The 57,671-nt window shown below is 52.9% G+C and carries 52 protein-coding genes (2 of these 52 only partly in view); 41 read left to right on the forward strand and 11 right to left on the reverse strand.

Annotated features, from left to right (window positions below; translation table 11 throughout):
- Positions 1 to 1,315, reverse strand: partial view of a ribonucleoside-diphosphate reductase subunit alpha gene (locus tag AC0LWF_RS15705; RefSeq protein ID WP_474652473.1) — the 5' portion only. The gene continues 911 nt to the left of window position 1, outside the view; 1,315 of the gene's 2,226 nt are visible here — the first part of the coding sequence; its start codon is at positions 1,313 to 1,315; its stop codon lies beyond the left edge, outside the window.
- Positions 1,316 to 1,778: 463 nt separating this feature from the next.
- On the opposite strand from AC0LWF_RS15705, the gene AC0LWF_RS15710 reads away from it, so the two are divergent.
- The 7 genes from AC0LWF_RS15710 to AC0LWF_RS15740 all read left to right on the forward strand — a co-directional run bounded on the left by AC0LWF_RS15710 (position 1,779) and on the right by AC0LWF_RS15740 (position 14,185).
- Complete coding sequence (locus tag AC0LWF_RS15710) at positions 1,779 to 3,413, forward strand: copper resistance CopC/CopD family protein (RefSeq protein ID WP_474652474.1); 1,635 nt, start codon at positions 1,779 to 1,781, stop codon at positions 3,411 to 3,413.
- A 46-nt stretch (positions 3,414 to 3,459) separates the two neighbouring features.
- Positions 3,460 to 4,320, forward strand: coding sequence for a sensor histidine kinase (locus AC0LWF_RS15715; RefSeq protein ID WP_474652475.1), 861 nt, complete (start codon positions 3,460 to 3,462; stop codon positions 4,318 to 4,320).
- Entirely contained in the window at positions 4,317 to 5,021 is a 705-nt protein-coding gene (locus AC0LWF_RS15720) for a response regulator (RefSeq protein ID WP_474652476.1), read from the forward strand. Before AC0LWF_RS15715 ends, AC0LWF_RS15720 begins: the two co-directional genes overlap by 4 nt.
- Positions 5,022 to 5,130: 109 nt before the next feature.
- Entirely contained in the window at positions 5,131 to 5,910 is a 780-nt protein-coding gene (locus AC0LWF_RS15725; RefSeq protein WP_474652477.1) for a YcnI family copper-binding membrane protein, read from the forward strand.
- Positions 5,911 to 6,283: 373 nt separating this feature from the next.
- The gene (pheS, locus tag AC0LWF_RS15730) at positions 6,284 to 7,315 is read left to right on the forward strand and encodes a phenylalanine--tRNA ligase subunit alpha (protein WP_474652478.1); all 1,032 of its coding nucleotides are present in this window, start codon (positions 6,284 to 6,286) and stop codon (positions 7,313 to 7,315) included.
- Positions 7,316 to 7,333: 18 nt separating this feature from the next.
- Complete coding sequence (gene pheT / locus AC0LWF_RS15735) at positions 7,334 to 9,781, forward strand: phenylalanine--tRNA ligase subunit beta (protein ID WP_474652479.1); 2,448 nt, start codon at positions 7,334 to 7,336, stop codon at positions 9,779 to 9,781.
- A gap of 255 nt (positions 9,782 to 10,036) precedes the next feature.
- A complete protein-coding gene (locus AC0LWF_RS15740) occupies positions 10,037 to 14,185 on the forward strand; it encodes a hypothetical protein (protein ID WP_474652480.1) in 4,149 nt (1,382 codons plus the stop codon).
- A 116-nt stretch (positions 14,186 to 14,301) separates the two neighbouring features.
- Here AC0LWF_RS15740 and AC0LWF_RS15745 read toward each other — a convergent pair whose 3' ends face one another.
- The 3 genes from AC0LWF_RS15745 to AC0LWF_RS15755 all read right to left on the reverse strand — a co-directional run bounded on the left by AC0LWF_RS15745 (position 14,302) and on the right by AC0LWF_RS15755 (position 16,060).
- Entirely contained in the window at positions 14,302 to 15,018 is a 717-nt protein-coding gene (locus tag AC0LWF_RS15745) for an SDR family NAD(P)-dependent oxidoreductase (protein ID WP_474652481.1), read from the reverse strand.
- Positions 15,019 to 15,191: 173 nt separating this feature from the next.
- A complete protein-coding gene (locus tag AC0LWF_RS15750) occupies positions 15,192 to 15,587 on the reverse strand; it encodes a cupredoxin domain-containing protein (protein ID WP_474652482.1) in 396 nt (131 codons plus the stop codon).
- Positions 15,588 to 15,709: 122 nt separating this feature from the next.
- Positions 15,710 to 16,060: a phage holin family protein gene (locus tag AC0LWF_RS15755; RefSeq protein ID WP_116189405.1), complete on the reverse strand. Its 351-nt coding sequence runs from the start codon at positions 16,058 to 16,060 to the stop codon at positions 15,710 to 15,712.
- Between the two features lie 176 nt (positions 16,061 to 16,236).
- On the opposite strand from AC0LWF_RS15755, the gene AC0LWF_RS15760 reads away from it, so the two are divergent.
- The 5 genes from AC0LWF_RS15760 (at position 16,237) to cysK (ending at position 22,105) form a co-directional block, all read left to right on the forward strand.
- Positions 16,237 to 18,597: an endonuclease MutS2 gene (locus AC0LWF_RS15760; protein ID WP_474652483.1), complete on the forward strand. Its 2,361-nt coding sequence runs from the start codon at positions 16,237 to 16,239 to the stop codon at positions 18,595 to 18,597.
- A gap of 18 nt (positions 18,598 to 18,615) precedes the next feature.
- Entirely contained in the window at positions 18,616 to 19,035 is a 420-nt protein-coding gene (locus tag AC0LWF_RS15765; RefSeq protein WP_474652484.1) for a DUF350 domain-containing protein, read from the forward strand.
- A gap of 136 nt (positions 19,036 to 19,171) precedes the next feature.
- Complete coding sequence (locus AC0LWF_RS15770) at positions 19,172 to 19,738, forward strand: hypothetical protein (RefSeq protein ID WP_474652485.1); 567 nt, start codon at positions 19,172 to 19,174, stop codon at positions 19,736 to 19,738.
- A gap of 93 nt (positions 19,739 to 19,831) precedes the next feature.
- Positions 19,832 to 21,163, forward strand: coding sequence for an MFS transporter (locus tag AC0LWF_RS15775; protein ID WP_474652486.1), 1,332 nt, complete (start codon positions 19,832 to 19,834; stop codon positions 21,161 to 21,163).
- A gap of 21 nt (positions 21,164 to 21,184) precedes the next feature.
- Entirely contained in the window at positions 21,185 to 22,105 is a 921-nt protein-coding gene (cysK, locus tag AC0LWF_RS15780; protein ID WP_474652487.1) for a cysteine synthase A, read from the forward strand.
- A gap of 8 nt (positions 22,106 to 22,113) precedes the next feature.
- Here the strand turns inward: cysK and AC0LWF_RS15785 are convergent, their stop codons facing one another.
- The gene (locus AC0LWF_RS15785) at positions 22,114 to 23,187 is read right to left on the reverse strand and encodes a CotH kinase family protein (RefSeq protein ID WP_474652488.1); all 1,074 of its coding nucleotides are present in this window, start codon (positions 23,185 to 23,187) and stop codon (positions 22,114 to 22,116) included.
- A gap of 1,337 nt (positions 23,188 to 24,524) precedes the next feature.
- Between AC0LWF_RS15785 and AC0LWF_RS15790 the strand changes: the two genes are divergently transcribed.
- From AC0LWF_RS15790 to AC0LWF_RS15880, 19 genes are all read left to right on the forward strand, one after another.
- Positions 24,525 to 25,109 (forward strand): DUF6897 domain-containing protein, encoded by a 585-nt coding sequence (locus tag AC0LWF_RS15790; protein ID WP_474652489.1) that lies wholly within the window; start codon positions 24,525 to 24,527, stop codon positions 25,107 to 25,109.
- 94 nt (positions 25,110 to 25,203) lie between these two features.
- Positions 25,204 to 25,503, forward strand: coding sequence for a hypothetical protein (locus tag AC0LWF_RS15795; RefSeq protein WP_474652490.1), 300 nt, complete (start codon positions 25,204 to 25,206; stop codon positions 25,501 to 25,503).
- A 23-nt stretch (positions 25,504 to 25,526) separates the two neighbouring features.
- Positions 25,527 to 26,195, forward strand: a complete 669-nt coding sequence (locus tag AC0LWF_RS15800) for a DUF2642 domain-containing protein (protein ID WP_474652491.1) — start codon at positions 25,527 to 25,529, stop codon at positions 26,193 to 26,195.
- A gap of 56 nt (positions 26,196 to 26,251) precedes the next feature.
- A complete protein-coding gene (locus AC0LWF_RS15805) occupies positions 26,252 to 26,539 on the forward strand; it encodes a hypothetical protein (protein WP_474652492.1) in 288 nt (95 codons plus the stop codon).
- A gap of 20 nt (positions 26,540 to 26,559) precedes the next feature.
- The gene (locus tag AC0LWF_RS15810; RefSeq protein WP_474652493.1) at positions 26,560 to 27,030 is read left to right on the forward strand and encodes a spore coat protein; all 471 of its coding nucleotides are present in this window, start codon (positions 26,560 to 26,562) and stop codon (positions 27,028 to 27,030) included.
- Positions 27,031 to 27,199: 169 nt separating this feature from the next.
- Positions 27,200 to 27,691 (forward strand): Lrp/AsnC family transcriptional regulator, encoded by a 492-nt coding sequence (locus tag AC0LWF_RS15815; protein ID WP_474652494.1) that lies wholly within the window; start codon positions 27,200 to 27,202, stop codon positions 27,689 to 27,691.
- 16 nt (positions 27,692 to 27,707) lie between these two features.
- Positions 27,708 to 28,925 (forward strand): aminotransferase class I/II-fold pyridoxal phosphate-dependent enzyme, encoded by a 1,218-nt coding sequence (locus tag AC0LWF_RS15820; protein WP_474652495.1) that lies wholly within the window; start codon positions 27,708 to 27,710, stop codon positions 28,923 to 28,925.
- A 134-nt stretch (positions 28,926 to 29,059) separates the two neighbouring features.
- Positions 29,060 to 29,272, forward strand: coding sequence for a Spo0E family sporulation regulatory protein-aspartic acid phosphatase (locus tag AC0LWF_RS15825; RefSeq protein ID WP_474652496.1), 213 nt, complete (start codon positions 29,060 to 29,062; stop codon positions 29,270 to 29,272).
- A 160-nt stretch (positions 29,273 to 29,432) separates the two neighbouring features.
- The gene (locus tag AC0LWF_RS15830; protein ID WP_474652497.1) at positions 29,433 to 30,605 is read left to right on the forward strand and encodes an MFS transporter; all 1,173 of its coding nucleotides are present in this window, start codon (positions 29,433 to 29,435) and stop codon (positions 30,603 to 30,605) included.
- Positions 30,606 to 30,673: 68 nt separating this feature from the next.
- Positions 30,674 to 31,303 carry a cob(I)yrinic acid a,c-diamide adenosyltransferase gene (locus AC0LWF_RS15835; protein ID WP_474652498.1) on the forward strand — a complete coding sequence of 210 codons (630 nt, stop codon included), beginning with the start codon at positions 30,674 to 30,676 and terminating at the stop codon, positions 31,301 to 31,303.
- A complete protein-coding gene (locus tag AC0LWF_RS15840; RefSeq protein WP_474652636.1) occupies positions 31,290 to 32,282 on the forward strand; it encodes an RluA family pseudouridine synthase in 993 nt (330 codons plus the stop codon). The genes AC0LWF_RS15835 and AC0LWF_RS15840 overlap by 14 nt, the downstream gene beginning before the upstream one ends.
- 246 nt (positions 32,283 to 32,528) lie before the next feature.
- On the forward strand, positions 32,529 to 32,891 hold the full coding sequence (locus AC0LWF_RS15845; RefSeq protein WP_474652499.1) for a Spx/MgsR family RNA polymerase-binding regulatory protein: 363 nt from the start codon (positions 32,529 to 32,531) through the stop codon (positions 32,889 to 32,891).
- A 23-nt stretch (positions 32,892 to 32,914) separates the two neighbouring features.
- Positions 32,915 to 34,129: an aminotransferase class I/II-fold pyridoxal phosphate-dependent enzyme gene (locus tag AC0LWF_RS15850; RefSeq protein WP_474652500.1), complete on the forward strand. Its 1,215-nt coding sequence runs from the start codon at positions 32,915 to 32,917 to the stop codon at positions 34,127 to 34,129.
- A gap of 46 nt (positions 34,130 to 34,175) precedes the next feature.
- Positions 34,176 to 35,090, forward strand: a complete 915-nt coding sequence (locus tag AC0LWF_RS15855) for a 5'-3' exonuclease (protein ID WP_474652501.1) — start codon at positions 34,176 to 34,178, stop codon at positions 35,088 to 35,090.
- 181 nt (positions 35,091 to 35,271) lie between these two features.
- Positions 35,272 to 35,673 (forward strand): D-ribose pyranase, encoded by a 402-nt coding sequence (gene rbsD, locus AC0LWF_RS15860; protein ID WP_474652502.1) that lies wholly within the window; start codon positions 35,272 to 35,274, stop codon positions 35,671 to 35,673.
- Complete coding sequence (locus AC0LWF_RS15865; protein ID WP_474652503.1) at positions 35,673 to 36,659, forward strand: LacI family DNA-binding transcriptional regulator; 987 nt, start codon at positions 35,673 to 35,675, stop codon at positions 36,657 to 36,659. The genes rbsD and AC0LWF_RS15865 overlap by 1 nt, the downstream gene beginning before the upstream one ends.
- Before the next feature lie 88 nt (positions 36,660 to 36,747).
- Positions 36,748 to 38,745, forward strand: coding sequence for a right-handed parallel beta-helix repeat-containing protein (locus tag AC0LWF_RS15870; protein ID WP_474652504.1), 1,998 nt, complete (start codon positions 36,748 to 36,750; stop codon positions 38,743 to 38,745).
- A gap of 163 nt (positions 38,746 to 38,908) precedes the next feature.
- Entirely contained in the window at positions 38,909 to 41,398 is a 2,490-nt protein-coding gene (locus AC0LWF_RS15875; protein ID WP_474652505.1) for a glycoside hydrolase family 38 N-terminal domain-containing protein, read from the forward strand.
- 245 nt (positions 41,399 to 41,643) lie between these two features.
- Positions 41,644 to 43,065, forward strand: a complete 1,422-nt coding sequence (locus tag AC0LWF_RS15880) for a phosphodiester glycosidase family protein (RefSeq protein WP_474652506.1) — start codon at positions 41,644 to 41,646, stop codon at positions 43,063 to 43,065.
- Between the two features lie 103 nt (positions 43,066 to 43,168).
- Here the strand turns inward: AC0LWF_RS15880 and AC0LWF_RS15885 are convergent, their stop codons facing one another.
- Complete coding sequence (locus AC0LWF_RS15885; protein WP_474652507.1) at positions 43,169 to 43,429, reverse strand: hypothetical protein; 261 nt, start codon at positions 43,427 to 43,429, stop codon at positions 43,169 to 43,171.
- A gap of 50 nt (positions 43,430 to 43,479) precedes the next feature.
- Positions 43,480 to 43,776, reverse strand: a complete 297-nt coding sequence (locus AC0LWF_RS15890) for a DUF3055 domain-containing protein (RefSeq protein WP_474652508.1) — start codon at positions 43,774 to 43,776, stop codon at positions 43,480 to 43,482.
- Positions 43,777 to 44,049: 273 nt separating this feature from the next.
- Here AC0LWF_RS15890 and AC0LWF_RS15895 point away from each other — a divergent pair, with 273 nt between their 5' ends.
- Positions 44,050 to 45,048: an HRDC domain-containing protein gene (locus AC0LWF_RS15895; protein WP_474652509.1), complete on the forward strand. Its 999-nt coding sequence runs from the start codon at positions 44,050 to 44,052 to the stop codon at positions 45,046 to 45,048.
- Here AC0LWF_RS15895 and AC0LWF_RS15900 read toward each other — a convergent pair.
- Positions 45,043 to 46,041 carry a zinc dependent phospholipase C family protein gene (locus tag AC0LWF_RS15900; RefSeq protein WP_474652511.1) on the reverse strand — a complete coding sequence of 333 codons (999 nt, stop codon included), beginning with the start codon at positions 46,039 to 46,041 and terminating at the stop codon, positions 45,043 to 45,045. The two genes, AC0LWF_RS15895 and AC0LWF_RS15900, sit on opposite strands and share 6 nt — an antisense overlap.
- 153 nt (positions 46,042 to 46,194) lie before the next feature.
- On the opposite strand from AC0LWF_RS15900, the gene AC0LWF_RS15905 reads away from it, so the two are divergent.
- The 3 genes from AC0LWF_RS15905 (at position 46,195) to AC0LWF_RS15915 (ending at position 49,018) form a co-directional block, all read left to right on the forward strand.
- Positions 46,195 to 46,656: a chemotaxis protein CheX gene (locus tag AC0LWF_RS15905; RefSeq protein WP_474652512.1), complete on the forward strand. Its 462-nt coding sequence runs from the start codon at positions 46,195 to 46,197 to the stop codon at positions 46,654 to 46,656.
- Between the two features lie 94 nt (positions 46,657 to 46,750).
- Positions 46,751 to 47,524: an SDR family NAD(P)-dependent oxidoreductase gene (locus AC0LWF_RS15910; RefSeq protein WP_474652513.1), complete on the forward strand. Its 774-nt coding sequence runs from the start codon at positions 46,751 to 46,753 to the stop codon at positions 47,522 to 47,524.
- Between the two features lie 30 nt (positions 47,525 to 47,554).
- Positions 47,555 to 49,018, forward strand: coding sequence for a DEAD/DEAH box helicase (locus AC0LWF_RS15915; protein ID WP_474652514.1), 1,464 nt, complete (start codon positions 47,555 to 47,557; stop codon positions 49,016 to 49,018).
- A gap of 296 nt (positions 49,019 to 49,314) precedes the next feature.
- Here the strand turns inward: AC0LWF_RS15915 and AC0LWF_RS15920 are convergent, their stop codons facing one another.
- On the reverse strand, positions 49,315 to 49,758 hold the full coding sequence (locus AC0LWF_RS15920) for a hypothetical protein (RefSeq protein ID WP_474652515.1): 444 nt from the start codon (positions 49,756 to 49,758) through the stop codon (positions 49,315 to 49,317).
- A gap of 101 nt (positions 49,759 to 49,859) precedes the next feature.
- Positions 49,860 to 50,702: a helix-turn-helix transcriptional regulator gene (locus AC0LWF_RS15925; RefSeq protein ID WP_474652516.1), complete on the reverse strand. Its 843-nt coding sequence runs from the start codon at positions 50,700 to 50,702 to the stop codon at positions 49,860 to 49,862.
- Between the two features lie 126 nt (positions 50,703 to 50,828).
- On the opposite strand from AC0LWF_RS15925, the gene AC0LWF_RS15930 reads away from it, so the two are divergent.
- From AC0LWF_RS15930 to AC0LWF_RS15945, 4 genes are all read left to right on the forward strand, one after another.
- The gene (locus AC0LWF_RS15930) at positions 50,829 to 51,671 is read left to right on the forward strand and encodes a phytanoyl-CoA dioxygenase family protein (protein WP_474652517.1); all 843 of its coding nucleotides are present in this window, start codon (positions 50,829 to 50,831) and stop codon (positions 51,669 to 51,671) included.
- A 175-nt stretch (positions 51,672 to 51,846) separates the two neighbouring features.
- On the forward strand, positions 51,847 to 53,055 hold the full coding sequence (locus AC0LWF_RS15935) for an S-layer homology domain-containing protein (RefSeq protein WP_474652518.1): 1,209 nt from the start codon (positions 51,847 to 51,849) through the stop codon (positions 53,053 to 53,055).
- 137 nt (positions 53,056 to 53,192) lie between these two features.
- A complete protein-coding gene (locus AC0LWF_RS15940; protein WP_474652519.1) occupies positions 53,193 to 54,002 on the forward strand; it encodes an ABC transporter ATP-binding protein in 810 nt (269 codons plus the stop codon).
- Positions 53,986 to 55,221: an ABC transporter permease gene (locus AC0LWF_RS15945; RefSeq protein WP_474652520.1), complete on the forward strand. Its 1,236-nt coding sequence runs from the start codon at positions 53,986 to 53,988 to the stop codon at positions 55,219 to 55,221. The genes AC0LWF_RS15940 and AC0LWF_RS15945 overlap by 17 nt, the downstream gene beginning before the upstream one ends.
- Before the next feature lie 83 nt (positions 55,222 to 55,304).
- Here the strand turns inward: AC0LWF_RS15945 and AC0LWF_RS15950 are convergent, their stop codons facing one another.
- Positions 55,305 to 55,841, reverse strand: coding sequence for a GNAT family N-acetyltransferase (locus AC0LWF_RS15950; protein WP_474652521.1), 537 nt, complete (start codon positions 55,839 to 55,841; stop codon positions 55,305 to 55,307).
- A 238-nt stretch (positions 55,842 to 56,079) separates the two neighbouring features.
- On the opposite strand from AC0LWF_RS15950, the gene AC0LWF_RS15955 reads away from it, so the two are divergent.
- Positions 56,080 to 56,979 carry a LysR family transcriptional regulator gene (locus AC0LWF_RS15955; RefSeq protein WP_474652637.1) on the forward strand — a complete coding sequence of 300 codons (900 nt, stop codon included), beginning with the start codon at positions 56,080 to 56,082 and terminating at the stop codon, positions 56,977 to 56,979.
- Between the two features lie 196 nt (positions 56,980 to 57,175).
- Positions 57,176 to 57,671: the 5' portion of a transporter substrate-binding domain-containing protein gene (locus tag AC0LWF_RS15960; RefSeq protein WP_474652522.1), read on the forward strand. It continues 383 nt past the right edge of the window; 496 of the gene's 879 nt are visible here — the first part of the coding sequence; the start codon lies at positions 57,176 to 57,178; its stop codon lies off the right edge, out of view.

Consider the following 57,671-nt stretch of genomic DNA (forward strand, 5'->3'; position numbering starts at 1 on the left):
TGCAGAGGTTCGAGCAGTAGACGATACCTTTGTGCTTGTTCGGGTTCGCACGGTTAACCGTATCACGGTAGAAGATGAACGGCGTACCTGTTTCGAAGGAGCTCGCAAGAATCTTCTTCATAATCTCGATAGCTGGCACTTCATCACGGGAAAGCTCAGGATGGTTCACGCACTCTTCGTAACGGCGTTCCCACTCTTCGCCCCAGGCATCTTCAAGCGCCCAGCCCATGTAGCTGCGAACTTCATGCGGATCGAACAGGCACCAGGACTCACGCTCTTGCACTTTACGCATGAAGAGATCTGGAATACATACGCCAGGGAAGATGTCGTGCGCCTTCATCCGGTCGTCACCATTGTTCGTCTTGAGGTTCAAGAAGTCGAAAATATCTTTATGCCATACGTCTAGGTATACCGCAACCGCGCCGGAACGAACGCCCAGCTGGTCAACCGCAACCGCCGTATTGTTGTAGTTCTTGATCCAAGGCACAACGCCGCCAGCAACACCTTTGAAACCACGGATGTTGGAACCACGGCTGCGCACTTTACCGATGTAGATACCCATGCCGCCGCCGAATTTGGAAACTTGCGCGAAGCTGGAGTCTACATTGTAGATGCCCCACAGGTTGTCAGGCACGGTGTCGATGAAGCAGCTGGACAATTGATGGAATGGTTTACGTGCATTTGCGAGCGTAGGTGTCGCCACTGTCATTTGCAGGCGGCTTAGCACGTCGTAGAACTTGCGAGCCCAGCCCAGCTTGTCCGTTTCCTTCATCGCTAGGTGCATCGCTACGCCCATGAACAGCTCTTGCGGAAGCTCGAGCACATCGCCGCTGAAGCTCTTGATCAAATAACGATCGGCAAGCGTCTTAAGTCCGATGTAGTTGAACAAGTAGTCGCGCTCAGGCACGATGTAATTGCCAAGCTCACGGATTTCATCGCGTGTGTAGTGCTCTAGTATGTAGCTGCCATAGAGCCCTTTGTCTGTCAGGTACGTAATGAGAGAGTAGAAATCGCCATAGCCAAAATAGCCGTATTTGCGGTTGATTGCAGATTCTTTATAGAGGTCATACACAAGAAGTTTAGCTGCAACGTACTGCCAGTTCGGCTGCTCGATGCTTGTTTTCTCCACTGCAACTTGTGTGAGCGTGCGTTGAATTTCCTTAGTTGTAATGTTGTTGCGGAAATATGGAAGCAAAGCTGTCTCAAGCTCTAGCGGGTCACAATCGTTGTAGCCCACACACGAAAAATCGATGACTTTTTTTAGCTTTGAAAAGATAAGTTCTTCTTTCTGACCGTTCCTCTTAATTATATCCACGAGCGGAGCCTCTCCTTGTCGAAGATTGTCTTCCGACAACCCCTGATACACAATATGTTGTTATCGCTTTTCTAAATTACACCAATATATAGTGTCTGTCAAGGTATAGTATTCGACATCGAGCAAGTCCGTGACTGCTGTTTTACGGCTTGAAAACAGGATGAAAACGTGCAGTGACGCACCTTCTGAAGCCTTACAAAACTCTACTAATCAAGACAGTGCTCCTATAAAAAAGTTAGCTACATTCAAACAGCGAAAACTAATTATAGCACTAACTGCCTTCTCTATGTGTTGACAATAATAGGGATAAATCATGTCGAATCAATCGGCCGCGATTTGAGCTGTTTTCGAAATTGACATTGGTGTTGAACGTCGACCTTTAGTACACTAAGGCTGTATTGTTAATCGACAGAACCTATTGTAAAAGAGAGGACGTGACTTCTAATCCGCTATGAGCCGTAAATTGAACAAATACCTATCACTTATTCAAGCAGCAGCCATCTCCATCTGGATGTGCCTGATGCTTCTTAGCATGCCGGGAGCCGTCGCCGCGCATGCGGAGCTTGAACGAACCGTGCCAGAGCCGAATGCGAAATATGAGCAAAGCCCAACGGCCGTCGAGCTATCCTTCAATGAATCGATTGAACCTGAGGTCGGCGCCATTAAAGTGCTGGATTCCAAATCTCGCCCTGTAACAGACAAAGCGCCTACTGCCAGCAAGGACGGACAGTCGCTTACACTGCCGCTACCGAAGCTAACAGAAGGCGTGTATACCGTTTCTTATGCGGTCATTTCCGAGGACGGACATCCGATAAGCGGATCGTACGTATTTGTTGTCGGCAATGTGACCGAAGGAGTTGATGCCGCAACCTTCGACCCGCACAAAGAGCTTGGTCATGAGGGACATAGTGTATCCACACAGCTAACCATTAATCAATTCATTATTTATGCAGTGCGTGCAGTCTATTACGCATCGCTGCTGCTCGCTGCAGGCCTCATGCTATGGCCGCTGCTCACAAGAGGACGCGGTGAACAGCTGCGACAGCTTCAGAAGAAATGGGAGATGCTCGCTCTTCAGACGCTGCTCGTCGCTTCGCTTCTTTATATATTCGTGCACGCGCGCGAGATCCTTACCGGCTATCCAAGCTCGGAATACAGCAAGCTGTTCCTGCGCACGACAATTGGCCATGAATGGGTAGCGCTGCTGGCATTCGCTCTCATCGGATTTATTATCGTCCGATTCGGTCCAATAATGAAGGCTTTGTGGGCAGCTGGCATTCTTGTACTGGAAAGCCTTAGTGGTCACGCTGTCGTATTTACGCCGAAAATATCGTCCGTGCTGTTCGATTTCGTGCACCTTGCAGCCGCATCAGTGTGGGTAGGAGGCTTGCTGCTGCTTCTAGTGCTGTGGATGGCAGATCGTAAGGAAGCTGGGCGCTTCGCCGTTGTATTCTCGCGGGCAGCCTTACTGTCTATTACGCTTCTCGTACTGACAGGGATGGGACTTACGCTGCTCTTCCTGCCGTCGCTTCATTACCTGTTCTATACCGCATGGGGAACGATTCTGCTTGTGAAGACAGGCCTTGTCGTGTTCGTGCTTGGCGTTGGAGGCTTGCTTCACTTGCGCGTGCGAAGAGGCGACCTGCCGACAACCGTACTGCTTCGCGTAGATGCAGCGCTAATGGCGCTTATTATCGTATGTGCGGCGCTCTTTACCTATATAAGTCCATTGCCCGCGAACGAGCCTGTACTGTACCACAAGATGGGCGACAAGATGCACCTCTCGCTCCGAGTAACGCCTAACAAGCCAGGAGAGAACAATTTCATCGTCAAAGTATGGCTGCCGGATGCGACTGGCGCGCCCAAGTCGGTGAAGCTGAGGCTGTTCTCGCTCGATCGCCCAGATCTCGGACCGATTGATGTGCCAATCAAAGCTTTTGAAGATCCAGAAATAACTTCTTTCGACGGCTTCGTGAAAGCGGCGTTTACGACGGAAGGTCCATTCGTTCCGTTCGCAGGCCGTTGGCAGGCCGAAATCCGTGTCATGGATAAAGACGATAATGAAACGGTGGAGAAGACGGAGTTCCGCAACTACTAAATAATGATAGCTGATAACTGATTCGAGGAAGGGGGAGAAAACGCGAATGTCGTCGTATAAACGGATCAAATGGTTCATACTGTGGACGCCGACGCTGACGATTGCGCTGTGGGAATACCTTAGGCATACGATTCTGTTGCCATACGTGTCGATGGAGCTTGGCAACTGGTTAACGCCTGTCATCGTTATGACCGTAACGGCGACGCTTGTCATTAAGCTGTTTCGAATGCTGGAAGAAACGAATGAGTCGCTGCAGCAGGCCAAATCTGCCAAAGCGGCTTTCATGGAACGCGAGCAGCTGGCGCGCGAGCTGCATGATGGCATATCGCAGTCGCTCTTCCTCTTGTCAGTTAAGCTCGACAAGCTTGAGCAGGCGAAGGACAATGAGCAGGTCATGGAGACGGCGCAGCAGCTTCGGCGCACCGTCCGCCATGTGTATGAAGATGTGCGCCAATCCATTGCGAGCCTGCGAAGCGAGCCGTCACGTACGGACGTGCAGTGGATGCAGGCAGTTCGGGAGATGGCGGAGGAGCTGCGGCGCGGCGGACTGGATGCACAGCTGGATTGGCGACTGGGCGACAGTCTGCTGAGCAGCAAAGAGAAGGTGGAGCTGCTCGCCATCGTCCGCGAGGCGATGCTGAACGTGCAGAAGCATGCGCATGCCACGCAGCTGATTGTGCATGCTGTGCCAATAGGCGAAGCTCCTGGCGCCGTAGACTTCCGCTGCACCATCACGGATAACGGCATCGGCGCGCTGCCTGAGCAGCTCGGCGCTAAAGGACGATACGGCATTCGAATGATGCGTGACCGCGCAGAGGCGATGGGCTGGCAATTCCAAGTGCGAAGCCGAGATGAGCTGGAGCATGGCGCAACAGTAGAAGTCATCAAGGAGGCGCAGGGCCGATGAGCGAACAGAAGCAGATTACAGTTCTGCTGGCGGACGATCATCCGCATGGCCGTGAAGGAATGCGGGATATTGTGAGCGGGGATGCGGCATTCCTCATTGCAGGGGAAGCGGCAAACGGTGAAGAGGCAGTCAGGCTAGCTGCCGAGCTCGTCCCGGATCTTGTATTAATGGATATTAATATGCCGGTGATGAACGGGATGGAAGCGACGCAGCATATTAAAGCGATCGATCCTCGCATTAAGATCATTATGGTGACTGTATCTGATGATATTAGCGATCTGTTCGAAGCAATCAAGCGCGGGGCACAAGGCTACCTGCTGAAGAACTTATCACCGTCGGCGTGGCTGGAATACCTTCGCGCCGTAGCGGTTGACGAGGCGCCGTTGTCCAAAGAGCTGGCGTTTCGGATGCTGCAGGAGTTTAACGGCGGGAGCAAGGGAATGGAGACACAGCTAAACGGGGGAAGCAGAGCAGGCTCATCCGAGGAGGAAGCGTACCATACTGCTCTGACGCATCGGGAGCGCGAAGTGCTTGAAGGGGTCGCATCAGGCAGCTCCAACCGGCAGATTGCGGAGAGCTTCGGCATTTCGGAGCATACGGTGAAGAACCATCTGAAAAATATTTTGCAGAAGCTTCACTTGGATAACAGGGTTCAGCTAACGCGATATGCGCTTGAGAAGGGTTTAATTCCGAAGAAATGAACGAGCCGACAATATATTGTAACAATCATATAGCTCTATCGAGCCATGCCCTCGATAATATTCTGGGCTATACTCCTCTGTAGAGATGAATGAGGAGGAGCAATCCACTATGAATAAGTTGAAAAAATGGTCCATACTTACACTAACAGCACTATCCCTATTCCTGTTCGCAGGAATCGCTAGCGCGCACGTTACGGTGCAGCCCCCGACAGCGGAGGCGAACAGCTATCAAGTCTTCGCGGTTCGCGTGCCGAGCGAGAAAGAGAACGTAACGACAACGGCTGTTAAAGTCAAAGTACCTGACGGTGTGAAGGTGAGCCGCGTGGAGCCCAAAACAGGCTGGAAATACGAGCTTGAGCGCAATGCAGACACGAAGGCGATCACCGCGATTACGTGGACAGCGGAAGGCGCAGGCTTGTCGCAGACGGAGTTTACGGAATTCCGTGTATCCGGTAAAGTTGCACAGGATGCGACACAGCTCGTATGGAAAGCGTACCAAACGTACAGCGACAAATCGTTAGTGGAATGGGTTGGCGGCGAAGATGCGGAATACCCTGCTTCTGTAACGACGGTTACTGCGGCGGCTGCAGGCGAAGGGGACAGTCACGGCGGCGGTACATCGGCAGAACCGGCTGGTAACAAGGATGCAGCAACGTCGAATGCTTCTGCGGGATCGAGCAACAGCTCTGCAGGCAATGCGGCGACTACGACAGACAGCGGCCACCAAGCAGCAACGAACGATGCAACTGCTTCGGCGCAAGAGACAGATCAGCCAATGACAGCAGCTGAAGACAGCACGAAAGCGAACGTAACGCTTGGCCTTGCGATTGCAGCTGTGGTGCTTGCAGCGGCAGCGCTTGTCGTGGCGTCAACACGGAAGAAACGTTAATCCAAGCTTTTCGCGGAGAAGACTTGCGCGGTGACAGTATAATTAATTATAATAGAAGCTATATATCTTAATGCGATGAGGAAGAAGAGTACGCAGTGCTTTCTTAACAGGGAGAAGACGCCGCAGATTGAGAGCGTCTTTAAGAAATCAGGCTGCCGAAGTTCGCTTCCGAGCAGACTCTTGAAGGGCGCAGCTGCTAAAGCTGCAGCTTTGTAGAGAGTACCGGTTTTCCGGCCGATATCCGGAGTTTGAGGAATTTTTCCGCGAGGATGGATAGCGGAGGAGTTCGAACTAGGGTGGTAACACGGTTCTTTCGTCCCTTACGGGGAGAGAGGACCGTTTTTTATTTGCTTAAGAGAGGAATGGTCAGAAGATGAAAGAGCGTTTGGAAGCATTGCGCGCCGAGGCGCTGCAGGAGCTGCAGCAAGTAGCCGGGCCGCAGCAGTTGAATGATTTGCGGGTCAAATATTTAGGCAAGAAAGGTGCGCTAACCGAAATTCTTCGCGGCATGGGTGCTCTGAGCGCTGAAGAGCGTCCGATTATCGGGCAAGTCGGCAACGAAGTCCGCGCAGCAATTGAAGAAGTCATCGAGACGAAGCAGGCTGCATTCCAGCAAGCGGAGACAGAGAATCGCCTTCGCGAGGAAACCATCGATGTCACGCTGCCAGGCAAGAAGCTTGGAGCAGGCGCGGTCCACCCGCTTAACAAGGTGGCGCAGGAGATCGAGGATGCTTTTATCGGCATGGGTTATACCATTGCGGAAGGACCTGAGGTTGAGTCCGACTACTATAACTTCGAAGCGTTGAACCTGCCGAAGAACCACCCTGCGCGCGATATGCAGGATTCGTTCTACGTAACGGAAGATATTCTGATGCGTACGCACACATCGCCGGTGCAAGTTCGCACGATGAAAGCGATGAACGGCAAGCCAGTTAAAGTCATCTGCCCGGGCAAAGTTTATCGCCGTGACGATGACGATGCGACGCATTCGTTCCAGTTCAATCAGATTGAAGGGCTCGTAATCGGGCCGAACATCCGCATGAGCGACTTGAAAGGCACTTTGCTGCAATTCGTACAGCAAATGTTCGGCAAGCAGGCGCAAATTCGTCTGCGTCCGAGCTTCTTCCCATTCACAGAGCCAAGCGCTGAAGTGGATGTCACTTGCGTGCAATGCGGCGGTCATGGCTGCCGGATGTGCAAGCAGACCGGTTGGCTCGAAATTCTCGGCTGCGGCATGGTTCACCCGCGCGTGCTCGAGATGGGCGGCTACGATCCGAACGAAGTCAGCGGCTTCGCATTCGGCATGGGCGTAGAGCGTATCGCTCTCCTCAAGTACGGCATCGACGATATTCGTCATTTCTATACGAACGATCTGCGCTTCCTGAGCCAGTTTGTCCGAATGTGAGAAGGAGGCTAACTAAAGATGAATGTTTCTTATAAATGGCTAAGTGAATATATAGATCTGAACGGTTACACCGGCGAGCAGTTGGCGGAACTGATGACAAGCGGCGGTATTGAGATTGACGTCGTTGAAAACCGCAACAAAGGCGTGAAAGCCGGCGTCGTAGTCGGTCACGTGCTAACATGCGAGAAGCATCCGGATGCGGATAAGCTAAGCGTATGTACACTTGACGTTGGCGGCCCTGAAGTGCTGCAAATCGTGTGCGGCGCGAAGAACGTTGCGGCAGGCCAGCTCGTTCCGGTAGCAACAATCGGCGCAGTGCTTCCTGGCGACTTCGCAATTAAACGCGCTAAGCTGCGCGGTGTTGAATCGCAAGGCATGATCTGCTCGGCGAAGGAGCTTGGCCTTAGCGAGAAGCTGCTTCCTAAGGAGCAGCAGGAAGGCATTCTCGTTCTGCCTGAAGGTACTAAAGTAGGCGCGTCGATTCTTGATGTGCTGGCAATTGATGATGAAGTGCTGGAGCTTGATCTGACACCGAACCGCTCGGACTGCCTGAGCATGCTTGGCGTCGCTTATGAAGTAGGCGCGCTAACAGGTCGTGAAGTCAAGCTGCCTGACAACCGCGTGAGCGATTCAGCAGAGCTGACTTCGGCACATGTGTCCGTTCGCATTGAAGCGAAGGAGCAGTGCTCCCACTATTCCGCTCGCTATATTAAAGGCGTTAAGATCGGTCCTTCTCCGCAATGGATGCAGAACCGCCTTATGGCTGCAGGCATTCGCCCAATCAGCAACGTCGTTGATATTACGAACTACGTTCTGCTCGAATACGGTCAACCGCTGCACGCATTCGATGCGGATAAAGTGGCAGGTGGACGCATCGTGGTCCGTATGGCGAATGACGGCGAAGTGCTGGAAACGCTTGACGGTCAGGAGCGCAAGCTGGATTCGAGCATGCTCGTCATTACGAATGGCAGCGAGCCAATTGCGCTTGCAGGCGTAATGGGCGGCTCGACTTCGGAGGTTACTGACGGTACGGTCAATATTTTGCTGGAATCGGCTCGCTTCGATGGCGGCACGATCCGCAAGACATCCCGCCAAGTCGGTCTTCGCTCGGAATCGAGCGTTCGTTTCGAGAAGGGCGTAGACCCGGCGCGTGTCGTACCTGCGCTTGATCGTGCAGCGGTCCTGATGGAGAAGTATGCGGATGGTCTTGTGCTTGAAGGCATCGTTGAAGAGCTTACAGAGCAGCCGAAACAGACCGTTGTCAGCGTATCTCTCGATAAAATCAACCGTTACCTCGGCACGGAGCTGTCGAAGCTTGAGGTCGAGACGATCTTCGGGCGTTTGCAATTCCCGTTTGAATTGTCGGCGGATGGGGTATTTACCGTTCAGACGCCTTCGCGCCGCGGCGACATTACGCGCGACGTTGACTTGATTGAAGAAGTAGCCCGTCTGTTCGGCTACGATAACATCCCAACGACTGCTATTGAAGGTGCAGCGACACCAGGCGCATTGACGAAGCCGCAGGCAATCCGCCGCGAGCTGCGTAAGCGTCTGACAGATGCAGGCCTTCATGAAGTAATCAGCTATTCGTTCACGCATCCAGACCGCACGAAGCTATTCCCGGCTTTGACTGGCGCAGATCTGTTCCCTGTTCGTCTGGCGCTGCCGATGAGCGAGGACCGCAGCGCTCTTCGCACAAGTCTGCTGCCGCAATTGCTTGAGACGGCGACGTACAATCGCAACCGTAAGAATGATGATGCCGCGATCTTCGAAATCGGCAGCGTCTTCCATACAGATGAAGCGGAGCTGACTCGCCTGCCGCATGAGAAACATCGTTTGGCGATTTTGCTTACAGGCAATAAAAATGTGGCGTCGTGGAACCGCAAAGCAGATGCGTATGACTTCTATGATCTGAAAGGCATCATGGAAACGATCGTCGATCTTCTTGGCGTCAGCGGCGACATCAGCTATGAAGCGGCACAGCCGGAGCATATGCATCCGGGACGAACAGCTGCAATCGTATTCGCTAGCGAGCGCGGTCCTGTGACAATCGGTTACATGGGTCAATTGCACCCTACGACTCAGAACGATCACGATCTTGGCGATACGTATGTGCTTGAAGTAGACTTGGCGCCGCTCTATGATGCGGCCAGCTTCGATATTGTGTACAAAGCGCTGCCTCGTTACCCAGCGATGGAGCGGGACATTGCAGTCGTACTGAGCCAAGAGGTGGAAGCAGGCAAGCTGATTGGCGCTGTTCGCGAGACAGCTGGCGAGCTGCTCGAGTCGGTTCGCATCTTCGACATCTACACGGGCGAGAAGCTCGGTGCAGACAAGAAGAGTGTTGCATTGTCGCTCGTTTACCGCCATGCTGAGCGCACACTAACGGATGAAGAAGCAACGGAGATACACGGCAAGGTCGTAACAAACTTGGAACAATCTTTTGCAGCAGAATTGCGTAAATAGGCAGGAGATGCGGGAAGCCGTATCGAATTAGTTCTTTGCCAAGCAAAAACGGATATTGTCTATTGTAGGAATAGATGATACGTGCTGTGCGGCCTCTGAACGAATATTCGATGCGGCTTTATCCTATTTGTAAGACCTTGTATTATTCGGAGGCAGAATAGTCGTCGTTTTTTGCTTGATTGAATGTGGATGATGGCAACGATTGTCGCATAGAACTGTAGTTTTGACTTATGAATCTATAGGAGGATCACCCCTATGAACGCTGCCGATCGGACACGAGTAACGGTTGATATATACGGTAACCAATTTAAACTAGCAGGACATACAAATCCCGATTACATCAAGCGCATTGCCGCGCTTGTTGATGAGAATATGCATAAGCTGGCAAAAGGATATCCCATGCTGGATTTGCCGAAAATATCCATGCTTGCTGCAGTACATATGGCTGAAGATGTTTTCCGGCTGCGCGTTGAGAACGAGCACATGCACGAGACCGAACAACGCCGAAAGGTAGCGGTTGCTGAGCTTGAGCAGTTGAAGCAGCTGCTTGATGAGCTGCAGAAGCAGTTCGATGCAGAACGCGCGGATGCTGAGGAGACGCTTGCTTCGGAACGCGCAGCAGCGCGTAATGAGCAAGAGAGAGTACGAAGTGAGCTGGAAGCGAAGCTGGCGAGTGAAAGTCATGCCGCAGCGGCGGAGCTGGCGCGGGTTCGCGAAGAGCTGGAAGTGAAGCTGGAGAGTGAGCGCGCGAATGCGATGGAGACGCTCGAGTTCGAGCGCGAAGTAGCGCGAGAAGAGCAAGAGCGAGTACGAAACGAGCTTGAGGCTCAGCTCGCGAGTGAGCGTGAGGCAGCTGCGGGAGAGCAACAGCGAGTTCGTAGCGAGCTTGAGGCAAGGCTGGCGAGAGAAAGCGATGCCGCAGCGGCGGAACTGACGCGAGTTCGCGAAGAGCTGGAAGTGAAACTGGCGGGTGAGCTCGCGAATGCGCAGGAGACGCTCGAGTTCGAGCGTGAAGTAGCGCGTGAAGAGCAGGAGCGGGTACGAAGCGAGCTTGAAGCGCAGCTGGCGAGTGAACGCGAGGCGGCTGCGGGAGAACTAGAGCGAGTACGAAGCGAATTGGAAGCACAGCTTGAGAACGAGCGCGAGTCTTCGCTCGAAGAGCTGGAGCGGACAAGCGCAGCTCTGCAAGGGCGCATGGAAGAAGCGGTTCGCGTTGCAGCCGAAGTACTTGCAAGCGAGCGTGAAGCGGCATCAGCGGAGCTTGCGCGGGTTCGCGGGGAGCTGGAGGCGTTGCTAGCAAGCGAACGCGAGTCTATGGCGGAGCAAGAGCGAGTACGCGGCGAGCTTGAGGCAAAGCTGGCGAGTGAGCGCGAAACAGCGGCGGCGGAGCAAGAGCGAGTACGCGGCGAGCTTGAGGTGAAGCTGGCAAGCGAGCGCCAGAAAGCGGACGAGACGCTCGAATTCGAGCGTGAAGTAGCGCGAGAAGAACTGGAGCGAGTGCGAGTCGAGCTGGAGAAGCTGCTAGCAAGCGAGCGTGAGTCGGCAGCTGCGGAGCAAGAACGAGTACTCGGCGAGTTTGAGAGCGAGAGAGCGGCAGCGCGAGAAGAGCTGGAGCGGACAAGAGCAGCTTTGCAAGGGCGCTTGGAAGAAGCGGCACGCACCGCGGCAGCGGAGCTTGCGAGCGAGCGCGAGTCAGCCATGGCTGAGCTTGAGAGAGTGCAAGTCGAGCTTGAGGCACAGCTCACGAGCGAGCGTGAAGCAGCGGCAGCGGAGCAAGAGCGAGTGAGAGCCGAGCTGGAAGCGCAGCTCGCGAACGTGCGTGAGAACGCAGAGGAGGCGCTCGAGTTCGAGCGTGAAGTAGCGAGCGAAGAGCTTGAACGCGTGCGAAGAGAGCTGAGTGCGCAGGTTGAGAGCGAGCGCAAGATGGTAGCGGAGCAAGCGAGGGCGCGTGCCGAGCTTGAGTCGAAACTGATCAGCGAGCGCGAAGCGGCGCGCGAAGCGCTGGAGCATACAAGCGCCGATCTGCAAGGGCGCATGGATGAAGCAGCTCGCGCAGCGGCAGCGGAGCTCGCAAGCGTTCGCGAAGCGGCAGCAGCGGAGCTGGCGCAAGCACGTGGTGAGCTTGAGGCGCAGCTGGCGAGCGAGCGCGAGAACGCAGAGGAGACGCTCGGGTTCGAGCGTGAACTAGCGCGTGAAGAGCAGGAGCGAGTACGCGGTGAGCTTGAGGCGAAGCTGGCAAGTGAGCGCGAAGCGGCAGCAGCGGAGCTCTCGCAGGTACGAGGCGAGCTTGAGGCGCAGCTGGCGAGCGAGCGCGAAGCGACAGCGGCTTCCCAAGCGGAGCTGGAGCGCGTGTGGGTAGAGCTTACGGCGGAGCGGGAGAATGAGCAGGAAACGGCTCGCGTCTTGCTTGAGCAAGTAAGATCGGAGCTGCAGGAGCAACTGGCAAGCGAGCAAGCATCAGCTCGTGCTGAGCTTGAGCAGGTCCGTTCGGAATTGCAAGGACGGCTTGAGCAAGCGATTGAATCGGCAGCAATCGAAGCGGCAAGCGAGCGCGAGCTGGCAGCTGCGGAGCTCGTGCAGCTGCGCGAGCAGCTGGATGCGGCGATGGCGGAGCAGCGCTTCGAGATGGAACTCGAGCTCGAAGTGCAAGTCATTGCATTGCGCACAGCTCGCGAAGAGCATGATCGCGAGTGCGCGGCGCTTGAAGCGCAGCATGAGCAAGCGCTCGAAGCGAGCCGGGCAGAGCTGGCTCGCGTGCGAGAAGCAGCTGCGGCGCAGCTGGCAGAAGGCCGCGAAGCAGCGGCAGCGGAGCTTGCACAGCTGCGTGAGCAGCTGGGAGCAGTGATGGCGGAGCAGCGCTTCGAGCAGGAGCTTGAGCTCGAAGAGCTAGCTATTGCACTGCGCACAGCTCGCGAAGGACATGAGAACGAGCGAGCAGCACTTCAAGCGCAGCTTGCAAGTGAACGCCAAGCAGCAGAAGCGCGGCTAGCGGATGCGCTTGCAGCGCATGACGACGAGCTCAGCAAAGAGCGTCAGATGCATGAAACGGCAGCAGCTGCAGCAGCGGAGATGTTCGAGGAAACGCGAGCAGAGCTGCAGCTGCAAGCGGAGCAAGCGCGCGCGAATGCGGAAGCGGAAGTGGAGCGTATTCGCCAAGCGGCGCGCGAGCGGTTCGATCGCATTCGCGGCGAGGCTGCGGAAGCAGCCGCGGCGGCAGAGGAACAGCTGTCGCAGCTGCGTTTGGCATTGCAAAGCGAGCTGGAAGCTGAGCGATTAGAAGCGGCAGCAGCGCTAGCGGCGGCAAGTGAAGAGGCAGCCGCAACGATTGCACAAATGCGCGAGAAGCATCGGGCTGAGCTTGAGCAAGAGCGTAAGCAGGCTGCAATTGTGCTCGAGCAGGAGCGGAATAATGGTCAATCGCTGTTTGAGGAAGCGCTGCAAGAAGGAGCGCAAGAGGCGGAAGCGGTTGCCGCTAGATATAAGCAAGAGCTGGATGCAGTCCGCGCTGAGTCGGAGCTGCGTTATGCGATGCTCGAAGAAGCTGCGGAGAGCTCAAAGACTCTGTGGCAGAACGAACGCGAATCTCTCTCCTCATTGCTTGATGAAACAGGACGCGAGCTGAGCGTGCTGCAAGCCAAGCTTAAGGAAGCAGAAGAGCAGGCGGAGCTGTTCGCCCTGGAAGCAGCGGAGCAGGACGATTCACTGCGCAAAACAGTTAAGCGTCTTGAACAAGAGCTTCACGAGCGAGATAACGCAGTGTCTAAGATCGAACAGGCGCTTGTCTCCTTCCAGCAGGAAGACCAGCACCGCCTTGAAGCGATGCAAGAGCTTGAGGAACAGCTAGCGGAGCTTCGCGCACAGCTGAAAGAAACGCATCAGGAAACGGAAAGCAGCAATTATGAGCACCAACTGCTCGTGGAGCAGCGCGATACGCTGCAGCAGGAACTGAAGCAGCTCGCTGAGCAGAAGGAAGAGCTTGCAAGCAGACTGCAAGCCGCAGAAGATCGCGCATTCGAATGGATGCGCGAAGCTCGCCAGCACATGGCGGAAGCCGAGCGGATCGCAGAAGAAGCGTCCTCGAAGCTGAATGATCAGGTGCAAGCGGCCGATTCGGAGATTCAGCTTGCGAAGCGGGAAGCCGCAGCGCATGCGGAAGCGGAAGCAGGGCTGCTTGAGCAGCTGCTGCTAACCGAAGAGGATGCGATGAAAGTGAAGCAGGAGGCGCAGCAAATTAGCGAACGCCTCGCGGAGCTGGAGTCGGCGCTGCAAGAAGCAGGTCAAGCAGAGCAGCAGCAGCGCGACTCATATGCGAAGCTGCAAACGGAACACAGCAAGCTGCAGATTGAATACTCCAAGCTGCAAACGGAGTATAATGAGTGGATTGAGCTTATCTCGGACAACTAAGAGAAGGCTCCATCCGTATCAACAACAAAAGGGCTATGCACGTATGAAGGTTTCTACCGGAACCGGCTCATACGGACATAGCCCTTATTTACGCGACGACTTCATTTCAATGCTCATTAATAGGTAACGATCGAGCCCGTTACGCCGTTCTGCGGAAGCGACGCTAGGCGAACAAGCTCAGACGTCACTTGATGCGGATCCCTGCCAGTTGCATGCATCTCGCTGCGAACTGTACCCGGATTGAACGCGTTCACGAGAATGCCGAAGTCATGCTCTTCATCCGCTGTCGTCCGCGTTAGTGACTCGAGGCCCGCTTTGGATGCGCTGTATGCGGCATAACCACCGGCACCGTTCCAAGCGAGACCGGAAGTGATGTTGATAATCCGGCCATAACGAGCCTCCCGCATAGCTGGCAGGACGCCTCGCGTCATGAGGAAAGGTCCCGTCAAATTCGCGCTAAGCTGAAGCGCCCACTCCGCAGCCGTCAGTTCAATGACTTTGCCAGGTTCAAATACCGCTGCGTTATTCACGAGAATATCAATCTTGCCTAGCTCGGCAATGATCCGTGCAATAGCGGCTTCTACCTGCTCTTCTATCGAAATATCACACGCCAATACAAGTGCTTTGCCTTCGCCTGCTGCATCGTTTCCGATCCGTTCAGCTGTTTCTTCGAGCTTGTGGGGCCGTCTGCCGAGCAGCACGACATGTGCGCCTTCCCGCGCAAAATCAATTGCCGTCGCCCTGCCGAGTCCCGTGCCCGCACCTGTAATTACCGCTACTTGTCCACTCAGCTTGCCCATGAAGACCACCCTTTGCATCGTTGTTGACATCATCGTAACAGCAACCGGCTGACGAAAGGAATAGTGCGGCTATAAGGCTTTCTTATGCGTTACTGCTGGTAAAACCAATATAGCTGTCAATTGAGGCGCTTCATCAGCTTTTCTGATGGACAGCATTACGAATCGGAATAATAAAAACCGTCCCGGGAGGGACGGTTTCATATGTGTTATTCAACAACCAGCTTCGCAATCATCTTAGAGTGGCCGCTTCCGCACATGATGTCGCAGTGGAATTCATATTCGCCTGCATCGTTGATCGTAACGACCTTAGGGCTGTCGCTGTCGATCTTCAGCTCGTTCAAGTCAGACACTTCGATGCCGTGAACGCCGTCTTCCGACTTCAGCGTAATTTCAGTCGGCTCGCCTTTCTTGATCTTGTACACAGGCTTATCGAACTCGTAGCGCTTCGCTTTAATCGTAATTTTGGCGGAAGCTGCTGTACCTGTTTCTTCTACACCCGCGCCTGCGCCTGTATTCGTATTGTCAGATTTGTTCTCGCCGCAAGCCGCCAGAACAAGAACCGCTGCAACCATCATGAAAGCAATAAGCAGTAATTTCTTCACTAGATAACCCTCCATAGCTTGGAATCAATAATGTATCTAGTATACCTTGCCATGGGTAAAATTACTGTGACGATCTGTTGAATACGGGAAGGCGCGCTGTCTGTAGGCTTGAAACGTTCTATTTACTCGCGTCCAGCTTCGTAAGGCGTGCTGACGGGGATAAATAGGTCGATGATCCCGATGACAAGCGCTGCCAGTATCGCTCCGAGCCATGTCGCATGAACACCGCCGACGATAAACTGAGCAAGCCAGATGACGAGTGCGCTGCAGAGGAAGCCAACGATACCGCGTCCGAATGGCGTAACTCTTTTGCCGAAAATACCTTCGATAATCCAGCCTAGCGCTGCGATGACCAGAGCGAGGAATAAAGCGCTCCAGAATCCGCCGACACTGAATTGTGGCACAATATAACCGACGATCATTAACACAATCGCTGATACGATGAATCTAACTACATGACCCAGAAAATGCATAACGGAAAACCTCCTGTACCTATTTTTTGGAAGAGCTTCCTTACTCGGAGATGGTGATACTCCTCGTGTACATGTAGTGTTACCTTTTTTGCAGCTGTCATTCATGGGTGCATCGCTTGTCATAGCATAGACTGCGTCCTTCCGCTATAATAAGAAACGAGAGGAGTTGTGCCCGCTTGGACAACAAAATATTACACACACTCGATTATGCCAAAATCATAAATAAATTAGAGCAGCATGCTGCGACATCACTTGGAAAAGCAGCAGTTCAGGCGCTCCAGCCAAACTCCGATTTGGAGATGGTGAAGCATTCCCTAGCCATTACGGATGAATCCTATAAAGCCGATCGGCTCAAAGGCAGTGCGCCATTCGGCGGCGTCGTCGATATTAAGCCGTCCCTGCTTCGTTCCAAGATCGGCGGTACGCTAAACCCAGGGGAGCTGCTGGAAATTGCGGAGACCGTTCGCGGTTCGCGCCGGGTGAAACGCCATATTGAGCAGCTTCACGATGACCATTCGGTTCCGCTGCTTGCGGCAATGGTTGAGCAGTTGACAGAGCATAAAGCTTTGGAAGACGCCATCTTCCTCTGCATCGACGATCAAGCAGAAGTGATGGACAGCGCAAGCATGGAGCTCGCTTCTATTCGCCGAGAGCTGCGCAGCGGCGAATCGCGCGTACGAGAGAAGCTCGAGGGCATGATTCGTTCGTCTTCTGTGCAGAAGATGCTGCAGGATGCCATTATTACGATCCGTAACGACCGCTATGTCATTCCGGTGAAGCAGGAATACCGTTCGAATTTCGGCGGTATTGTTCATGATCAATCAGGCTCTGGCGCGACGCTGTTCATCGAGCCGGAAGCGATTGTCGTGATGAACAATAAACTGCGTGAGCTGCGGCTTGCCGAGGAGCGGGAAATTGAGAAAATACTGCAAAAGCTGACCGCTCTGACAGCGGAATATGCCGATGACTTAATGCTGGATCTGGATGTTCTCGGCCAGCTTGATTTTGCCTTTGCCAAAGCGCGCCTTGCGCATACGATGGGGGCAACGCTGCCGCTCATGAATGACAGAGGCTTCCTGAAGCTGCGCCGCGGTCGCCACCCGCTTATTGCGCGCGAGCATGTGGTGCCGATTGATGTCGAGCTCGGCAACAACTACACGGCGATTATCGTAACAGGTCCGAATACGGGCGGTAAGACGGTCTCCCTGAAGACGATCGGCTTGCTCAGCCTGATGGCGATGTCGGGCTTGTTCGTACCCGCGGAAGACGGCAGCCAGCTATGCGTATTCGATGCGATCTATGCCGATATCGGCGATGAGCAAAGCATTGAACAGAGCTTAAGTACGTTCTCCAGTCACTTAACCAATATTATCCGAATCTTAAGCAATATGACGCCGAAGAGCCTTGTTCTGCTTGATGAGCTTGGTGCAGGAACTGACCCTGCGGAAGGCTCTGCGCTGGCGATTGCGATTCTCGAGCATATGCATAAGCTCGGCTGCCGCATCATAGCGACAACGCACTACAGTGAATTGAAAGCTTATGCTTATAACCGCAAAGGCGTAATCAACGCCAGCATGGAGTTTGATATTGCAACGCTGAGCCCAACGTACCGCTTGCTCATCGGCGTTCCTGGCCGAAGCAACGCGTTCGCGATTGCGGAGCGGCTTGGCCTTACGCGGACTATTATTGATCACGCGCGCGGCGAAGTGAGCGAAGAGGATATGCGCGTCGAGTCGATGATCGCCTCCTTGGAGGAGAATCGAATCGGGGCCGAGGCGGAACGGCATACAGCCGAAGCGCTGCGCAAGCAGCTGGAGGCGGAGCGTACGCGGCATGAAGCGGAGCTGCAGAAGTTCGAGGAGCAGCGCGAGCGGTTGCTCGCAAAGGCGCAGGATGATGCCCGCGAAGTGATGCTGAAGGCGAGGCGCGAAGCGGAAGAAATCATCGCGGATCTGCGCAAGCTCGCGCAAGAGGAAGGCGCGGCGGTGAAGGATCACAAGCTGATCGAAGCGCGCCGTAAGCTGGATGAAGCAACGCCAGAGAAACGCAGAGCGGCAGGCACGAAGCAAAAGACTGCAAAGCCGCAGCAAATCGAGAACGGCGACGAGGTTATGGTGTACAGCCTGAATCAGCGCGGTCATGTTGTAGAGCTGTCGGGCAGTGATGCTTTTGTGCAGCTCGGTATTATGAAGATGAAGGTAGCGCTTAGCGACCTGGAGCTTGTGAAACGTGCGGAAGCGAACAAGGCGCAGCCGAAGATTGCCGCAAGCCTTAAGCGTACTCGCGACGAGAATGTGCGCTCCGAGCTGGATCTGCGCGGAGCGAACTTAGAGGAAGCGATGATGGAGGTGGACCGGTTCCTCGACGAGTCGTTCTTGGCTGGCTTCGGGCAAGTGTTTATTATCCACGGCATCGGCACGGGCGTACTGCGGACGGGAATCAGCGATTTCCTGCGTAGACATAAGCATGTGAAGAGCTACCGTCTCGGCAGATATGGCGAAGGCGGCGCGGGAGTTACGGTTGCAGAATTGAAGTAACGAAGCGAGGGCGTAAAGATGGAACAAGAAATCGATCAATTGCTCAGCAATACGTTTGCGGCATCGCTAGCTTATGTGTCAGTAGCGGTGCTTGCTCTGCTGGTGTTTCTGTTCTTCTTTGAATTTGTAACCAAATATAAGTGTTGGCAAGAGATCAAGCGCGGGAATATGGCTGTTGCGATGGCGACCGGGGGCAAAATCTTCGGCATCTGCAATTTGTTCCGCTTCTCGATTCAGGCGAACGAAACCGTCTACCAGAGCATTGTATGGGCGACGTTTGGCTTCGCGCTGCTCATTGCCGCATATTTCTTATTCGAATTTCTGACGCCTGTCTTCCGGATCGACGATGAGATTCAGAAGGACAATAAGGCTGTCGGATTTATTGCCATGATTATATCGGTATCGCTTTCTTATGTCATTGGCGCTACGATTGCGTAGCTTTCATTACTTGTTGAAAGGCTGTTGCTGAACAAATGAAATATTTATGGGGAACGTTGTTTGCGCTTGCCGCGCTTTTCGTTATTTTCGGCGTCATCTATTTGCTTCAATAATTTGTATAGGGAGAGAAACAACAATGAACGAGAAACACGAAGATCATGCCATCTGCCCTTGGTGCCATACCGAGATCGTATGGGATGAAGAAATTGGCCCGGAGCGCAATTGCCCGCATTGTGAGAATGAGCTGTCTGGCTACCGTACGCTTTCATTCGGTATGGAGCTGGAAGATGAAGAGGCGGACACAGTAGTTGCGAAGGAACAAGAGGAAGACAGCGATTGGGAAGACGAATATGAAGATGATGCTGAACAATCGCATGCGCATGACCTTTCGGAGCTGCGACCTTATAACCGTGACCAGCTTGCCCTTGAAGAGACGATGAACCGCATACTGGACGATCAGCTGGAAGCGCCTGAATGCCCATCCTGCCGCGAGTTTATGCTTGAAGCGGGCACGCAGACCGTGAAGGAGAAGCGGTTTACGCCAAAAGTGCCTGCCGCTCTAGGCGAGCCCATTCTAGAAGCGCCGTTCGAGCTGGTGCTCTATGTATGCCCGTCTTGCTTCCATACGCAGAACCGGTTGTCCGTGAAGGCGCAAGAACGTCTGGTTAATTTGTTTGCCAAAGCTGCGACTTTGGAAGACTAGAAGCATTTTCCGGCATGCCGCATCCCATATGGGGGTAACTTACGCCTAGAACGCTGCAGCTTTAGGTAAGCAGCAGGCGGGAGGGATTCGCGATTGGAGCAAGGCAAACATACCGTGCAATCACGTTGGCATGCAGGTAAAGCGCGAGAAAAGCAACGCATCGTATCGAATGAAGGTAACAAGCGAAATATGGACAGCCGCGTGCTGGATAGCCAAGCGATTCTGTTGCTCGCGGTACAAGCGCTTCTCGGTATTGCGAACGCGCTGTCCGGCACGTTTCTGCCGGTCTATCTATGGAAAGCGAGCGGTTCGTTCGCGCTGATCGGTTGGTTCAATTTAACCCAGTTCGTCGTAAGCGGCCTCACTTTCTGGCTGGCTGGCAAATGGGTGAAGGAGCATAACAAAATGAACAGCCTCCGGCTCGGCGTTGCGCTGTCCGGAGTTTTCTATTTGGTCGTGCTGCTGCTTGGCAAAACGGCTATTTCTTATATTGTGCCGCTCGGCATGCTGATTGGAATTGGCAACGGCTGCTTCTGGCTTGCGTTCAACGTTGTCTATTTCGAGATTACCGAGCCTGGCAACCGCGACCGTTTCAATGGATGGGCCGGATTGCTCGGGTCAGGTGCAGGCATTATCGCGCCATGGATTTCGGGCTGGCTCATTACAATCCATCAAGGTGAGCGCGGGTACAGTATTATTTTTACAGTGTCGTCTGTCATCTTTGCTGTGGCGGTCGTGCTCAGCTTCTGGCTGAAGAAGCGGGAGTCAAGCGGAACGTATGAATGGTTTCATGGTTTGCGCGTGCTGCGTGAGCACGGCAACCGTTGGCGGTTGGCGGTCCCGGCTATCATAGCGCAAGGAGTGCGCGAAGGCGTCTTCATGTTCTTCATCGGCCTGCTTGTCTACATTGCGACGAAGAATGAAGGGAAGCTCGGCAATTTCTCCTTAATTACGTCGTTCGTCGCGCTCGTAAGCTTCTGGCTTATTGGTCGGATGCTGAAGCCGAATCGAAGACGCGTCGCCATGATGATCGGCTCGATTGCGATCACGGCAATCGTAGTCGTGCTGTTCATGCCGCTGAATTACCGGACGCTGCTTATCTTTGGTCTTGGAACGGCGCTCTTCATGCCGCTCTATATTATACCGATGACATCGGCTGTATTCGATCTTATCGGAAGCGATGAGGACAGCGCGAAGCAGAGGGAGGAGTTCGTCATTCTGAGAGAGGCGGGGCTGACGGTCGGCCGAGTTATCGGCGTAACGGCATATTTAATCGTGCTGCCGTTCATTGACCGCTCTCCGTATGTCGTGCCTTCGCTTATGCTGGCTGTCGGCGCTTTTCCGATACTCGGCTGGCTGCTCATGCGGCCGCTGCTTCGCACGAAGCCTGTTGATAAAGAACGTGCCTCTCCTTCGAGAGGCTGATGGGGAAGGGAAGGGCTGTGTATGCCCCGTATAGTAAACGATGTAACTGAACTGATCGGCGAGACGCCGGTCGTTGCTTTAAGAAGACTTAGGCTGCCTGGTATGGCTGAAGTGCTCGTGAAGCTTGAGCGATTCAACCCGAGCGGAAGCGTGAAGGACCGTGCCGCGTTCTCGCTAATTGCATCCGCAGAACAGGATGGCATTCTTGCTCCGGGAGCGACGATTATCGAGCCGACCAGCGGCAACACCGGTATTGGCCTGGCGATGAATGCCGCAGCCAAGGGCTACAAGCTAATCCTTGTCATGCCGGACAATATGAGCAAGGAACGGATCGGCCTGCTCAAGGCATATGGAGCGGAGGTCGAGCTGACGCCTGCCGCTGAACGCATGCCAGGCGCGATCAAACGTGCATTCGAGCTGCAAGCAGAGCATCCGGGCAGCTATATCCCGAATCAATTCGAGAATCACGCGAATCCGGACATTCATCGCGTCACGACGGCGCAGGAGATTTTGCTTCAAACGGGCGGCAGGCTCGATGTGTTTGTCGCTTCAGCAGGGACCGGAGGAACAATTACCGGAACTGGAGAAACGCTTAAGGATGCGCTGCCAGGACTGTACGTTGCTGTCGTTGAGCCGCTTGGCTCTCCAGTGCTGTCGGGCGGTAAGCCGGGGCCGCATAAGCTTGTTGGCACAAGTCCGGGTTTCGTGCCGGCAATACTGAACACATCGGTCTACGACGAAATCGTCCGTGTGTCCGATGATGATGCTATTGAGACGATGCGTCGTCTTGCCAGAGAGGAAGGGCTGCTGCTTGGTCCGTCCTCGGGCGCTTCCGTATGGGCGGCAATAGAGCAAGCCCGCCGTATTGGTGAAGGCGGGCGTGTGCTTTGTATCGCTCCGGACAGCGGAGAGCGGTATTTAAGTATGGGACTATTTGAATAATAATTGGTTTAATCTTTCCATGTATCGAGCACTTCTTGCACAATGGCCCTGCGTTCTTCAATGTAGTCCAGAAAAGTCTGCGGCTCCTGTTCGAAGGCGTAATAGGGCCATTTGCGCGTAAAATCATCCCGAATCGCAGGTCCGAGCTTCTCATACAGGTTCGCAATCATCGGTTCAATCGTTTCCACTGTAAATTTGGTTGCGAGCATATTCGAGAGGATTTTGCGATAAGCCTGCCTGCATGACTTATATGAGAGCACCTTCCACGTAAGCGTGTTGTACCCCTTCACATCGACAAGATCGCTGCCGCATAGCTTGCCGTAGCAGTTTCTCCCCCATGTACCTTCATAATCCCACGGAATGATCCGGTATCTGCCCGTGCTTGTATGTTCATACAGCGCGTAGTTCTGGTCGAACCCGTCGTAGTTGCCGGTCAGCACTGCGCCTGCGAGCCATTTCAAGTATAAATAGACATCAAGTCGGTTCGCCAAATAAGTCCGCAGCGATGAGTTAGCCGGCCGATTAATGCGTTTTACGAAGCGAATGAGCTTCGTACGCGTATAATCCGTTCCTTTCATAACCCGATATCCTTCGAACATCGTCTCCTTCTCCGCGTCCGTATAAGGGTCGATGGTGCTGAAGTTTGCTTTGTCATTAACCGCATAGATCAGCGATCTCGCGCCAATGCCCCGCTTGCGGAAGAACCTCGAATCAACAGATTCAAGCTCTAAGTAACAGCCATGCGGATTGCCGTTCCATTCGAGCCACATATGCCTCGTCTTTGGCGAAGGCACACCCATCAGATTGAAAAATTGAAAAGAGAGCGCGTTGCGAATCATAGAGGGATCGTCAAACTCGGCATTCCAGTGCAGAATTTGATTGTATCCATAATGGATCTCATACGATTTCTTCGGATAGTTGCGTGTGTGACCGCCGCGGAACCGAAGCTGGGCATCCATGACGACGCCGTTCATCTCCAGCTTGACGGGAGCGAACTCGTTGCTCCAAACGTCCGATTCCAGCCTCCGCAAATCTTCGAGGTCAATTGTTATTTTACGAGTAGGCAGTCCTTCCCCGGACATTAGACCATCTCCTTAGCCAAAAGATAAAGCCTATCGCATTCGATAGGCTTCAGCTTATTTACACTATGCGGATATTCGTCTAATGGTGCGGCGCTAACTGGGAGTTAGCAGTGGGAGCCGTGGGAGCCGTGGGAGCCGTTGGAACCGCGGGAGCCGTTGGAGCCTTGGGAACCACGAGAGCCGTTGGAGCCATGGGAACCGCGAGAACCGTTTGAGCCTTGGGAACCACGGGAGCCGTTGGAGCCACGAGAGCCTTGAGTTCCTTGAGTTCCATGGGAGCCGTGAGAGTCGCCGCAGGAGCCTTGAGAGCCGCGCGATCCGTTGGAACCGCGAGAGCCTTGGGAGCCACGGGAGCCGTTGGAGCCTTGGGAGCCACGAGAGCCGTTGGAGCCTTGGGAGCCGCGAGAGCCGTTGGAGCCGCGGGAACCTTGAGAGTCGCCGCAGGAACCTTGGGAACCACGAGAGCCTTTGGAGCCTTGGGAGCCTTTGGAGCCTTGGGAGCCGCGGGAACCTTGAGAACCGCGAGAACCTTGGTTGTTGCCGCTTTTGTTGTTACCACCGCTTTTATTGTTGTTTCCCCGAACATAAGCGCTTGAACCGAAGGAACCGTCAGATTCGCTGTTCCCCCAGTCGTATTCATTGCCATCATAGCCTTCCCAACCACGAGAACCGTTGGAACCGCGGGACCCTTGGGAACCACGAGAGCCGTTGGAGCCTTGGGAACCGCGGGAGCCATTGGAGCCACGGGACCCTTGAGATCCTTGAGTTGGTTGGTTGCCACGCGAGCCATTGGAACCACGGGACCCTTGGGAACCTTGAGATGGTTGGTTAACGCGAGAACCTTGGGAGCCTTGAGAACCTTGTGTCGAAATCGTCATTTTTCTTTGCAAAATATGTTATTCCTCCTTTGATAGTTTCTAATACAAGCTATGTTTCGAATCTATCAATCGCACTGGGCTCATGACTAATCTTCTAGAAAATAGATATAAATCTAGTACCTCTACGATACGGGATACATATAAATACATTATAAATTGTCTCCCATGATAGATTTCACCGGGGCAAGTAATGGAGGGATGAATGCCGAAGCGAGATGGATGAACCGTATGTTAGGTAGGTCGAATCGTCACGTATTTGCACCGGTGCTTTCGTCGTGGTACAGGTCAAAATCTATTACTTTACGGAGGGATTTTGGTATGGAAGTTAAGAGCAACAATTGGCAAATGGTAAATGGCGGCTGCTGCAACAGAAGCGGTCAAAGACCGCAAAGAACGCAAGGAACACAAGGAAGTCGTGGAAATCAACCACCTAAACAGGAAACGGGAGGGCAAAATTTCTTGGAATCTCAAATGGGTATGAACGTCCGCATTAACCGCGGCGGTCCTGAATCGCTTGACGGTCGTCTGATTGGTGTTCAAAAAGGTTATGTTGTGCTTCGCAACAGCACAGGCACCGTATATGTGAACTCCTCGCATGTGAAGAGCGTAACAGATCTTCCTAGTCAGTCCAGTCGCGGTATGAGCCAATCTCAATCTCAATTCATTAAAGCTGACAGCTTCAACGGCGTACTCCAAGCGCTCACTCGCAAATTTGTTCAAATCAACTGGGGCGGTCCGGAAAAAATCGAAGGCTTCATCGCTCAAGTTGGCAGCCAAGCGCTCATGCTTGTAGTTGGTCAAGAATTGGTGCAAATCCCGCTCTACCACATCAAAACGGTTAAAACTGCAGGCATCTATGCATCCGGCGGAAGCAAAGGCAGCCAAGGCAGCCGCGGCAACAACGACAACAATAACAACAATAACAACAATGGCAATAAAGGCAACAGCAGCAGCGGCGGAAGCAACAGCGGCAACGCTCGCGGCAATCGCAATGCAACTGCTAAAGGCGGCAAAAGCGGCAAGAGCTGCAGATCAGGGAAGTAATGCTCCCAGGTTAATAAGGCCTAGGTGCATGTCGGGGCTATGGCTGTTCAGCCGGCCCCGGCTAAGCCTTACACGCTGACAAGGGGAGAGATCCATGATAACTTCCAGCACACATACACCATCTCCAGAAAGTCTTCCTGTCAATTGGCGGCTGTTTCAGATTTGCATGATCATCGTCGTCGCTTGCGTGCGAGATGTGGCGGCAAAGACTCCTTGGCACTTCCTCTTCTTTGCGTTCGGTATTGATGTGATTGTGGACGGCTTGCAGCAAACTGGTCTGATCCGCTTTCTCGCTTCGGAACTTGGCTTTTGTATATCCATGTCCGCTATTCTCGCCGGCGGCGGGCAACGCTGCTTGCAAGTCTACTCAGTCTCTATGCATGGACGCATTTAATAGGATGAAAGGAGGCCGATTTCATGAAACATCGTCACCCTTTATTAGACCGTTATGTCGAGCTTGACATCTCAGGAAAGATGATGCCTATTCGCGGCAAGCTTATTGATCTAGGTCAAGATATTCTCGTGCTTCATAACGGTACGCAGTTTCTGTATGTTCCTTTGATCCATCTGCAGCAGCTTAGGCTGGCCAAGAACGATACGCAGCAGGAAATAGATGTCCCTGAGCTCCCTTTTGAACCGCAGAATGATCCGATCTCTTACCGCAAAGTGCTTATGAATGCCAAAGGGATGTTCTCCGAGCTGTATATAACCGGCAATCAATCGATCCATGGCTACTTGACCAGCGTAATGAACGATTTCTTCGTCTTCTACTCACCTGTGTACCATTCCGTTATCGTCTCATTGCAGCATCTGAAATATTTAATTCCTTACAACCCCAATGTGACGCCGTATACGCTGACTCCAGAACAATTTCCGCTCAAACCCTCGCCTATTACACTCGCCAGAACCTTTGATCAACAGCTCCGCAAGCTGATTGGTGAGTTTGTCATCCTCGACTTAGGGGAGAATCCAAACAAGATCGGCGTACTCAAGGGCCTCGACCAAAATATGATTGAACTGTCTACAGCAGGCGGCAACCCGGTATATCTGCACTTTGATCATGTCAAAACCGTTCATTTGCCATAATCGCAGGCACTCACCGCTTTCTTCCCCTTCTGCGGGGAGAAACGGCTACATACGTAATGGAAAGACAGGGCACAATAGCCAAGCGAACGACATTTTTTACATCCAGGAGGTACAAAACATTGCTTCAAGCTTTAACAGGCAAGGAACTTGAATATCTGGTCGATTCGATCTCGAATGAAGATTTGCTCATTAAGCAAAATGCAGTTATGGCGGAATCTGCAACCAATATCGCTTTACGTCAGCTAGGTCAGCAAATGATTCAAACCCACAGGCAGCATGTGCAAATGCTGCTTCAATCCATTAGCCAGCATCAGCAGCTCGCGCCGATGCAGCCGCAGCAATAACAGGGGGAGGGACAACGAACGTGTACCAGCAACCATATCAACAACAGCAAGGACAAGCCCAGCATCACCCGATACTGACCGATGAAGATTTAGCCTATACCGTACTAGCCGATTTGAAGCGGGTTGTCAGCGAGTACACAACTGCCGCGACAGAATCCAGCTGCCAGCAAGTACGAGCGCTCTTTACGAATCTGCTGAACAGCACGCTGCAATTGCAGGGACAGTTATTTAAGGTCATGGAACAGAACAATATGTACAGCACATCATCGCCCGCTCTTCGGCAGGAGATCGACAAGCAGCTGAAACAGAATCAGCAGACTGCGCAGAAGACCGATCAGTTTCTGCAGCAGCTCTCCCTCGGCGGAGGCGGTTATCGCATACAGCAGCAGTACCAGCCGATACAGCATCAGCAGCAGCCGCCAAATGCGCAGTATCAACAGCACGTGGGCCAGCCCCAGCAACAGCATAATCCGAATCCATACTATATGTAAGGATGGCGGTGCTGCCCAAGACCCTTCGGGGTCTTTTTTTGTGTGGAAACCAAGCATTTGTTTTCTGCTTTGCAGGACGCCCTAATTCGTTGTAATATAATCTTTATAGCTATTTCACTTTGGAGGCTTGGAAGCTTCGTAAATGTGAAGGAAACAGGAGGGTTTGACGATGAATGAACGAAAAAGGCAAATACTTGAACTGCTTAAAGAGGATGCAAGACGCAGCGCGGATTTAATCGCGACAATGCTTGACGCGCCCGCCGCGGAGGTAAAGCAGGCGATTGCGGAATTGGAGCAGGATCATATCATCGTCAAATATGCGACCGTTGTTAATTGGAGCAAGGTTGAAGACGAGAAAGTAACTGCACTTATAGAAGTTCAAATTACACCGGAGCGGGGCCGTGGATTCGAAGGCATCGCTGAACGGATTTACTTATATCCGGAAGTGAAATCGGTTTATCTGATGTCCGGCGCCTACGATTTGCTCGTTGAGGTGCAAGGCAAGACGCTTAAGGACGTCGCGTCCTTCGTATCGAATAAACTATCGCCAATCGACGCTGTACTTTCTACGAAAACATTCTTCATTCTGAAGAAATATAAGCAGGACGGCATTATATTCGAAGAGCATGAGGACGATCACCGTCTTCTAGTCTCGCCGTAAAGGGGTGTAATTCCGTATGATTAAGGACGAGGAAAAGCAAACGGGAACATTGTCGCGCCGTGCATCCATGTCGGATTATCTCTCGGAGCAGGTGCGGTCCATTAAACCGTCTGGCATCCGCCGATTTTTCGATTTGGCAAGCGGACGTAAAGATATTATTACTCTTGGCGTAGGCGAGCCGGATTTTGTGACGCCTTGGCATGTACGCGAAGCAAGCGTGTATGCGCTTGAAACAGGCAAGACGCAGTATACATCTAATGCTGGAACGCCCGAGCTTCGCGAGGAGATCGGCATTTATTTGAACCGTGAATTTGACGTGACCTATGATCCTGCGAATGAAATCATCGTTACGGTCGGCGGCAGCGAGGCGATTGACCTTGCACTGCGTGCCTTGATTGAACCGGGCGACGAAATTCTCGTGCCAGAGCCATGTTATATCTCTTATTCGCCGATTACAGCGCTTAGCGGCGGTGTTCCAGTCGGCGTTGAAACGTTCGCGAAGGATAACTTCAAGTTAACGGCTGAATCGCTCAAAGCAGCGATTACACCGCGCTCGAAGCTGCTTATTCTATGCTACCCAAGCAACCCGACAGGCGGCATTATGACCTATGAAGACTGGTTGCCGATCGCGAAGGTCGTAGAAGAGAATGATCTCATCGTTATCTCTGACGAAATCTATGCAGAGCTTACTTACGGCACGAAGCATGTCAGCTTCGCTGCGATGCCCGGGATGAAGGACCGCACGATTCTCGTTAGCGGCTTCTCCAAAGCGTTCGCGATGACGGGCTGGCGGATTGGTTACGCATGCGGCCATCCTGAGCTGATCTCGGCGATGCTGAAGATTCACCAATATACCGTTATGTGTGCTTCCAATATGGCACAGGTTGCTGCGCTTGAAGCGCTTCGCAACGGCATGGAAGAGAAGAATCGGATGGTGGAATCGTATAATCAGCGTCGTAGAATCGTTGTTCGGGGCTTCCGTGAAATCGGGCTTGAATGCCACGAGCCGCAAGGGGCGTTCTACGCCTTCCCTTCCATTGCCGGACTTGGGCTTACTTCGGAGGAGTTTGCGACAGGCCTCTTGAATAATCATAAAGTAGCAGCTGTACCGGGCGATGTATTCGGTCTGGGCGGAGAAGGGCATCTGCGTTGCTCCTACGCGACACACGTGAATCTGATTACCGAAGCGATCGAACGAATCGGCCTTTACGTGAGAGAGCTTAAAGGCAACTAAATTCATTTGTGCGCAATGGATAAATTTGCTGAAAATGGATACTACTCAGTTTTCCCAAACTTTGTTATAATTTAAAAAACTTTATAATTGCGCGCAAGTTTACTTCTTTTGAGCTGATGACAGGAGGGATGGCAATGGCTTGTGCAAAAACGGGTCGTAAGCTTATGTCCTCATCCATACGTCTTCTTGAAGACGAGATCTATGCGCTGCGAATCAAGATGGAGCAATCCTATTTTGAAGAAGCGACATTTAGCTCGGAGAAGGTTATTGATTTAAGTCGGCTTCTCGATATGAAAATAAACGAATATATGCAATTTCGAAGAAGCTACGCAGCGCAGCACACGTAAGACAGGCTGAACACGCGGCAGTCGACTTCGGAGAGGAAGAGGTCCTTATTGGGGACTTCTTTTCTTTTGTAAATCTAAGAAAGTATAAGTTAGCACGCGTCACCGTAGGACGACGAGAGCCGTGTTCACTTGGCAAAGATGAAGGAGTAAATGATTTAGAATGAAATCCACAGCAAATTTGCGCCTGTTTAACTTTTTATTTTTCGCGTTACTCGCGATGTTTATCTCATTCTTGCCCGTCTATCTGGATGCGCAAGGACAATCTGCTACGAAGATCGGCATCATTATCGGAACTGGCGGCTTCGTGTCGATCTTCGCCCAGCCGTTCTGGGGAATGATTAGCGACCGTGCCAAGACGATCCGCAAGGTGCTGCTCGTGCTTATCGGATGCTCGGCAGTAATCGGCTACTTACTATACGCCTCAGGGAGCTTCCTCTTGCTTGTGCTATTCACGATGCTGCTCTACTGCTTCCTGCTGCCGATGGATCCGCTGACGGAGAGCCTCAACTTCCAGATCTCTGAGCTGCGCGGCGTCAGCTATGGCTCGATCCGCACATTCGGTGCGCTTGGCTATGCCGTTATGTCGCTTGCGGTCGGTTATGTCATGCTTTACTTCGGAGTGAGCGGCATGGCGCCGCTGTTCGCTGCTTTGTGTGCGGTGAGCTTCATCGTCTGTTTGACCTTGACGGACGTGCCTGCTGCGAGCAAACCTGTCTCAATGAAGAGTTTAGCCAAGTTTCTTAGCCATCGCGAGACACTCATGTTTCTCGTATTAATCTTCATCGCTGCCGTGCCATCACGGATGAACGATACGTATTTAGGCGTGTCGCTGCATGATCTAGGCGGCAGTCCAGAGCTTGTCGGGCAAGCGTGGTTCCTCGCGGCAGGCACAGAAATTCTCGTATTTGCGCTGAGCTTCTGGTGGATGCGCAAAGGGCGGGAACTGGCTATGATCGCTTTTGCAAGCTTCTTCTATTTCTTGCGGTTCTTTATATCGGCATGGGTGACCGACCCGCACGCGCTCGTATACATTCAAGGGATTCAAATGTTCACGTTCCCAATCTTCTACTCGGCTGCTATTCAGTATCTGTACCGGATCGTGCCGGAAGAGTGGAAGGCGACTGGACAAACAGTTCTTGCACTGCTGTTCTTCGGCGTATCGGGCATCGTTGCTTCGTATGCGGGCGGTGTGCTGTATGAGTCGGCAGGCGTGCATTATTTCTATTTGATTATTTCAAGCTTGTCGCTATGTGCGCTCTTATTCAGTCTCGTTCTGCTCTTCATTTATGGGAAACGAGGCAGTATGGCAGCTCAGGAAATTGGCTCCACCTAGGCGTTAACGAGAGCTTTTGTGCTATGATGAAGAGTAGTATTTTGGATAGGACGGGATGGTGGCGAGCGGTGAAATTGTATACTCGTACAGGCGATAAAGGCAATACATCGGTGAAAGGCGGCCGTGTTCGCAAGGACGACAGTCGTGTTGAGGCTTACGGCACAGTGGATGAGTTGAACAGCTTTGTCGGCCAGACGGCAGCGGTCGCTGCGGCGGCTGGACTTCAGGAGCTTGTGGAAGAGCTGCTGGAAATTCAGCAGGAGCTGTTCGATTGTGGCTCGGATCTTGCTTTTGCCGATCCGAACGGGCGTGAGCTGAAGATGGCGCCGGCTTCGGCTGCCCGTCTTGAGGGCTGGATCGATGCGCATACGGATGCGGCTCCAGCGATTACGAAGTTTATATTGCCAGGCGGGAGTGAAGTGTCGGCGCTGCTGCATGTGTGTCGGACAGTATGTCGCAGAGCGGAACGCCGCATTGTGACGTTGGCTGCAGAGCTGCAGGTGCATGAGCCGGTGCAGACTTATATGAACAGGCTGTCCGATTACTTCTTCGCAGCCGCACGCGCGGCGAATGCGAAGCTCGGTGTGCCGGATACTGAATATATACGGAGTGCGGATGTGTTCCGCAAGAAGAGTGATGACGGAAAAGATGGAAAAGGCGCAAATGACGGAAAATCCGAACATGATGGAAGTAACTAGAAGGTTCATTTCGACAGATGAAGTAGCGGTAGTGGATTACTATGAGGCTCTTACTGTAGTCGTACAACCTGAGGACGATGGGAAAATGGTTCGCAACGTGCTGGAGCGCCGCCTCGGTGTCTCCCGTAAACTGCTGTCACGGGTTAAGCTGACGGAGCGCGGCATTACAGTCAACGGTGAGCGAGTGTATACGAATGACCGCGTCGCTGCCCGTGATATAGTCGAGCTGCGGATGGAGCAAGAAGAGTCCGACGATATTCTGCCTGAGCAGATGTCGCTTGATATTGTGTATGAAGACAAAGATCTGCTTATCGTGAACAAACCGCCAGGTCTTATTGTTCATCCGACTCACGGCCATTATACGGGAACGCTGGCAAATGGCGTTGTATATCACTGGAAGTCGCGAGGGGAGAAGGTGCGGTTCCGTCCCATTCATCGGCTCGATGAAGAGACGAGCGGCCTTGTCGCGATTGCGAAGAATCCTTATATTCATCAGCAGCTATCGGAGCAGCTGCAGGCAGGAGAAGTGAATAAGCGGTACCGCGCTTATGTGTACGGCGCTCCTGCTCTGGAGACGGGGACGATCAATGAACCAATCGACCGCGATACGGACAATCCGCATCTGCGCGTCGTCAGGGCGGATGGGTATCCGTCCGTGACGCACTATGAGGTCGAGGCCGTTTACGGCGGCGGTGCCGCATCGAAAGTGCGCATCAAGCTGGAGACAGGCCGGACGCACCAGATTCGCGTGCATATGAAGCATATCGGCTGCCCGCTCATCGGCGATAAGCTATACGGCTTTGCAGGAGAGGAAACCGAAGGCGGCTCGCGGGCACTTGAAGCAGCTGTGCAGCGTCAAGCTCTCCACGCGGCGATCCTGTCATTCAAGCACCCAATTACCGGGGAGCAGATGACGTTCGAAGCCAAGCTGCCGGATGATCTTCAGCAGCTTGAAGCGGCTCTCCTCGCTCTGGAGTAGCGAAAGAAGATCCCCCATTACCGCAAACGTGAAGCGTGTCCCGCAAGGGACGAAAGCGATCCACCAACAAAACCAACAATAGAACACCTCTCTAACCCTGACGTTAGACCTTTGGGTGTCCAGAGGGCGGGAGCCCTTGGGGTCCCCCTTGCAGGGGGATTTAGGGGGTAGAAGTCGCCCTTGATTTAGGGGTAGAAGTCGCCCTTGATTTAGGGGGTAATTAACATTTTAGGAGATTCCACTCATATGAAAAAACTAACCATCTACGAATATCCCAAATGCGGCACATGCCGCAGTGCGATAAAGAAACTGAAGAGCAGCGGTTATGAGCTGGAGTCGCACAACGTATTCGAGAAAGCGCCGCCTGCGAACGTGATTGCAGAGCTTATCAAGCTAAGCGGACTTGAAGTGAAGAAGTTTTTCAACACTTCCGGTGATGCATACAAAGAGCTCTCCTTGAAAGACAAGCTGCCGAGCATGTCCGATCAAGAGAAGATCGAGCTGCTAGCGTCGAACGGACGCCTCATTAAGCGCCCTGTCGTCACGGATGGCACTACTGTAACGGTTGGCTTCAAAGAAGAAGATTTCGAGCAAGTTTGGCGCGGATAACATTCTGATCGACATGGGGAGGCATGGATACAGTGACTACAAAAGGATGGCGCGCTGAGCGACTGTCGCATCTTGGCTCGTCCATTTTTGCAGAAGTAGCAGAGTGGAAGAAAGCGGCGATCGACCGTGGCGTCGACGTTATTGATTTGAGCATCGGCAGCCCTGACCTGCCGCCCTCGCAGGCGATTCGCACTGCACTAAGCGAAGCGGTGCTGCGCGACAATGCATACGGATACCCGGGGTCCAAAGGATCCGTTCGCTTCCTGAAGCAAGCCTCGGACTGGCTCGCCTACCGTTTCGGCGTCCTGATTGACCCGGAGCACGAGCTAGTCTCCCTAATGGGCTCCCAAGACGGCCTCGGCCACTTGGCACTATCACTATGCAATCCAGGTGATATCGCCCTCCTCCCAGACCCGGGCTATCCCGTATATGCCGTCGGGCTTGCACTGGCAGGCGTAGAGCCGTATCTCATGCCTCTGCGGGAAGAAAATCAGTTCTTGCCCGATTTCGACGCGATTCCGGAGCAGGTATGGCAACGCACGAAGTTTATGCTCCTGAACTATCCGAGCAACCCGGTGTCCGCAGTGGCGGATCTGGACTTCTTCAAGAAGGCCATTACGTATGCGAAGCGGCACAATGTGCTCATCGTTCACGATCTCGCATACTCCGAGATGGCATATGGCGGCTACAGGCCACCTAGTATTTTGCAAGCAGAAGGTGCGCTAGACATTGCCGTAGAGTTTCATTCCTTGTCCAAAAGCTTCAACATGGCCGGCTGCCGCATCGGCTTTCTCGCGGGGAATCGGGAAGCTGTCGCAGCGCTGCGCGAGCTGAAGGCGAACATTGACTATGGCGTATTTCTCCCGATTCAGGAGGCAGGCATCATTGCGCTGCAGCAGGATATGGTGCCTACCACCCATCAGCCGGTCGGGACACTTTACGAGAAGCGCCGCGATCAATTCGTCCAAGCGCTCCACCGTCAAGGCTGGGAAGTGCCGTATCCGAAAGCGACCATGTTTATCTGGGCGAAGCTTCCAGAAATGGGATGGGAACTGTCGGAACCTTGGGACTCTCGTCGCATTTCCCGGGAAATGCTCGAAAGGGCTGGAGTCGCAGTCATCCCAGGCGATGCTTTTGGCGCTGAAGGGGAAGGTTACGTCCGAATCGCACTCGTAGAGAGCGAAGCTAGATTAGTAGAAGCCGCAGAACGCATCGGAAGATTCATAAGAGGCGAATAGAAATCATAGATTTCACTAGTATAACGATCATCATGGGGGAGATTACATGTCTGAGAGCACGAAACGCAAAGTGCTGCTTGTCGACGGGATGGCGATATTGTTCCGCGCATTCTATGCAACATCCTACACCGGCTACATCCGCAAGACGAAGGCAGGACTGCCGACGAACGCGGTCTATGGCTTTATCCAATATTTTTTTGACGCCATCAACACATTCAAACCGACACATGTCATTTGCTGCTGGGATATGGGAAGCAAGACGTTCCGCACCGAGCAGTTCGCGGATTACAAGGGCAATCGGGGCGATGCGCCAGAGGAGCTTATTCCGCAATTCGATCTCGTGAAAGACGTTGTCGAATCGATGGGCATTCAAAATATCGGTATCGTCGGCTTTGAAGCTGATGACTGTCTCGGCACGCTCGCAACACAGCTAAGCTCGGAATCGGAAGTTTACATCCTAACAGGTGACCATGATATGCTTCAGCTCGTCAGCGAGACGGTGAAGGTGGTCATCATGAAGAAGGGCAAGCTGAATTACGCGGTCTACGATCCGGCGGTTCTGCTTGAGGAGAAGCAGCTGACCCCGACGCAAGTGATTGATCTGAAAGGCTTTATGGGCGATACGAGCGATAATTATCCTGGCGTCAAAGGCATCGGCGAGAAAACAGCGCTCAAGCTCATTTTGGAATACCAGTCGATTGAAGGCGTATTGTTGAATTTGGATAAGCTTCCGAAAGGCGTTCGTTCCAAAATCGAAGCTGATCTCGATATGCTGCATCTGTCCCGTGACCTCGCAACGATTCGCATCAATGTGCCGATAAGCTGCGAACTGTCTGCTTGCAGCTGGCATATAACGAAGGAAGCCGCTGAGCAGAAGTTCGAAGAGCTTGAATTCGGCGCGCTGGTCAAAATTCTCGAAGGCCATCCGGTCCGTGAAATGGACCCGTTTGCGACAGTATAGCAATACAGCAATATAGGCCGAGGCGGGTGACATCCGTTCTCGGCTTTTTTACGCTGTCCATCTTTTCTCCATTGACAGGAAAACGCTTCCATGCTAGTCTAACGCTGAGTATGAGGTTCCAATTTGACCCTTTTTTAAACGTTTATGTAACCGGTACCACGTGAGCTGAAAGGAGTCATTTATGAAGAAGTCGCCTCTTTTGCATCCGGAAATTTCAAAATTGATCGCTGAGCTCGGCCATTTGGATGAGCTTGTTATTTGTGATAGCGGTTATCCGATTCCTGCGGACATGAAGCGAATTGATCTCGCGCTGACCCAAGGCGTGCCCGGATTTATCGAGACGCTGCAAGTCATTCTGAATGAGCTTTGCGTCCAAGAAGTTATCATCGCTCCGGAAATGATCGAGAAAAGTCCGGAGCTGTACCGCCAAATGATAGCGCTGACCGGACCGCAATTGCCGATTCGCCACTTGCCGCATCAGGAATTAAAGACGCATGTGAAGCAAGTTGCGCGAGCGGTTATACGAACAGGTGAATTTACGCCGTACGCCAATGTATCTCTTGTGTGCGGAGTTGTATTTTAATGGCTACGATTCGCGATGTGGCTGCACTTGCCGGCGTTTCCGTCGCTACGGTTTCCCGGTTTATTAACCGCAACGGTTACGTAAACAAGGAGACGAAACACAAAGTTAATCAAGCCATCGAAGCGCTGAACTATCAGCCGAGCTCGATTGCCCGCGGGCTTGCTGGGAAACGGATGGAGGTTGTCGCACTCGTCCTGCCGGATATTTCAAACCCGTTCTTCCCGGAGCTCGCTCGAGCGGTCGAAGACATTTGCCTAAGCCGAGGCTACACGCTCATTCTGTGCAACTCGGACAATGACCGGAAGAAGGAGCTCACCTATATTAAGTCGCTCCATCGCAATAGTGTTGCCGGGTTTATTTTTGCAACGGATTCGTTATTGCAGGAGGATCTGGAGGAGCTGCATCAATCCGGTACACCGATCGTCGTGCTTGACCGGAGCGGCGATGCGGACAACTGCAGTATCATTCGTGCTGACAACCGAAAAGGCGCCATCCTCGCGGTTCAGCATCTGCTTGATAAAGGTTGCCGCAAAATCGCGCACATCTATGGGCCGCAATCCATCGTTACGGCGCGCGAGCGTCTTGAAGGATATGAGCAAGTTGCGCAGCAGTACTCCTGGTACTCGCCATCACTGCTCATTCCGGGAGACTTCCGCGTTGAGAGCGGAATCGAGGCCGTACAGCTGCTATTAGAACGCCATCCCGATGTGGACGGTATCTTCGCAGGCAACGATATGATGGCGATTGGCGCGCTGAAGGGGCTAATCCGGCACGGTATCCGAGTGCCCGAGCAAATGGCATTGTGCGGTTTCGATGGCATCGGCATGACTCGCATGACCGAGCCGGAGCTGACAACAATTGCGCAGCCGATAGCGGAGATGGGCAAGATGGCCGCCGAGATCCTTATTGGCAAGATCGAATCAAACGGTGGAGAGAATCGCTTCTACGAGCTTGACGTTCAGCTGATGGAACGCAGCTCAACGTAATCTGCCTGCAAGAGCTGTAGAGCACAAGCATCGCTCATCATGATCAGTCGGACTGAAGCCAATTCAGAAACGGGGGGCATGCAACAGCATGCAGCAAACTGTAAAGCCATACGCTGGTATGATTATTACCGAGGACGTTATTTTTGAGCCAGGAGAATATATGTTCAGCAATAGCAAGGGCATCGTTATCGCTTCCGACCATATTACGGTTGACGGCAACGGCGCAGTCATTCGTGGCAGAGGGAAGCCCGGCAACATTCACACCTACGACGGTACAGGCGTTTCCTGCAATGGATATAGCGGTGTTACCGTTAAAAACCTAAGCGTATATGGCTTCAAGGTTGGCATGAAGGTGTCGAATGGTTCTGGTTGGGTTATTGACTGCAATGACTTCTCCGACAACTATACGGATCCTGATTACGGCTGGGGTGACGGAGAACCGTATGGCGCGCTCTTTCTGGAGCGTGTCTCAGAGAGCATCGTCTCCCGCAATATTGGCAATCGGGTCTGGAACGGGCTTTATTTGAGATACGCAGACCGCAATAAGGTAATCAGCAACACGTTCGCCAATTGCACGAATGTTTGCTTGAAGCTATGGGGTTCTTCCGGCAACGAGATCGATAGCAATCTTATGAATTATGGCATCCGAATCGCTCCAGGGGAGGTCCATGCGAGAGATTCAACCTCCGTGCTGATCGAGAGCGGATCGAATGACAACCGGATTCGGAATAACGACTTTACCTACGGCGGGGATGGCGTGTTTATTCGCTCGCTGAATGGCTATGTAAGCACAGGCAACTATTTTGAAAATAACGATGCGTCCCATGCAAACAACAATGCTTGGGAAGTATGGGATCCGGGCAACGTGTTTGTGCGCAATAAGGGCAACCATTCCAGCTACGGCTTCTGGCTCGGAGGCTCGTGTCGTGCGGTGCTGATCGAGAACGAAGCCGCTTATAATGGTCTCCGAATCGCGAACGCGCCAGAGAAATTCGGCAACGCGGGAATCGCGGTCGTGAACGGCTCGAGCAGCCATTTCACGATGCGGCGCAATCGGATTCATCACAATAAGAGCGTAGGTCTTGCGATCGGCTATAAGGAAGGCTATGAAGCGTTCCATTGGATCGTCGAGCAGAACGAGATTACGGATAACGACACGTATGGTGTTTATATCAAACATGCGAAGCAGCTCTATTTTGCCGGCAACACCATAACCGGCAATGGCAGCGGAGACTTCCATCACGAAGTGAACGTCTCGCAAGTTGCCGTATGCGAAGCGGAGGGTCCGTCGCCGGTTGCTGTGGCAACGCTTGCTACTGTAAGCCCGCGAGCAGGTGGCGTGGTGGAATTCGACGGCTCGTACAGTCAGGATATTGACGGAGGTAGCAGCTTGACCTACCAATGGGACTTGGGGGATGGAACAAGAAGCGAGGCTGCAGCAGTCGAACATACATACGCGGAGCCAGGATTTTATCGGGTGGGGCTTACGGTCATAAGCGCATCCGGCACTGTTGATCTCGATTGGATAGACCTTCATGTGCTGCCGGCTGACGAGCAAGTGAAGTACTGCTTCGATATGGCTTCGGCGGTCATTAAGGAAGCTATTCCGAGCCGTAGCGCTTATCTTGAGTTAAATGAGCAAGATGCCGTTGATGCCGGACCTTCTGTACAGCTGCAAGCCGCATCATCACTCGTCAAGCTGCAGTTTCATATGCCGAATGCAGCGGCGGATGAGGCTCTAGCGTTCGGCTGTGAGCTCCACTTCTGGATCAAATTCTCGCATGAGACATGGGGAGGATTCCCTCCTTCTGCCTTCACCGTCCGCATGAAACAAACATTCAACCGGTATGTGCAGTGGGTTGCCGCATGTCCGTTCTTCGAATGGACGCAGATCGCTTCGGAAGCGCGAAGCGGATGGTCGCATCAATGCATCCCGCTGACCCGGGAAGTGAATGGATGGGTGCGGAGCATGACAGGCAATCCTGATCTGAACCAGCTGAACCTATTGGAGCTTCAGATTACATCTATCGGAGGAGACTTCACCTTATCGTTTGACGAGATCGCGTTTGTACAAGAACAGAAGTAAGAGGGGAAGGCGTATCTACTTGGCGAGGGTGACTAGTAGAAACGCCTTCTTTCTTTTCTATCGACAGCGCATGAAATGTGAGGTATTGTATGTTTGATAGAAACATTTAATGTTAATAACGAACATGCGTAATGGGAGAAAATGATTCCGGGAGGATGAACGAATGGCTGCGAAGCTTCACTTGTTAAGCAATGCGCATTTGGACCCTGTATGGCAGTGGGAATGGGAGGAAGGAGCGGCGGCAGCAGTATCGACGTTCAGAGCTGCGGCTGAATTTTGCAGGGAATATGAAGGGTATGTTTTCAATCACAATGAGGTCATTCTGTACAAATGGATTGAGGAATATGAGCCGGAGCTGTTCACGGAAATTCAGGAGCTAGCGCGGCTCGGCAAGTGGCATATCATGGGCGGCTGGTATTTGCAGCCTGATTGCAATATGCCCTCTGGTGAGTCGATCGTGCGGCAAATGCTGCATGGACGCGCGTATTTCGCAGAGAAGTTCGGTGCCCGGCCAACGACGGCGATTAACTTCGACTCCTTCGGGCATTCCCGTGGTTTAGTGCAGCTGATGAGCCAAGCTGGCTTCGATTCCTATCTGTTCATGCGCCCGGATGATCATACGGTAGGGCCTGACCGGGAATTCCGTTGGATCGGCTTCGACGGTTCCGAGGTGATGGCGCATCAGACTTATCAGTACAATACGCTCATGGGGCAGGCGCGCGGTGCGATTGAACAGCGGCTGGAGCAAGTGCAGCGTGAGGGCAAATCGCTTGGCTTGATGCTGTGGGGAGTAGGCAATCATGGCGGCGGACCTTCTCGGGTGGATTTGGACGAGATCGGCGGTCTGATGGCGAATGGGGATTCAGAAGTAGAGATTGTACATTCAACGCCTGAGCAGTATTTTGCCGATCTGGCGGAGAATCGTGCTGAGCTGCCAGCGCATGAAGGGGACTTGAATCCGCGATTCGTCGGCTGCTATACGTCGATGATTCGGATTAAGCAGAAGCATCGCTTGCTGGAGAACGAGCTTTATTTAACGGAGAAAATGTTATCAGCCGCCGCTGTTGCAGGCAAGCTGGTTTATCCTCGTGAAGAGCTGCGGCAGGCGACGGAGGATTTGATGACCGCACAGTTTCATGATATATTGCCGGGCTCGTCGGTGCAGCCTGCAGAGGATGCATCGCTTCGCTTGCTTGGGCATGGCCTTGAAATCGTCTCCAGGCTGAAGGCGCGCGCCTTCTTCGCGCTTGCCTCGGGGCAGCGCAAAGCGGACGATGGCGAATATCCGATTCTGATCTACAATCCGCATCCTTATCCGGTTCGTGGCGTGTTTGCATGTGAATTTATGCTTGCTGACCAGAACTGGAAGGATGAGTTCTCCATGCCGGTCGTATACCAGGATGGCAAACGGATCGAGTCGCAGCCGGAGAAAGAGCACAGCAATATTAACTTGGACTGGCGTAAACGCGTTGTATTCCAAGCAGAGCTTGCACCGTCTTCCATGAACCGGTTTGATTGCCGTATTGAGATGCTGCCCGCGAAGCCGTTGCCACAAGTTGTCGTGGAAGGCGGGGTAATCCGCTTCTCAAATGATCGAATGACTGCGGTCATTAACGCGCATACGGGACTGCTCGATGCGTATACAGTTGACGGCGTCTCGTATGTAAAGGAGCGGGCGTTCCAGCCGATAGTCGTTGCAGATAATGAAGACCCGTGGCGGATGGATACGAACCGGTTCGAGCCGGACATTGGCTCGTTCCAGCTGATGGACCGCGGCGCCGGCTCTGACTTCTCCGGCTTGCGGCACGTGCTCCTGCCGTCGGTCCGCGTCATCGAGGACGGTGCGGTTCGCACGGTAGTGGAAGCGATGCTCGCGTATAACGACTCGAAGCTTGCGCTTACTTATAAACTGCCGAAACAGGGCACCGAGCTTGAAGTGCATGCTCGCGTCTTCTGGAATGAGAAGGATAAGCTGCTGAAGCTGTCCATTCCGACTGCTATTGGCGACGGAGACGCTTCGTACATCGGTCAGACGATGTACGGTGTGCAGAAGCTGGATACGACCGGGCGGGAGGCTGTCGCGCAGAAATGGACAGCAGCTTGCTCCGCATCGTCTGGTGTGGCGCTGACGCTGATCAATAACGGCACGTACGGCTCGGACTTCAAGGATGGCGCGATCCGGCCGACGCTGCTGCGCAGCCCGAGCTACACGGCGCATCCAATCATGGAGCGTCCGCTCATCGTGCAGGACCGCTTCTCGCCGCGGATCGATCAGGGCGAGCGCGAGTTCACCTATTGGCTGAACGGCGGGGCAGCGGACGATCGGCTAAGCGCCGTAGATCGCGAAGCGGCGCAGCATAATGAAGTGCCCTACTCGCTGTCCTTCTTCCCTTCAGGACGCGGCGAGCCGGTAGAGCCGCTCGTCGTGTTGAAGGATGCAGTCGTGCAGCTCGGCGCTTTCAAGCAGATGGAGCGAGGCGGCGATTATGTTCTGCGGTTGTTTGAGCCGACAGGCATCGCGCGCGAGACGACAGTGGAGATCCCGATGCTGGGCATTTCGAGCCTTGTCGCGCTTGCGCCGTTCGAGGTGAAGACGTTCCGCGTTTCTGTAAGCGAACGGTCGATGACGGAGACGGTACTGATGGAGGAGTAGTCGGACAAAACCGACTCGCGGGCTCAATGAGCTAACGGATCCTAGCGTGCTTATTCGCGAAAAAATGGTCCGATCCGTGTGCGTGTGCGTGTGCGTGTTAGCGGTGAAACCACCAACTCAAGCCAAAGAGACCGGAGCACTCCGGTCTCTTTTTTTAGCCGAATGCTTCAATTCATCGGCTGAACCGCCGAAGAAATAGTAGACGCAACCAAAATTATACAGTCAGAGGAGATTTACAGCCTGCTATGAAGAAAACTGCTCTACGAACCATCGCTGCCTTGATGGCGCTCACGATGATTACCGCAGGAGCGGACGCCGTATGGGCGGCGCAACCTGCACCGGATGCACCACCTGCACAAGCTCAATCGAAGCCATCGGCGCCGAAGCTGATCAGCTACCCAACTGCTTCGATCACGCTGCCGCTTGGCAAACAGCTGCCGGTTGGCATTAAGCTGAAGCTATCCAAGCCAGCGACATTAAGCTGCTCGACAGGCAATCCAGCCGTCGCATCGGTGAACGCGGCAGGCGTGCTGACGCCTATTGCGCCAGGTATGACGACGTTGACGATTCGGGCGTCCGCGTCGGAGGGCGAAGCCTCATCTCCTACCGCCGACACAGTCGTAGTCCTGAAGCTGCCTGTAACAGTGACAAAGGCAGCACCTACTCAGCTTGCCTTCAAGCCAAAGCTTGAAGTACGCAAAGTAAAAGCAGGAAGCTCAATTTTCACGGTTAGCACCGTTCTCATTCCAAAAGGGATGCCGGTTGCCGCAGGCATCGCGAATCGGCGAGTCGGCACGACGCAGTCGCTTAGCCAGATCGCCTCGCTCTATAAAGCAGACATCGCGATAAACGGCACATTTTTTGATGCATATACGGACATTCCCGATCCTTATGGCAATCTCATCAGCAGCGGGCTGGCGGAGCATATTGGCAACCGCGGCACGACGATCGGCTTCCGCTGGGACGGCAGCGCTGTGATGGATTCGCTGCGCATCAATGTGCGCGGCACCGTTAGCCGCAAACAAGGCGGTACCGGCTCGTGGTACGTCTACTTTATGAACCGGAAGCCGACTGGCAGCGCTTCTGCGATTCTTTTCACGCCGAAACGGGGCAAGACGATTGGCTTCGCTGCGGATGCGGCGGTCGTGGTTCGAAACCGCAAGGTTGCTGCTATTCATCACGGAGTCGACGTTTCGATTCCGTCAGATGGTTATGTGCTTGTTTTCCAAGGAAGGGAAAAGGGGCAGGCAGAACGGTTCGAGGTCGGAGCGCAGGTTGCATATACGGTTAGCTTAACTAATATGCAAGGCAAATCGCTTGATTGGTCTGGCATTCATACTGCAGTAGGAGCGGGCCCGCGACTGGTGACGAATGGCGCAGTAACGGTTAATCCAGCAGCAGAGGGGTTCCAGGATCCGAAGATTCTCACAGGCGGCGGCGCGCGCAGCGGCATTGCGATTATGAAGGACGGCTCCATCCTGCTCGCAACGGTGCCGGGGGCGACGATGAAGCAGTGGGCGCAAGTAATGATGAAGCTCGGCGCGCAGCAAGCGATGAATCTCGACGGAGGCGCTTCCTCTGGGCTATGGTTCCAAGGCAAAACCGTCACTGCTCCTGGAAGATCGCTCAGTAATGCGCTCCTGTTCGGTCAGCAGTTGAAGTGGTAATAGAAAAAACCGCTTGGCAAATGCCAAACGGTCAGGATATGGATAAATCCTTACCATTTGGCATAAGCCCAAGCGGTTTTCTTGTTCACACAGCAAGTCTATATCACGGTTCATCCATTGCATCCGGGTAAGTATCATCACCGGGATAATCACGATCTATACCTGCATGCAGCTCATGATTCTCATAATCGAACCGATTTGGTGAGCGCTGTTCAATCCGCCAAGGTCTATTCGTACTAAGCGACTCCGCGAGGATCCGATTAGAACCGTATGGGCCATCGGGAAACTCTTCGGCGGCAAGATCATTGCGCTGGGATTCGACCGTTTTCAAGTCAGCATAGGGCTGGCGATTATCTTTAAACATGGGTACCTCCTGATGGCGGCTATTGGTTTACCGTCACAGTGTACCCGGGATTAGTCGGTAAAATTCACCGTTCCAACCACTAATTCTAAAAACTGGCGAAGATCCGTCGCTTCTTCCTCAGTTAGCTTGAAAGTGAATTCCAAGTAGCCTTCCTCGTCCAGGTCATCCTGACCGACGATTGCTGTACGGCCGCCCTGCAAATCAACGATGAGCTTTTTGCCGTAGAATCGGTTCGTCGTTGTAATGGCAAGATCGAATCGCTTCAGGTTCGGCGTGATGAAAGTGACGAAGCGGGTCGAAGTGTCTTCCGTGGTATCGGACATAAAATCATAATCATTCATTTGCATCAAACTTCGCTCCTCTTCTATTCTCGCTCTATCATAGCATCACTCCTTGGAATGGGGCAACGACACGAATAGGAACCTTTTGGCATAATTGGATATTGCCTTGCATGTGCTGCTGTGCTATGATATGAGCAATCAAATCGTTGAACGTGAGGAAGCACCTCTTTCGCCAATTTATTGGCGTTAGGGGTGCTTTTTTTTGTTGTGCGGCGACCGGCCGTGCGATACACCTTACGCGAAGCGATATGATACTACATAATACGGAGGTGTGCCTGCATGCAGGTCGTATTTTTGAACACATTTGAGAAAGTTGGAACAGATCGCGGGGTAGAGCAAGCGCAGCTGTCTATCTGTGAGCAAAATGGCGTTTGGTCCGTCATTTGGACGGGATCGGCTCCCGAGGAGCAATCGGTCTGGTTCGAGGGGGGATCATGGGAGGAGATGATTACGGCATTTCGCCACGGTGTTGCAGTTCGTATGGGAGAAGGATATGCACCAATCATTGACGGAATGCTCGAAGATCGCCGCAGCTTGGATGAGAATGGAAGTCTCTATTCCATGATTCAGTGCTATGGCGAGACGAACCAGAATGAAGAGATCTTCGAAGCGCTGCGGGAATGGCGCAGGCGGGCAGCGGTTGCAGCCAAGAAATCCGCTTATCTTGTGGCGACGAACCGGATGCTCTGGATGATCAGCAGTTATGTTCCGCAGCTAGCGGAGGAGCTATTGCAAATTCCAGGCTGGGGTGAAACTCGGCAGGCGGCATACGGTGAGGAAGTGCTGGCCATTACGCAGAAGTTCGAGCGCCAGACTCATTTTCCGCTCGATTGGGTGGCAGAAGCGCTCGACCCAAAGCAGTATACGGGCTGGATCTACAAGCAGAAGGAGAATAAGTATAAGAATCAGATGGAACGTCAGCACCAGAAGCGCGCCCTGCTTCAGGCTATTGCAGAAGGCAAAACGATTGAGGAGCTGCTAGCCGAGGTGGAATTGCCGAGAAGGGACCTCATGGATCGGATTGAGAAGCTGGAGACAGAGGGCTACGATATGGAACCGTTGATTGAAAGAGAGCTGAGCCAAATCCCGCCAGCGGAGCAACAGCAGTTGTGGGATGCGCTGCTCACGATTGGGGACCGATATTTGAAGCCTGTGCTTCATCAGGTTTATGGCGAGGAAACGATGCAGGGAAAGGGCAAACCGATCGACCTGCTCTATGATCGGCTGAGGCTCTTGCGGCTGCGCTACCGCCGCAAGAAGAGCAACCAAGTATCATAGCGATAACGACGGCCAGATCGGGTCTTCGTATTGAATGGCTGCCATGCTTTCGCAAGGCAGCCCCGTTTCGTAGGATCGGTTACCGATCAGCTGTACGGCCTCTTCCCGCAGCTGATTGCGGGAAAGGGCTTCACGGCTTGGTTCCGGCTGTGACGAATCGTCAGTCCGAAGCCAAAGAAGGACGGCGCGTACGACCGGAAGAGCTTCTTCCATCGCGATGTTCCACAAATCCCAGACACCTTCCGTATGTAAGGTTTTCCCGTCAGTCGGATCAAGCCATGGACGATTACTTTCGTTCAATATGTCAAGCTTCGGGAGCTCGCGCTTAAAGACGAACGGATCGATTTGGCCGAATGTGACCAGACGTTTAAGCCCTGTAGGATCGTAAAATAGCTTCTGTGCCGCGATCATGTCACGCATTGCTGCACGCCAGTCTTCACGCCTAATTCGCGCCGCGAGCGCAGGATAATGAACGGCTGCGATTTGTTCGAACGCATTCACAATTAGCGCTGGCAGCTCTCCGCGAATATCAATTTCTTTCCAAACCTCGGTTCTCCACGTTTCTACTCCAAGCAGCTTCCGCACGATCAAGGTGTCCATCATGATTTCGAACCGTTGGTGATCCCATTTGCGTGAGCCGGAGCGGCTGAACACATACGGATGCATCACACGGTCCAGCAAATGATGCAGCAGGAAGCCAAGCGCATAGACAAGAGCAGGCTCCAGCTTCGATAGCGGCGCTGCTTGTCCTTCGAGTGTATCCAGCATATCCATAATGACTTCCCCGCAGTGATGCTGATGCATCTCCGATCCTAATAAGCTCATGCGGGTATCTTTCTTCCATGGAAGGAAGTTGTGGTAGAACAGAAAGTCAGGACCTTGACAGCCCATATTAAACATACGTTCCAGGTGCGGAGCTGCGATCAAATTAGCTTCTCCAAGCTCTTGCAGGCACTTCTGCCCGAATAAGAAATGCGTCCAAATATTCGGCACGTCAATCCTCCTAAGGACTCTATTGATCACGATCTACTTTAAAAGTTTAAAATATTGAATGAATTGAGTAGTATACTTGACCTAGCATATCTTGTATAATCAGTTGTAACGAAGAAAGCAATCGAATTAAGTCGAAAAGGGGCGCTACACCCGATGCAGGCCGAATATATTAATCCCTTTCTAGAGTCCGCCAAGATTGTTATAGAGCAATTAATTCAGATCAAACCTTCAACTGGAAAGCTTGGCGTTAAGGAAGTAAAATTTGTCGAAAATTACATATGGATTCAAATCGGCATTAACGGTCAAATGAATGGCGATATCGTATTTGGCCTAAGCGAGGAAGTAGCGCTCAAGATGGTATCCGCAATGATGGGCGGCTTCGAAATTTCTGAGATGGATGAAATGGGCAAGAGTGCCATTTCCGAGCTTGGCAACATGATCAGCGGCAATGCCAGCACGATGCTATTTAACCAAGGGGTACGGGTCGACATTACACCTCCGAAGGTGCTTCACTCCACGCAATCCGCTGGTTTCAACCCAGCGAAGGCGTTAACGATACCGTTAATCATGGAAGGCATTGGCGAGTTCGATATTCAAGTACTAATTGCATCGTAACACGAGTCAAGCTCCCGTAGGAGCTTTTTTTCGTATTCGGACATATTTTGCCTATTTGCACCCATTGCAGTAAACTGAAGGCTAGGTGATACGATTGTTTCATGGGGAAATTGTACTGATTACCGGCGCGGCGAGTGGCATCGGCGCAGAAACGGCCCGACTGCTTGCTGCTTCAGGCGCAGTTCCAATTATAACTGGGCGTAGGCTGGACAAGCTCGAGCAAATGGCGACTTCTATTAGAGGTACGTATGGCTGCTACAAGCTGGATGTAACGAACTATGATGAAATTGTTGCGGTAATGGATCAGGTGGTACAGGATTTCGGAAAAATTGATGTGCTGCTGAACAATGCCGGCTATGGCGTGTTTGAACATTTTGCAGATGCTCCTGTTGAGCGTTTCGCCGAAATGATGGATACCAATTATATGGGTATCGTTCGCTGCAGCAAAGCAGTGCTGCCGATTATGCAAAAGCAAGGCGGCGGCCATATTATTAATGTCGCCTCCATGGCAGGCAAGCTTAGCACGGTGAAGTCATCGGGCTACGCGGCAACGAAACATGCGGTTCTTGGCTTGACCAATGCGATGCGGGCGGAGCTGGCACCGATGAATATCGCAGTATCGGCGATTAATCCGGGACCGATTGATACGCCTTTTCTACATACGGCTGATCCGGAGGGTACGTATGCGAACAATGTTCGCGGATACATGCTTACGCCTGAACGGGTAGCCGGAGCGATTGTACAAATGATAAAGCGACGGACGCCAGAGGTGGATTTGCCCTTGTCGGCTTCTGTAGGAATAAAGCTTTACGGGTTGTTTCCGAGGCTTGCCGATCGGATTGCAGGCCGCTGGTTAAACCGCAAATAGGACGCTGGAACATGAGGAGATTTGATAAGAGTGACATGGGAAACATTGAAGCTGCAGCCGCAGCTGATTGAAACGTTGAAAAGCAACCAGATTGATTCGCCGACCCCGGTTCAGGCGGCTACGATTCCAGTATTGATGGAAGGTCATGATGTGTCCGCGAAGTCGCAGACGGGTACTGGCAAAACATTAGCTTACATGCTGCCTGCGCTTGAGCGTGTGGATATAGCTAAACAGGCGGTACAGGTAATGGTGCTCGCTCCGACGCAGGAGCTGGCTATGCAAATTTTTCGAGTTGCCGAAATTTACGGCGAACCAATCGGAGTAAAGACGCAGCAGCTGATCGGCGGCGCGTCGATGCAGCGGCAGGTGGAGAAGCTGCGGCTGCATCCGCATGTCGTCGTCGGTACGCCGGGGCGCATTCACGAGCTTGTGAACTCCGGCAAGCTGAAGCTTCACCAAATCCGGCTTGTCATTATCGATGAAGCGGATCAGGTGTTTAACCTCGGTTCCACGACAGAAGTGGAAAATCTGCTGCGCGGCATGATGCGCGATCGTCAGATCGCTTTCTTCTCCGCGACGCGTCCGCAAGCGATGGCGGAAGTGGAAGAGCGGTGGATGCGCGATCCGCAGCGAGTTGATGTGTCGCCGGATCAGCAGGCGGGCAAGCAGGTTTTGCATTATTTTGTCGTAAGCGAGCGGCGCGACAAGGTGGATATGGCAAGAAAGCTCATTCGGATGCTGAAGCCGAAATCTGCGTTGCTGTTCATTAACGAAACCGATGAAATCGCGAATTATGAAGCGAAGCTAAGCTATGAGGGCTTCTCCGTTGAAACGCTGTATGGCGATGCGGACAAGCAGCGGCGGGCTGCGACGCTTGCGCGGTTCCGCGACGGACGCTGCCAGCTGTTAGTGGCAACGGATGTTGCGGCGCGCGGACTTGATATCGTCGATTTGCCGCTCGTTGTCCATCTTGATCCGGCGCTCGATGCGGATCATTATGTGCACCGTTCCGGCCGGACAGGGCGGATGGGCAAAGCAGGCACGGTTATTTCTATCGTGACGCGCAATCAGCTGTTCATCATGGATAAATTCCGCAAGCAGCTCGGCATCGACCTGCAGGAGAAGACGTTGTACGCCGGGAAGCTGTGGAATCCCGGCGAAGAGCAGCAAGGCCGCGATTTTGGCCGCGGCGATGGTGCACGTAGGCCGGGCAGCGGCAGCGATCGCCCGGCGGAGTCTCGCGCAGCGGCGCCAGCGAGCTCGCGCGGAGGCGCGGCTGCTGGAGCGAGCGGAAGCGCGGCGCGCGTTGGCGGTGGCGCGGCAGGAGCGAGCGGAGGCGCAGCGCGAGTTGGCGCTCGCGGTAGCAGCAAGCCGGGCAGCGCTGGCGCGGGAGCGGCGAAGCCGACGAAGTCGAAGCGCGAGCAGGAACGCGAGCGCAAGAACAAAGGCGCGCCGAAGTGGCTGAAAGCGAAGAAGCAGGGCGAGCAGCAGTAAGTAGTGAGCAAAAGGCTGAGAGTGCAAATATGCGCTCTCGGCCTTTTTTAGCTTTGTGAGCTTGGCGGATCAGCTAATGAGGAGTTTAAAGAAAGTCCCTGGGGTATCTACATTGGCAAAAATTCGGCTGTGCGAACTCTCAGCGCCGCAACCCAAGTAAAATGGAGCTTAGAGCAAGCTGACAGAATCAAATACGACCTCTCGACATCAGAATCGCGCCAATAGTTGGGTGAGAGATCCGATATGGAACTCTAACCGCCGCAGTCTGAGCCTTCTTTTATCACGAAACCGCGCTCTCAGCCTGATTTCAATGTCCCATCAAACTGCTGCTCCGTCATACCCAGCACCTGCATGACAGAAGCGCGAGTACCATTCCCCTTCGGTTCCATTGCCCAGTACACCTTGTCGTCCATTTTCACCTGCTGACATCCTGTCGCAGTGACCATTGCTTCTTTATTGCCGCCTTCGACGTTTTTGAATGTCAGCTTATAGCTAACTCCAATATCATTAGGACAATGTACAATTTCCTTCGGGAATGGAGGCAGCTGCTTGAGCTGATCCATAAGCTTCTCGATTTGCCCGGCATCGGAGATGACGGCATGAAACGGCGCATCAGCCAAATTATGCAGCGGGTAAGTACGATCAACGATCAAAACGGGCTTCTGCGCTTGCGGTTCGTCTGAGGAACAAGAGGATAAGAACGCAGCAAAGGTGCATAGAGCGAGTATAATTTTATTCATAATAACCTCCGTGGTCGTATCGCTTGGAATGGCATCTATTCCCTAGACGGAATTGAATGGGGAAGGTTTCATGCAGGTTACATCTTGTCCCTTGTTGCCTCCTATTGCAGCGGAATCCCCTGCTGCAGAGCGCGATATTCCTGCGGCGAAACACCTTCCTTGCTCTTGAATGTGCGGCTGAAGTGCGCGCCGTCGTAGAAGCCGGTCGTGTGCGCGATGTCGGTAATCGGCATCGTCGTTGTTTCGAGCAGCCGCTTGGCGTGTTCGACTCGGATTGCCGTAATGTAGTTGCCGATGGTAACGCCTGTTTCCTGCTTGAACCGGTGATTGAGGTAGCGCTCATTAAGCGAATAACGTGCCGCCACATCGGCAAGCTTAATCTTCTGCTCAGAGCGGCATAGCTCGTGCAGATCATTAATAACAGCGCGAATGAGCCGCTCCTGGGCGCTTCGCCCGGTTTGCACGATGCCGTGATAGATCCGGACAAGCACATGCAAAAAATGCTGCTTCACCAGCACGGAATCATGCCGTCCGAAGCTGAGATCCGCCATAATGGAGCGAAAATCCTGCTGCAGCCCTTGCAGCTGAAGCGGCTTCATATCAAGCTCTAGCTGGGTGAACAGATCACGGATCGCACTAGCAAGCTCCGGCTTATCCGCATAGAAGCCGATATAGTAAAGCTGGAAGTCGCCATCCGAGCATGAACTGTTGCGTAGTGTGTCCTTTACAAACAGCAGATCGCCCTGCCGGACATCAACCTTATGCCGGTCCTGCTGCAAGTGAATACTGCCGCTAACCAAATAAGTGAATTCAAACATGCGTCCAGGTCCGTTCCAGCCGCGGTTCTCCCAGAAGCCGCAAGAGTGAATACGGATATGGCTCCAATTGCTGTCGACCAGCTGAATCAAGGCTTCAAGCTTTGGAAGAAGAAAGCTGTCTCCCATATTTTCATCCTCCAATCATCTTACAATTATACAAATGGATTCGTTCTTTTACAATCAAGATCAGGCTGTAAGCGTTATAGTAAGTGCAAGGATATACAAACACAAGGTGAAGGAGCTAGAAAACATATGTTGAATACCATGACGCAAGAGCAAGAGAAAGCAGCGCAGCAATTTTACGAGGAAAATGGGTACTGGGTAAGCGATATCGTGTTTACACCGGAGGAAGTTGCTGAGATGCGTGCAGCACATGACCGTATTTGGGCACTCGATTATGACGGTGACGGATTCCCGCTCTGGGAGTGGAAGCCGGACGATAAGCCAAATCGCCTTCGCAAGATCGACAACGCTTGGTGGATTAACGATGTTGTGAAGAACGCGGTGACAAGCCCGAAGCTGGGCAAGCTGGCAGCGAACCTGATGAACTCGGAAGAAGCGCGTGTCTGGTATGACCAAGTCATCTACAAACCGGGTACGGGCAAAGGCGAGCAAACATCCGCTGGCAATGTCGGCTGGCACCAAGATTATATGTACTGGCAATGCACGAACACAACGAACCTGGTGACGGCATGGGTTGCCCTTCAAGATACGGACCTTTCAAACGGCTGCATGTCGGTTATTCCTGGCTCGCACAAGTGGGGGCTGTTGAACTCGGACGGTTTCTTCAATGAGGAGCTAGAAGCCGTGAAGAAACAAATGGAGGTAGAAGCGAAGCCATGGCGTGAAGAGCCGCTTATTCTGAAAGCCGGACAAGTGAGCTTCCACCATTCGCTTACGATCCACGGATCACGTCAGAACTTCTCCAATGATCCGCGTCTGTGCGTAGTTGGCCATTATTTCCCTAAAAACATGGCTTACGAGAAGAAACAGAACGTCGATAACATCCGTCTGCTCGGTCCTCGTCCGAAGCAAGGCGACTTGTTCAACAATGAATATTTCCCGCTGGCATACTCGGCGTCCGAGCAGGTGTAACACGCATTCTAGCTGGCTTTTGACTGGTTTTTCGGTGGATGGAATATGCATATTTTGACGAATGAAATCGTTTTTTTTGGTAAAGACCCCCTGAAAATGGTTGCTGCTCCCCGAACGATATGAGCGAAAGTAAAAAAGCGGCAAGGACCGCATTCGCGAGGAGAGTGGCAACACCATGAAAACAGCCATTTTGAAAAAGGCGGCAATTACGTCCGTGGCGTTACTAACCCTAGCAGGAGGCGCAGGCAGCGCTTTTGCTCACGGTAATGACAAAGGACATGGCAACGGTAACGACAACCAGGACAAGAAAGATAAAAATAAACACGAGATCAACCTTCAGTTCAAGGACGAGAAGGATCTGAAATGGGCGCTTGAGTACATCATCCGCCTTGCATCCAAAGGTGTATTCAACGGTTATGAAGACGGTACGTTCAAGCCGCAGCAAAAGATTACGCGCATTGAATCCATCGTTGCAGCTGTTCGTCTGATGGGGCTGAAGGATCAAGCGGAATCGCAAGCGGAGATGAGCACGAAGCTCAACTTCAAGGACGCTGACCAGCTTGCGAAGAAGTATCCTTGGGCAGTTGGCTATGTAGCCGTTGCGCTTGAGAAGGATCTGTTCACAGAGACGGATACAGTAATCCAAGCGGACAAGCCTGCAAGCCGTCTGTTCGCAGCAACGCTTCTCGTGAAAGCGATGGGCCTTGATGCAGAAGCGAAGGCAAAAGTAAACTCCCACCTCGACTTCGCAGATGCGGATAAAATTCCAGCAGGCTCCGTTGGTTACGTTGCAGTTGCAATCGAGAAGGGTCTGATCACTGGTTACGAGGATGGCACATTCCGTCCGAACCAACAGGTCTCTCGCGCTGAGCTGGCTGCCTTGCTTGGCCGTACGGATGAGCAGCTGCCGGAGAATGAGAATGATGCAACAGCAATTACAGGCAAGCTGAAAGCAGCTGCTTCGAACGGTTCGATCACGGTTGTGAAATCGGACAACAAAGAAGTCGCGCTGACACTTGACCCGAACGTCTTTATCTTCCGCGATAACGTGAAGGTAGCGGCAACTGCGCTGAGAGCTGGCGATGAAGTGCTTGTACGCACATACAACAACAAAGTCGTGTTCGTAGAAGTAACGAAACTGGCAGCTCAGCAGCCTGTAGTCGTAACGCAATCAGGTCTGTTCAACTCCTTCACGCTGAACGCGCAAGGTAGAGTTGCAACAGTATCGATCACGCAAACGGTTAATGGCTCGACTACAGCGCTCGTGCTGAATGTTGCTTCTGACGTTGCCTTCGTTGGCGATACTTCGTTGCTTGTGAACGGCCATGCGGTTGAGCTTGTCATCATCAATAACATCGTAACTTCTATTAAAGTGCTGGCTTAACTGTAACTGCCAAGCATCATCGAAACCTCGCGCATTGCTGTAATGGCAGGCGCGAGGTTTTTTTTGCGTTTAGGCTCATTTTTCATTTTGCGTAAAATTTGGTAGTATCGGTGAGAGAAGAGGAGGTGCGCCCCAAGATGGAATCCGTACTAACGGTAAAAGGATTGACAGGCGGTTACAGTCCGCGCAGACCGGTGCTGCATGATCTGTCTTTCGAGGTTGGAGCAGGCGAGATGGTTGGACTGATTGGCCTTAATGGTGCAGGCAAAAGTACCGCAATAAAACATATACTCGGCCTCATGCAGCCTCATAAAGGAGACATTCGGATCGGTGGGCATACTTTGGCTGAGCAGCCGGACAAGTATCGAAGCTCGCTCGCTTATGTGCCGGAGTCGCCGCTCTTGTTCGATGAGCTTACGGTTGAGGAGCATTTGCGTTTAACCGGGATGTCATATGATGTGCCGGAGTCGGTGTATGGTCAGCGGAGCGAGAGCTTGCTGGACGAGTTCTACATGACGCCGAAGCGCGGAGCTTTCGCGGCTCATCTATCGAAGGGGATGCGGCAAAAGGTGATGATTATGAACGCGCTGCTCGCAAGGCCGTCCCTTTACGTCATTGACGAGCCGTTCCTTGGGCTTGACCCGCTCGCGATCCGGTCACTGCTTGATAAGCTCGTTGAGGTGACAAAAGAAGGCTCGGCGGTATTCATGAGCTCGCATATCTTGGCGACGGTAGAGTCCTATTGCAGCCGGTTCATTGTGCTTCATCAAGGTATAATCGTGGCGCAAGGCACGCTTCAAGATGTGTGCAGAGCGGCTGGGATGCCGGATGATCGCAGTTCAGGCGTGCTGGAAGAGGCGTTCTATCGGCTTGTGACAAGCAAGGGAGATGGCAACGGCGAGGTCGGAGGCAAAGGCGGAGGCACTCATCATGGAACGTTCGGTTGAGTCGCTGTGGCGCTCCCGTTCAGCCGCGTTCTGGCGGGAATCGATGCCCTACTTCCGCTATATGGCGCAGAGCGGGCTGCCCGGCGTGACCATCATGGCGCTGCTCGCCGGCATTACCGGTTACGGAATGCTGCTTCGCAATTTGCCGGCGAGCTTCCCGGTCGTGCTTGTCGGCGTTATCGTGCTGACGCCTCTCCTATGCTGGAGTCCGCTTCGCACCTGGCTTCGCGAGGCGGACATCGTCTTTCTCGTTCCGCGCGAAGCGGAGATGCCCGCGTATATCCGGCGCTCGATGCGATACAACGGAATGGCAGGCATCGCGGCTGTGCTCGTTGGCTGCGCTGCATATTTGCCGCTTTATCTTGCCGGTGAGGGACGGTCAAGCGCCGTCGTAGTGGTTCTTGGCGTCTTACTCTCTAAGCTGCTGCAAATCCAATCGGCGTGGCGCGAACGGCAGGTCGTAAGCGTCGGCAGTCGCAGAATGCTGCGCTGGCTGCGCTGGACTGCGACGGCACTAGCAATTTTCGCCCTGCTGAAGGGATTCCTGATCGTATATATTATAGGCGCGATTACGCTGATCTCCATCATCTACAACCGACTGCCGCGCTACCCAATTCCTTGGCTGACGCTGATTGAGGAAGAGAAGCGCACGCGCCGAAGATACACGGTATTCTTCAGCGCTTTCGCCGATGTACCGACTGAATCGGCAGGGGTCAAGCCTCGCAAGTATGCGGCTTGGGTGGCCAAGCTGATTGCTTACCGTAAGTCTAACGCATTCTTCTATCTGTATACGCAGACGCTTATTCGCACGGAGCTCGGCGGTATTCTGCTGCGGTTAACGGCACTTGGCCTGTTTACGGGCTGGCTCTCCGCATATTCTGCATTATGGAAGGGCTGGGGCTCCGCCGGCGTCTGTCTGCTATTCGTATGGCTGACAGGCGTTCAGCTAAGAGCAATTGCGCAGGCGCACCGGCATTCCGTGTGGCGGCATGTCTATCCGTTGCCGGAAGCAACGCGCCAAACGGCTGTACTTCGCGTGGATCGCAGGGCATCGCTGCTGTGCGCTCTTATTATTTGGCTGCCGCAAGGCATCTGGCTGCTGCCGAATGGATATGCCGTGCAAGCGGGAGCTTCGCTAGTTATTGCGCTGCTCTACGTGCTGGTACTGCGCCCTGCAAGCGTGAAGAAGAAGATCTCTGCAGATCCCGAAGATGATTAAACGAAAAAAGTGGCATAGGCAAGATGGGGAGTAATGCTCCGCAGCTGCCCGGCCACTTTTTTATTTTAGGTAAAATCCATCTATTAGAGCTGAAGCGCCCGCTCGCTCTTCAGATCAATCCGGTAGCCCTTAACGAGGATTTCTCCGTTCTGGACATCGGTATTAAACGCGCGCTCAAAGCCGAGCCGTTCGTACAAGCTCACCGCCGATGCCATCATATCCGAGGTGTGCAGATGCAGCCACTCCGCGCCGAGGTGGAGGGAACGCTTAATCGACTCGCGAATGAGCGCAGTTGCAACCCCGCGTCCACGCTGATCTGGCGAGACGGCCAAGTATCGAATGATTGGTCCTGTAATGCCCAGTTCGGGAGCGCCGTAAGCGGCGGCAGAGGAAACAAACAGTTGGACCGTGCCAACAATCGTGTTATCCGCCTCGGCTACAATTCGCGCTTTCGGCCCTTCTTGATCGAAGGAAGCGATAATCGATTGTCGATAAAGCTCCCATTTGTCAGCGGGCAGTACTTGCTCATATTGTCCATAGGCAGCTAACAGCACCTTCAGTACCTGCTCCCGATCCTCATTCGTCACATCGCGTATCGTTATCGATTCAATTGCACTCATAACCAGCAGCCTCCTTCATCTTCCCTTCGTCATGGTTCCACTTTAACCGATAATTCCGACCGTTTAAATAGGATATTGAAAACTTCAATTCGTCGATAGAAAGTTGCTATAAGCCTGGGGTTGAAAAGAGAGCTTACCTTTTCGTTGACGAAAGAGGCGTGCGTGCTATAGAATTTGTATATAATTCCAAGTTAATCAATAAGAATAATCAACTATAGAGTGATAAGGCGGTGCAATGATGAATATAGAGAACTTGGAAGCTTTCGTATACGTTAATCATTACGGCAGCTTCAATAAGGCGGCTGACGTGCTCTATTTATCCCAGCCTTCCGTGACGGCACGGATTCAGTCCTTGGAGCGTGAGCTGGACTGTAAGCTATTTGACCGGTTAGGTAAACAAATTGTGCTGACCGAGAAGGGCAAGCAGTTTCTCCCCTATGCGCAGCAAATTATGCAAACCTTCCAGAAAGGCAAGCTTCAGATTCAGCAGCGCAAGTCGATTCCTCACGAAATTCGGGTCGGCGCAACGGTGTCCGTCTCCAACTATATGCTCCCAGAGCTGCTGCCGCGGCTGAAGCAGCGCTATCCGGATATTCATATTAAGCTCGTTACCGCAACGTCGGATGAGCTTGTGACCAAGCTGCATAATAAAGAGCTGGACCTTGCTTTCGTACGCAAAATCGTCCATCCGACTTTGCTTTCGGTCAAATTTTACGAGGATCCGATACGGCTTTATGTATATGAAGGCCATCCATTTACGAGGAAGCAGGAAGTGTCTATCGCAGACATTGGCGTCCATCCGCTAGTCTTCTTCGAATGCGGCTCTCTCGACTGGATGCGGGTGCACCGCGCGTTCGACAATCTCACCGAGCAGCCGAATATTGAATTTTTGGTCGACAATTCCGAGACGGCGAAGAAGCTTGTCCTCGGGCGCGCCGGCATCTGCTTTCTGCCACAGCTATGCGTCAGGCAGGAGGTTGCGAGCAGGCAGCTGTTCCCAATCGACATCCCGGAAGTTAGCGGCATTACGCTGCAAACGAATCTAATTACGCGCGGCAACGAGCACTCTTATTTTGTCGATGCATTCATGGAACTGGGCAAATCATTGTTCGGGCCGATTGAAATAGAGGCGACATAGATTCGATAAATTTTGCAGAGGTATATATAGAAAATCTCTATTGATGAGTCCATTGACTGAACGAAGCATTGGATGCTAAATTAGGTGCAACAACAATTCCGATTAAATCAATTGGAATTATAAAGTTTAAAATCGGTCGAATCTACCATACTTGTGGCGGTTCGTAAAACTCAAACACAGTGGAGGTAGAAGGATAATGAAAAAGACAATTATTGGACCAACTGGAATTGCACTCGTAGCTCTTACGCTGGTGGCAGCAGGGTGCTCTTCAAATAACAACGCGAATACAGCAGCTAACACGAGCAATGCGAATAAAGCAACGAATAATGCAGTAAGCGCGAATAGCGATGAAGCATCAGCAACAGGAGAAGTGGAAAAAATCGTTGTCGGTACAGGGACGCAGTTCCCGAAAGTATGCTTCATCGACGAGAATGGCAAGCTGACCGGGTTCGACGTTGAGCTTGTGAAGGAGATCGACAAGCGCTTGCCGGGTTATGAGTTTGAGTTCCAAACGCTAGATTTCACGAACCTGCTCCTCAGTCTTGAGACGAAGAAGATTGATTTTGTCGCTCATGAGATGGAGAAGAATGCAGAACGGTCGGAGAAATATCTGTTTAATACAGTGCCTTACGCACATTGGAAAACAAAGCTGATCGTAGCGAAGGACAACAGTGATGTTGCTTCATTGGATG

It is taken from the genome of Paenibacillus sp. sgz302114, from assembly GCF_056120345.1.

Excerpts from the sequence above, each read along its gene's own strand:
- AC0LWF_RS15715 (WP_474652475.1), top strand. The coding sequence starts at position 3,460 with ATGTCGTCGTATAAACGGATCAAATGGTTCATACTGTGGACGCCGACG.
- AC0LWF_RS15905 (WP_474652512.1), top strand. The coding sequence starts at position 46,195 with ATGCAGGCCGAATATATTAATCCCTTTCTAGAGTCCGCCAAGATTGTT.
- AC0LWF_RS15925 (WP_474652516.1), bottom strand. The coding sequence starts at position 50,702 with ATGGGAGACAGCTTTCTTCTTCCAAAGCTTGAAGCCTTGATTCAGCTG.
- AC0LWF_RS15830 (WP_474652497.1), top strand. The coding sequence starts at position 29,433 with ATGAAATCCACAGCAAATTTGCGCCTGTTTAACTTTTTATTTTTCGCG.
- AC0LWF_RS15795 (WP_474652490.1), top strand. The coding sequence starts at position 25,204 with ATGATAACTTCCAGCACACATACACCATCTCCAGAAAGTCTTCCTGTC.
- cysK (WP_474652487.1), top strand. The coding sequence starts at position 21,185 with ATGCCCCGTATAGTAAACGATGTAACTGAACTGATCGGCGAGACGCCG.
- pheT (WP_474652479.1), top strand. The coding sequence starts at position 7,334 with ATGAATGTTTCTTATAAATGGCTAAGTGAATATATAGATCTGAACGGT.
- AC0LWF_RS15890 (WP_474652508.1), bottom strand. The coding sequence starts at position 43,776 with ATGCAAATGAATGATTATGATTTTATGTCCGATACCACGGAAGACACT.
- AC0LWF_RS15805 (WP_474652492.1), top strand. The coding sequence starts at position 26,252 with ATGGAAAGACAGGGCACAATAGCCAAGCGAACGACATTTTTTACATCC.
- AC0LWF_RS15785 (WP_474652488.1), bottom strand. The coding sequence starts at position 23,187 with ATGTCCGGGGAAGGACTGCCTACTCGTAAAATAACAATTGACCTCGAA.
- AC0LWF_RS15950 (WP_474652521.1), bottom strand. The coding sequence starts at position 55,841 with ATGAGTGCAATTGAATCGATAACGATACGCGATGTGACGAATGAGGAT.
- AC0LWF_RS15815 (WP_474652494.1), top strand. The coding sequence starts at position 27,200 with ATGAATGAACGAAAAAGGCAAATACTTGAACTGCTTAAAGAGGATGCA.
- AC0LWF_RS15930 (WP_474652517.1), top strand. The coding sequence starts at position 50,829 with ATGTTGAATACCATGACGCAAGAGCAAGAGAAAGCAGCGCAGCAATTT.
- AC0LWF_RS15745 (WP_474652481.1), bottom strand. The coding sequence starts at position 15,018 with ATGATGTCAACAACGATGCAAAGGGTGGTCTTCATGGGCAAGCTGAGT.
- pheS (WP_474652478.1), top strand. The coding sequence starts at position 6,284 with ATGAAAGAGCGTTTGGAAGCATTGCGCGCCGAGGCGCTGCAGGAGCTG.
- AC0LWF_RS15945 (WP_474652520.1), top strand. The coding sequence starts at position 53,986 with ATGGAACGTTCGGTTGAGTCGCTGTGGCGCTCCCGTTCAGCCGCGTTC.
- AC0LWF_RS15880 (WP_474652506.1), top strand. The coding sequence starts at position 41,644 with ATGAAGAAAACTGCTCTACGAACCATCGCTGCCTTGATGGCGCTCACG.
- AC0LWF_RS15720 (WP_474652476.1), top strand. The coding sequence starts at position 4,317 with ATGAGCGAACAGAAGCAGATTACAGTTCTGCTGGCGGACGATCATCCG.
- AC0LWF_RS15755 (WP_116189405.1), bottom strand. The coding sequence starts at position 16,060 with ATGCATTTTCTGGGTCATGTAGTTAGATTCATCGTATCAGCGATTGTG.
- AC0LWF_RS15955 (WP_474652637.1), top strand. The coding sequence starts at position 56,080 with ATGAATATAGAGAACTTGGAAGCTTTCGTATACGTTAATCATTACGGC.
- AC0LWF_RS15800 (WP_474652491.1), top strand. The coding sequence starts at position 25,527 with ATGAAACATCGTCACCCTTTATTAGACCGTTATGTCGAGCTTGACATC.
- rbsD (WP_474652502.1), top strand. The coding sequence starts at position 35,272 with ATGAAGAAGTCGCCTCTTTTGCATCCGGAAATTTCAAAATTGATCGCT.
- AC0LWF_RS15895 (WP_474652509.1), top strand. The coding sequence starts at position 44,050 with ATGCAGGTCGTATTTTTGAACACATTTGAGAAAGTTGGAACAGATCGC.
- AC0LWF_RS15885 (WP_474652507.1), bottom strand. The coding sequence starts at position 43,429 with ATGTTTAAAGATAATCGCCAGCCCTATGCTGACTTGAAAACGGTCGAA.
- AC0LWF_RS15940 (WP_474652519.1), top strand. The coding sequence starts at position 53,193 with ATGGAATCCGTACTAACGGTAAAAGGATTGACAGGCGGTTACAGTCCG.
- AC0LWF_RS15855 (WP_474652501.1), top strand. The coding sequence starts at position 34,176 with ATGTCTGAGAGCACGAAACGCAAAGTGCTGCTTGTCGACGGGATGGCG.
- AC0LWF_RS15840 (WP_474652636.1), top strand. The coding sequence starts at position 31,290 with ATGGAAGTAACTAGAAGGTTCATTTCGACAGATGAAGTAGCGGTAGTG.
- AC0LWF_RS15765 (WP_474652484.1), top strand. The coding sequence starts at position 18,616 with ATGGAACAAGAAATCGATCAATTGCTCAGCAATACGTTTGCGGCATCG.
- AC0LWF_RS15740 (WP_474652480.1), top strand. The coding sequence starts at position 10,037 with ATGAACGCTGCCGATCGGACACGAGTAACGGTTGATATATACGGTAAC.
- AC0LWF_RS15920 (WP_474652515.1), bottom strand. The coding sequence starts at position 49,758 with ATGAATAAAATTATACTCGCTCTATGCACCTTTGCTGCGTTCTTATCC.
- AC0LWF_RS15865 (WP_474652503.1), top strand. The coding sequence starts at position 35,673 with ATGGCTACGATTCGCGATGTGGCTGCACTTGCCGGCGTTTCCGTCGCT.
- AC0LWF_RS15825 (WP_474652496.1), top strand. The coding sequence starts at position 29,060 with ATGGCTTGTGCAAAAACGGGTCGTAAGCTTATGTCCTCATCCATACGT.
- AC0LWF_RS15935 (WP_474652518.1), top strand. The coding sequence starts at position 51,847 with ATGAAAACAGCCATTTTGAAAAAGGCGGCAATTACGTCCGTGGCGTTA.
- AC0LWF_RS15870 (WP_474652504.1), top strand. The coding sequence starts at position 36,748 with ATGCAGCAAACTGTAAAGCCATACGCTGGTATGATTATTACCGAGGAC.
- AC0LWF_RS15770 (WP_474652485.1), top strand. The coding sequence starts at position 19,172 with ATGAACGAGAAACACGAAGATCATGCCATCTGCCCTTGGTGCCATACC.
- AC0LWF_RS15850 (WP_474652500.1), top strand. The coding sequence starts at position 32,915 with ATGGATACAGTGACTACAAAAGGATGGCGCGCTGAGCGACTGTCGCAT.
- AC0LWF_RS15725 (WP_474652477.1), top strand. The coding sequence starts at position 5,131 with ATGAATAAGTTGAAAAAATGGTCCATACTTACACTAACAGCACTATCC.
- AC0LWF_RS15845 (WP_474652499.1), top strand. The coding sequence starts at position 32,529 with ATGAAAAAACTAACCATCTACGAATATCCCAAATGCGGCACATGCCGC.
- AC0LWF_RS15875 (WP_474652505.1), top strand. The coding sequence starts at position 38,909 with ATGGCTGCGAAGCTTCACTTGTTAAGCAATGCGCATTTGGACCCTGTA.
- AC0LWF_RS15820 (WP_474652495.1), top strand. The coding sequence starts at position 27,708 with ATGATTAAGGACGAGGAAAAGCAAACGGGAACATTGTCGCGCCGTGCA.